Raw genomic sequence first — 41444 nt, forward strand, 5'->3', positions numbered from 1 at the left:
GATGGGCAGCGGTTTGCGGCTCAGATTGGGCGCCGTCGAATAGCTGATGCGGGATTCGAGGGGAAGCACGGAGGCGGCGAGCGGGAAGTCCTGTTCGAACGGCTCGCTCAGCACATCGCGGCACGGGGTGAGCTCCACCGAGTAATCGCTTCGCGCCGGAGCGCTCAACATGGTGGTCAGCCATTCGACGGCGCCGTCGACTCCGGGGTCGTGCTTGAAACGCGCGGTGGCCACCAGGCGCATCTGCTCGGTGAGCGCGTCGGGGCTCATCTTGCGCAGGTAGTCGGGGCTGGAGGTGAGCGAGGTGACGACTTCCTCCCTGGCCCAGCGCTTGAGGTTGATGGTTTCCAGGATGAGCGCTATCGCACCGGCCTGGAATAACGTCTCGCCGAGCATCTCCAGATTGGCGGCCAGTTTGTTCGGGGTGTCACCGATCGCATACAGGAAAACAATGTCTCCCACGAGCACCAGAAGAATGCAGAGGGAGACGACGTAGTTGCGCACGATCCCGCGATACAGGCCCTCTGCCACACGAACCCCCTGCGCCCCGGCGAATGCTGAGCATCGCTAAATTGTCCTTCCACGATATCTAAAACGAGCGGGCGGGCGCGCGGCCAATTTCGGCCTTTCCCATCGCCTAGAGTTGGACGTGGGACTGCGTTCGGCAGCACTAAATGACAATATTGGCGATTTTGTGTCGTCCGAAAATAGGGAGGCTGCGGTGCGACCTTTCACCTACGAGCAGGGCCGGCTCTGCGTGGACAAGGTGCCGGTCGACGATGTGGTGGGCGGCGTGGGCACCCCGGCCTACGTCTACTCCCTCGACGCCATGGCGGCCGCCTATCGCACCCTCCAGGAAGCCTTCGCCGAGTTCTCGCCGGAGATCTTCTACTCGGTCAAGGCCAATTCCAACCTTGCGGTCCTGCGCCGTCTGCGGTCGCTGGGGGCCGGATTCGACGTGGTCAGCGGCGGCGAGCTGACGAGGGTGCTGGCCGCCGGGGGTGACCCCGCGCGCATCAGCTTCGCCGGAGTGGCCAAGACCGCCGAGGAGCTGGAGCTCTCGGTCAAGCATGACGTCATCGTGCACGTGGAGTCGGCCGACGAGGTGCCGCGCCTTCAGGAGGCGGCGGCCGCCCAGGGCGCGCGGGTACGGTTCGGCATCCGCATCAATCCGGGCGTCAAGGTCGACACCCTGGTGCACATGCAGACCGGCAGCGACCGCGCCAAGTTCGGCGTCGTGCCTCAGGTCGCCAGGGCCATCGTCGACCGGGTCGCCGCCGGCGAGTTCCCCGACCTGCGCCTGGCGGGCGTGCACATGCACGTCGGCTCGATGATCCCCAACCCCGGCGACATGGTCAGGGCCGCCGAGACCCTGGTCGAGGTGCTCTCGTACGGCCAGGGCCGGGGCCTGACCGGCATGCGGCGCCTCGACCTGGGCGGCGGCTTCCCCATCTCCTACGGCCCGATGGACGAGGCCCCCGACGTGCCCGTCCCCGCCGACTTCGCCGCCGCCCTCGCGCCCCTGCTCCGCTCGGCCGACGCCGACCTGGTGCTGGAGCCCGGCCGTTTCGTCGCCGGCGCGGCCGGGGCGCTGATCACGCGGGTCATGCTCAACAAGGACCCGGCCGGGCGCCGCATGGTGGTCGTCGACACCGGCATGCACCATTTCGTACGGCCGGCGTTGTACCAGGCCGGCCACCAGATCGTCCCGGTCGTCCAGGCCCCCGGCGCCGGGCCCACCGAGGTGGTCGGGCCGATCTGCGAGTCGACCGACCGGCTCGCCCCCGCGGCCGAGCTCCCGCTGCTGCGGCCCGGCGACCTGCTGGCGGTGCTCGACACCGGGGCCTACGGGATGGTCATGGCCTCCAACTACAACAACCAGCCCCGTCCGCCGGAGATCGTGGTGGAGGGCGGGCGGGCCCGCGTGGCCCGCCGCAGGGAGACCTGGCAGGACCAGCTGGTCTTCGAGGAGTGAGGGCCGGGCTGAGCCGCTCGATGAGGCCTACCGTGTCCCCGTCTGGCGAGGGATTCGGCGCTGATCAAGCTCATATGTTGTCGTCCCAATGGCTAATGTCCTGCTATGACCGACATCGTGGCGTTCAATCGCCGCTCCGTTCAGGCCACCGTGGCCGTCGTCGAGCAGATCACCACGGCCGACCTGGACCTGCCCACCCCCTGCTCCGAGTGGACCGTTCGCGACCTGCTCGAACACCACATCGTCCAGAACCACGGCTTCGCCTTCGCCGCCACGGGTGAGCGGTCGGAGCTCTCACTGTGGCAGCCGAAACCCCTCGGCGGCGACCACGTCGCCGAGTACGCCGCCTCCGCCGAGGCGGTGAACCAGGCGTTCGCCGTCCCAGGCGTCACCGAGGTCGGGTTCTGGCTGCCCGAATTCAGCTCGCGGGTGAGCTTCAAGGGGCAGCAGGCGATCGGCTTCCACTTCATCGACTGCGTCGTGCACGCATGGGACCTGGCCAGGGCGGTGGGCGCCGATCCCCGCATCGACGAGGACCTGGCCGAGGCCTGCCTGCCGATCGCGCGAGCCGTACCCGACGCTCCCGAGACCCGGGGGCCCGGCAAGGCCTTCCACGCGGGCCTCGCGGCCGACGACGACGCCCCCGCGCTCGACCGGGTGCTGGCCATGCTCGGCCGCTCGCCCTCGTGGAGCCCCGCCCGATAGAGGGAGCCCCGGCCGTTAGAGGGAGCCCCGCCCGGTAGCGGGTGCGTGTCAGGGCCGGTAGGTGCCGAACCACCACTGGTTGCCCTCGGGATCGGTGCAGCCGTAGTCACGGGAGCCGTACGGCTGGTCCACCGGTTCCATCGTGATGTGCGCGCCGGCGGCCCTGGCATGGTCGTGGTGGGCGTCGACGTCCTCGACCGCGACGTAGACGCCGGGGCCGCCCGGCTTGCCGATGCCGAGCATGAACTTGTCGTCGCCCGCGACGAGCTCGACGTGGTTGACCACGCCCTCGTCGTTCTTGGACACCTCGTGCACCGCGAACCCGAAGGCCGAGGTCAGGAAGTCGACGGCGGCTGCGCAGTCCTGGTAGCGGACCAGCGCGTATACGGTCTGTTTCATACCGTGATCCTCCCCCGGTCCGCCCCGGGCCGTCTTGGAAGAATCTGACGTGTCGGTGGCGCATGACATCGTCGGAGTCATGCGCTACGGAATCAATGTCGCCATCCTCGGCGGCCTGGCGGAGCCCGGCCGCGTGATCGAGTTCGCGCGGGAGGCCGAGGCCGCCGGCTGGCAGGCCCTGATGGTCTGGGACCATCTCGCCTTCACCTGGGGCGTGCCGTCCGCCGACCCGTTCGTGGTGCTCGCGGGCGCCGCGCAGGCCACCTCCACCATCAGGCTGGGCACCTCCGTCACCCCGCTGGTCCACCACCGGCCCGAGCTGCTCGCCAGGAGCGTCGCCGCGCTCGACCGGCTCAGCGGCGGCCGGTTCGTCCTGGGCGCCGGGCTGGGGGGCATGAAGGCCGAATACACCAGGTTCGGCCTGCCGTACCCCTCGGGCGCCCAGTTCGACGAGGCCCTCGATGTGCTGTCCGCGCTGCTGTCGGGCGAGGAGGTGCACCATCGGGGCGACCACTACACCGTCGACGGCGTACGGCTGGCGCCCGCGCCCGAGCGGCGCGTGCCCTTCTGGATCGGCGGCACCAGCCCGGCCGCCGCCCGGCGGGCCTCGCGCTGGGACGCCTGGATCATCCCCGGCGACGAGGAAGACGGCTCCATGTCCATGACGCCCGACCAGGTGCCCACCCACGACGGGTGCCTGGCCCTGATCGGCACGTCGGCGGCCGGAGAGTCGGTGGCGGCCTACGGCGAGGCCGGAGTCGACTGGTGGCTCGAACACCTCCACGAGCGCCGCGCCGACCACGACACGCTGCTGGCGCGCATCCGCTCGGGGCCGCCACGCTGAGCCGTCACAGGTCGAGGCGCGCCAGCTCCCCGCGCGACGACACGCCCAGCTTGGGATAGGCCTTGTAGAGGTGGAAGCCGACCGTCCTGGGGCTCAGGAAGAGCTGGGCGCCGATCTGGCGGTTGGTGGCTCCCGCCGCCGCCAGCCGTACCACCTGGAGCTCCTGCGGGGTGAGGGCCGCGGCCGTACGAGTCTCGCCCTCGGCGGCGGCGCCGCCGGCCGCGGCCAGTTCGGCGCGCGCCCGCTCGGCCCACGGTGCGGCGCCCAGCGCCGCGAATCCCCCGGCCGCCGCGCGCAACTGGGTGCCCGCGTCGGCGCGGCGGCGAGCGCGCCGCAGCCACTCGCCGTACACCAGCTGGGTCCTGGCCCGCTCGAACGGCCGGCCGCCGCGCTCGTGCAGCTCCAGGGCGCTGGCGTAGAGCTCCTCGGCGGAGTCGCGCGGGGCCATGAGCGCGCGGCAACGATGCACGACCGCCTGCGCCCACGCCTGGCCGCTGGCCTCCGACCAGGCGTCGAACCTGGCGAACGCGAGCGCCGCCCGGCCGGGGTCGTCGAGCCGCGCGCAGGCCTCGACGTGGTCGGCGATGGCGAACAACGCGATCACGGTGTGGCCGAGCGGGCCGTCGAGCATGCGCGCCATGCGGTCGGCGGCCGCCGCGTAGCGGGCCCTGACCAGGTCGAGCAGGACCAGCGCGGAGCCTCCCCAGCCCGAGCCGAACCGTTCCTGCGCGGCGCCCTCGGCCAGGCGGGCGAGCTCGGCGCAACGGTCGTCCTCGCCGCGGATCGCCGCGAGCCGGGCCAGGACGCCGTGCAGGTGGCGCAGCCGTACGGCCTGGCCGGTGTCGTGGGCGATGCTCCACGCCTCGGCGCCCGACTCGGCGGCCTCGGCGTGCTCGCCGCCGAGGATCTGGGCCTGGGCGAGGAGCTGCAGGGCGTGGGGCAGGACGGTGACGAGGCCCTGGGAGCGGCAGGCCGCCACCTGGGCGGCGGCCGCCGCACGGGCGGCCTCGTCGTCGCCGGTCATGAGGGCGCTGAAGACGGCGTAGGTGCTGGCGACCTGGTCACCGGCCAGGCCACCGGGGCTCACCTGGCTCCGGCTGCCGGGGCTACGGGGGCCGGGGCTACGGGGGCCGCGGTGGCCGGGGCCGCGGTCAGCGAGGGCGGTCGGCGCGTGGGGGCCGGTCACAGGCGGGCGGTCGAGGTCCTGCGCCACGACGGGCGGGTGGGCGCGGCCGAGGGCGGGTGGGATGGCCGCTGTGAGCAGGGGCAGGCCCGTGGCCGGGTCGTGGGCGGCGACCCGTTCCATGCCGCGGACGGCCGACGCCACGGGCCGCAGCTCCGGTGCGATGGCGGCGTCGCCGAGTGCGGTCACGAGCTGGGCGGCACGGCCGAGCACGGCGTGGTCACCGGCGAACCAGGCCTCACCCGCCGCCATCGCCATCAGCGACACGGCGTCGTCGGGCGAGAGCCCGGCGACGGCCTCGGCCGCGTCGGCGAACCTGCGCGCCGCCTGCTCCGGGTCGCCCTCGTCGGCGTCCACCGCGGCGCGGACCGCCGCCAGCCTGGCCGACATCAGCGGGTCGGAGGTCAGCCGCTCTCCCCGCCCGGCCGCCGCGGCGGCTCTGGAGAGCTGCCCTGCGGCGAGTGCCGCCTCGGCCGCGGCGGCCAGCCATCGGGCCCGGCGCTCCCGGTCCACGGTGAGCTGCGCGGCCCGCTCGTAGGCGGTGGCCGCCGCCGTGGTGCTGCCACGCGCCCTGGCCCGGTCGCCGGTGTCCGCGAGGATGACGGAGATCTCCTCGTCGGGTTCGAGGGTGGCGGCCGACAGGTGCCAGGCCCTGCGGTCCGCCTGGCCTTCGTTGACGAGCACCCCGGCCAGGGCCCGGTGCGCGGCGGCACGCTGGGCGACCGGCGCCTCCTGGTAGGCGGCCGCCTTGATGAGGGGGTGGCGGAAGCGGATGCGGCCGTCGGCGACCTCCACCAGGGCGGCGTGCTCGCCGGGCGCCAGGTCGTCGGGGGCGGCGCCGAGGGTGCGTGCCGCCCGGAGGACGAGGGGCAGGCTGCCGGACCCGTCGGCTGCGGCGACCAGGAGCACCAGGCGGGTCCGGTCGGGCAGGCGCCGGATCGCGGCGCGCAGCGACCGCTCCAGCCGTCCGGCCAGGGGCGAGCCGGGCTCGGTCAGAGGCAGGGGCGCCAGGTGGCCGGCGCGTTGATCGTCGGTCAGGCCGGCGGCGAAGTGGAGGAGCGCCAGCGGGTTGCCCTCGGCCTCGGCGATCACCCGGGCCCGCGCCTCGGGGGACAGCGCCGCCGCCTGGGTGGCGAGCAGCCGGTCGCACTCGTCCCGGGCCAGGGCACGCAGCCGGAGCTCGGGCAGGCCCTGCACGATCTGTTCCGTGCCGTCGCGACCGGCGAAGATCATCGTGATGCGTTCGGCGGCGAGCCTGCGGGCGGCGAACAGCAGGGCGTCCGCGGAGGCGCGGTCGAGCCACTGCACGTCGTCGATCAGGCAGATCAGGGGGCGCTCCTCGGCCAGGTCGGCGAGGAGTGTGAGGACGGCGAGGCCGACGAGGAAACGGTCGGGGGCTCCCGAGGCGCCGGACTGCCCTTCTCCGCCGGGGACGGCCTCGCCGAAGGCGGATCGCAGGGCCTGGCGCTGGGCGGGCGGCAGGCGGGTGACGAGGTGGGCCGCCGGGCGCAGCAGCAGGTGCAGGGCGGCGAACGGCAACTCGGCCTCCGCCTCCACGCCGGTCGCCCTCAGCACCGCCGGATCCGCCGATGTTCCGGTCGCGATGTGCGCGAGCAGGGCGGTCTTCCCGATTCCCGCCTCGCCGTGAACAATGATCGCGTTGCCCTGGCCGGAGCGTGATGCGGCCAGCAGTGAGTTCAGGAGGGCGACTTCCTCATCCCTGCCGATCATGATGGCCCCGACCCTACCTAACCGGCGTGAGGAGAACGCGCGAGGGTCCGGTCGGAGTGACTGATAGGCGGAACCGGCCAGGCCCGTACCGTCATGACGAGAGCTGTTCCTGGGCTTGGAAGGAAAATCATGATAAGCATCACCTTGGATCCCGTCGGCACGGTCGTCGGCGGGAGGACCGAGGCGTTCGACGACGACTGGAACACCGAGCAGGCGGTGATCCGGATCGACGGCTCACGCTTCGGCCCGGACGCCGTCGCAGGTCTCGACGCGTTCTCCCACCTGGAAGTGCTGTTCCAGTTCCACCAGGTGGATCCTTCCACGATCCACGTCGCCGCCCGCAGGCCCCGGGGCAACCCGGAGTGGCCGGAGGTCGGCATCTTCGCCCAGCGGGGCAAGAACCGCCCGAACCGCCTTGGTGTATCCCGCTGCCGCCTGATCGCGGTGGACGGGCTCGACTTGCACGTGCGCGGCCTGGACGCCATCGACGGCAGCCCGGTGCTGGACGTCAAGCCCTACATGGCCGAGTTCGGCCCGCAGGGCGAGACCGTGCAGCCGGAGTGGGCGACCGAGCTGATGCGTGCCTACTACTGAGGAGTGAGAGCATGTCCGACGTCATCGTCGTGGGAGCCGGTCCGACCGGGTTGCTGCTCGCGGGAGATCTGGCGGAGGCGGGTGTCCAGGTCACGATCCTGGAGCGCCGCGAGGCGGGGATCTCCAACCTGTCGCGCGCGTTCGGCGTGCACGCCAGGACGCTGGAGCAGCTCGACGCGCGCGGCCTGGCCGACGACCTCGTCCCGACCGGGGCGGCGTTGTCGAGGCTGCGGTTGTTCGGGAACGTCGAGGTCGATCTGGGGCTGTTGCCGAGCCGTTTCCCCTATCTGCTGGTCACGCCGCAGTTCAACGTCGAGAAGCTGCTCCTTGAGCGGGCGCTCGCGGCCGGTGTGAAGATCGTTCACGGGGTCGAGGTGACGGGGCTCGACCAGGACGCCACCGGGGTCACGCTCACCACCGGCGACGGCGACACCCACCGGGCCGCGTACGTGGTGGGCGCGGACGGCTTCCACAGCGCGGTGCGCAAGGCCATCGGGCAGCCCTTCCCGGGCAAGTCGGTCCTCAAGTCGATCATGCTGGCGGACGTGCGGCTGACCCGGCCGCCCGCCGACCTGCTGACCGTCAACGGCGTGGGCGACTCCTTCGCCTTCATCGCGCCCTTCGGCGACGGGTACTACCGGGTCTTCGCCTGGGACCGGCGTCGCGCCGTCTCCGACGACGAGCCGCTCACGCTCGACGAGATCAGCTCCGTGGCCACCCGCGCGCTCGGCACCGACTTCGGCATGCACGACGTGCGCTGGATGTCGCGGTTCCACAGCGACGAGCGGCAGGCGCCCGACTACCGCGTGGGGCGGGTGTTCCTGGCCGGCGACGCGGCGCACGTGCACTCCCCGGCCGGTGGCCAGGGCATGAACACGGGGCTGCAGGATGCCGCCAACCTGGGCTGGAAGCTCGCCGCGGTGCTGCGCGGGGCTCCCGAGGCGCTGCTCGACAGCTACCAGGCCGAGCGTCATCCGGTCGGGAAGGCGGTGCTGCGCAGCAGCGGGGCCATCATCAGGGCGGCGATGATCAAGTCGTGGGCCGGGCGCGTGATGCGCGGGCTGGTCGTGCGCACGGTGCTGGCCATCCCTCCGGCGCGTAAGAGGATCACCGGGCAGATCAGCGGGGTGGGGTACGAGTACGACGCGCCGCCGGGGTCGCACGCGCTTGTCGGCAAGCGGGCCGCCGACGTCCCGCTCGGCGGGACGCGGCTGTACGAGGCGCTGCGGGGGCAGCGGTTCGTGCTCGCCGGGGCGACCGAGGTGAGCGGGTGGGAGGACCGGGTGCGGGTGGTCGCGCCCGCGACGGCCGGCGGGCCGATGGTGCTGGTGCGGCCCGACGGGTACGTGGCGTGGGCGGGCACGGACCCGGCCGAGGTGCCGCGCGTGCTCGCCCAGCTCGCGGGACCGCCGTCGACCGGCTGACGCAGAATACGGCTCGCTAGACCACCGTCGACCGGCTGGCGCAGAGTACGGCTCGCGGGACCACCGTCGACCGGCTGGCGCACGGTACGGCTCGGCGCACGTCACCGAGCCGCCCGCCGTACGGCAGAGCGCACGCCACCTGGCCGCCTGCCGTACGGCCCGGGCGGCGTGGTCAGCCCGCTGTGCGGCGGGGTGCGACGAGGCCCAGGTCGTAGGCGAGTGCCACCGCGTGCGCGCGGCTGGCCAGCCCGAGCTTGCCCATCGCCCGGTTGAGGTGCGTCTTGACGGTCGCCGGGCTGAGGTGCAGGCGCCGCGCGATCTCGTCGTTCGACAACGTCTGCCCCACCAGCGTCAGGATCTCCCTCTCGCGCGCCGTGAGCACCGACAGCTCCTCCTCCCCCGCACGCGGCGCCGGGGTGAACGCCTCGACGAGGCGGCGGGTGCTGGTGGGCGACAGCAGCACGTCGCCGGCGGCGACGGTGTGGATCGCGGCGAGCAGCCGGCTCGCCGGCGTCTGCTTGAGCAGGAACCCCGACGCCCCCGCGCGCAGCGCCTGGTAGACGTACTCGTCGATGTCGAAGGTGGTCAGGATGAGGATGTGCGGCGCAGGCGCGGATCCGTCGGCGAGGATCTGCCGGGTGGCGCGGATGCCGTCGAGCCCTGGCATGCGCACGTCCATGAGGATGACGTCGGGCCGGGTGCCGGCGGCCAGGCGGACCGCCTCGTGACCGTCGGCGGCCTCCCCCGCCACCGTCAGGTCGGGGGCCGCGCGCAACAGGGCGGTCAGCCCCGCGCGGATGAGTTCCTGGTCATCGGCCACCAACACTGAGATCATCGTCGCCCATCGCCGTGCGTGCGGGGCCGCCTGCCGGGGCGGGCAGCGGGACGTTCGCTGTGACCTGGAAGCCGCCGGAGGGACGCGGACCCGCGGAGATCGTGCCCTGGTACAGCTTGATACGTTCGCTCATACCGAGCAATCCGTACCCCGGTGTGGCTTGTGTCACATCGGCGGGCCGGGCGGGGCCGTCGTCCCCGACCTGGACGGTCACCGCGTCGGCGGTGTACTCCAGCGTGAGCCGCGCCCGGGTGGGCCCGGCGTGTTTGAGTACGTTGGTCAGGCTTTCCTGGGCGATCCGGTAGAGGCACAGTTCGAGCCCCGACGGCAACGGCCGGGGCCGCCCGGTCACGGTCATGGTGACGTCGACCCCGGCGGCGCGCACGCGCTCGACCAGCGCGTCGAGTCCGCTGACGCCGGGCGCGGCGTCGTAGCGCACGTCGTCGTCGGCGCCGATGCGCAGGACCGACAGCAGCCGCTGCATCTCGGTCAGCGCCTCGCGGCTGGTGTCGGCGATCGTGGTCAGCGCCCTCGCCGTGGTCTCCCGGTCGCTGTCGAGCACGTAGTGCCCGAGTTCGGCCTGGACGGCGACCACCGACAGGTGGTGGGCGACGACGTCGTGCAACTCGCGGGCGATCCTGACGCGTTCGGCGGCGACGGCCAGCCGGGCGGTGCTGTCGCGTTCCTGCCGCAGCCGCCTGGTCAGTTCGCGCAGGCGTTCCGTGAGGTCGGCCAGTCGCCGGGTGCGCTGGGCGAGCAGGCGGACGACCAGGCCGAAGCCGACGATGAAGGCGCACACCACGACGGCTCTGGCGACGACGGCCCACAGCGGCGCGTCGGGGATCTGCACGGCCGAGGCGTAGGCCCATGAGCCGGCCGCGACGGCGCCGCCGGCCAGGCAGACGCGCGGCGGCCGGTGCACGGCGACGGAGTAGAGCGCCAGGAGCGATCCGAGGGTGTTCTGGCTGGGCTGGTAGCCGAGCCGGTGGTAGACGAGCCCCGCCGCGCAGACGACCATGAGGACGGCCAGCGGGCGATGTCTGCGCAGGCCCAGCGGCAGGTTGGCCAGGACGGTCAGCATGACCGAGCCCGCGTCGGGGGGCCGGGCGGACTGTTCCGGTCCGGTCCAGTTCCAGGCCAGGTTGATCACCGTGAACCCCGCACCCAGTGTCCAGTCGACGACGCGGGGATCGAGCCCTCCCAGGCGCCACCGCAACCAGGTGCTCCGCATTTCGGGAATCGTAGCTACAACCGCTGCGGATATACATCGCACGGACTACCGCAGCGGGTGGAGCACGTTCATCCACCGGCGGTAGGGCCGTCGAGGACGGTTTCGGATAGTTTCTGTCGGGCCTTCGGGCGGCCCCGAACTCCCCGCCCACGCGGCCGGGCCTGCACCCGGCCGCCCGAGAAGAGCATGAGCCGACCTGAACCCACGACAACCTGGAGGTCTCGGGCTAGAGGTCCTTGGCGATGGCCGCCGCCACCTCGGCGGCCGGCACGCGGGTGGTGTCGATCACCTCGGCGCTGTCACGCAACCACGGCAGCGCCTCCTGGTAGGAGCGCAGGTGATCAAGCCGCCACTGCCTGGCACCCGCCTCCTCGGTGTCCGTCTCGATCCGGCGCACCAGTTCCTCCTGGTCGGCGTGGAGCAGGATGTGGCGGACGGGAGCACGCAGGGCGGAGAAGATCTCCTCCAGGTACGGCCGGCGCGTCAGGCTCATGGGCACGATCAGCGGCCCCAGCCAGTGCAGGCACAGCTGGTTGATCGTCTCCGCCGTCAGCGCGCGCCACGCGGGCCAGTGCTGGAAGTCGTCGACGGGTTCGTTGATGACGACCCTCAGGTAGAAGCCCACCGTCTCGGGGTCGAACACGTGGGAGGCGGGAAGCAGGGCGTGGAGCTCCTTCGCGGTCGTCGTCTTGCCCGCCCCGAAGGTGCCGTTCAGCCAGACGATCATCGGGGGAAGACGATCGTCTTGTGCCCGTCGAGGACCACCCGCTGCTCGGCGTGCCACTTGACCGCCCGGGCCAGCGCGACGCACTCGACGTCACGGCCGATGGCGACCAGGTCGGCCGCCGAGTGGCTGTGGTTCACCCTGGCCACCTCCTGCTCGATGATCGGCCCCTCGTCGAGGTCGGAGGTGACGTAGTGGGCGGTGGCGCCGATGAGCTTGACGCCGCGGGCATGCGCCTGGTGGTACGGCTTGGCGCCCTTGAACGACGGCAGGAACGAGTGGTGGATGTTGATCGCCCGCCCGGAGAGCTTCTCGCACAGGTCGGCGGAGAGCACCTGCATGTAGCGGGCCAGCACCACCAGGTCGACCCGGTACGACTCGACCAGCGAGAGGATCTCGGCCTCCTGGCGCGGCTTGGTCTCGGGCGTGACCGGCAGGTGGTGGTAGTCGATCCCGTAGGACTGGGTCAGGGGGCGCAGGTCGGGGTGGTTGGAGGCCACGGCGACGATCTCGATGTCGAGCAGCTTCGAGCGCACCCGGAACAGCAGGTCGTGCAGGCAGTGGTCGAACTTGCTGACCAGCACGAGCACACGGGGCTTGACGGCCAGGTCGCGCAGCTGGAAGTCCATGACGAACTCGGGGGCCAGGGCGGCGAAGGCCGGGGTCAGGTCGTCGAGACCGACCGGCGAGGTGAACTGGACGCGCATGTGGAACCGTTCGTCACCGAACTGCTGGCTCTCGGTGATGTTGCATCCCTGCTCGGCCAGGAGGCCGGAAACAGCGGCGACGACGCCGGGCCGGTCGGGGCACGACAAAGTCAGGACGTATTCGGCGCTCATTTCCCTCACCCTTGTGACTCATCCAAGGACACACTGATCAGGGCAGAGTACAACCCTCGCTTTGGCTACCTTATCCCGATCCGCAATTCGACCTGGGTGCCCTGGCAGGCCTTCGCACCGGCGGCCGGGGTGAGGGCGGCGACCTTGCCGACCCAGTCGGGGCCGCTCTGGTAGCCGACCTTGACGGTGAAGCCCGCCTTCTCGACGGCGGCCTGGCCGTCCTTGAGCGGCCAGCCTCGCGCGTCGGGGATGCGGGCGGTCCTGGCTCCCATGACCAGGTCGACGCCGCCGGAGCGCAGGGTGGCCCTGACCACGCGGCCGGGGGTGACGCCTTCGGCGCAGGAGGGGGTGACGGTGCCGAGCCGTAGCCCGGCGGCCTCGATCCTGGCCAGCGCCGCCGTACGGTCGAGGCCGTCGACGGCGGGAAGGACGGGCGGCACAGGCGGCGTCGAGGCCGCCGGTGTGACGGAGGCGCCCGGCTGGGTCCGCACGGCTCCCGTGGCCGACGGCTCTCCGGCCTGGGCCGGCACGGCGCCCGTGGCCGACGGCTCCCCGGCCTGGGCCGGCATCGCTCCCGTGGCCGACACCTGGCCGCTCGTGGCCAGTGTGGTGGTGCCCGTCCACGACTGCGCGGCCGCCAATGCCCCGGCGCCGCTGCCCACCAGGAGCGCCACCGCCGCGGTGAGCGCGGAGCGGCCCAGCCGCCCGCCGCGCCCGCCCGGCCTGGTCATCGAGGCGGCGCCGGCCAGGTCCGAGGGCCTGCCGCCCAGCAATGTCAGCAGCACCTCCTGCGCTGTCGGCCGCCGTCCAGGATCCTTGTCCAGGCACCGCTCGACCAGCTCGCGCAGCGGCTGCTGCACCCCGGCGGTCTCGGGCCGCTCGTGCAGCACCCGGTTGATCACCGCCGGGATCGAGTCGTCCCCGAAGGGCGGGGTCCCGGTCGCGGCGACGGCCATCGTCACGCCCCACGCGAAGACGTCGGACGCCGCGCCGGCCGGGGTGCCGGTGAGCTGCTCGGGCGCGATGAAGGCGGGTGTGCCGACGATCTGGCTGGTGACGGTGGCGGGCATGGTGGCGTCACGCGCGATCCCGAAGTCGATCACCCGGGGGCCGTCGGGCCCGAGCAGCACGTTGCCGGGCTTGAAGTCGCGGTGCACGATGCCGGCCTGGTGGATCGCGGTGAGCGCGGTGGCCGTCCCGATGGCGAGCCGTTCCAGCGCGCCGTCGCGCAGCGGCCCTGTGGTGGCCACCCGCTCGGCCAGCGAGGGCCCGTCGATGTACTCACTGATCAGGTACGGCTGGGCCTCCAGCATGCCCGCGTCGAGCACCTGGGCGGTGCAGAAGCGCGCCACCTGCTTGGCCAGCGCCACCTCCCGCATGAACAGCCGCTGCGCACGCTCGTCCGCCCAGGAGTCGGCGTTGAGCAGCTTGGCGGCGACCCGCTCGCCCGACGGCGTCACGGCGAGGTAGACCTCTCCCTGACCGCCGCGGCCGATGCGGCCGAGCAGCCGGTAGGCGCCCAGCTGGGACGGATCGCCAGGGCGCAGGGGGGTAACGGCACGCATCTCGACCTCCGTAGCGGGTTCCTCCCTATTCGCCGCAGTCGTGCCGTTGGATCAAGATTGCCGACCTGAGTTTCGGGGATGAGTTCCAGATGCCCTTAGAGCTGCTCGTCGTGCTGGTCGCATGCCTGTTCGCGGTCGTGTCAGGGATGAACGACGGCGGCGCGCTGCTGGCGACGGGGCTGAAGCTGCCGTCGGTGCGCCCGGCCACCGGCATCGCCACGATCGTGGTGCTCATCGCCGTCGTGCCGGTGTTGTCGCACCGGGTGGCCGAGACGTTCGTGACGAAGCTGGCGGGCTTCGACGGCGAGGGCGGGCGCCAGGCGATGATGCTGGCGGTGGTGTCGGCGCTGGCCGTGGTGATGGTGCTGAGCCGCCAGGGCCGGCCGACGAGCCTGACGCTCGCCATCGTGGGCGCGCTGACCGGGGCGGGGCTCGGCTGGGGGCTGCCGGTCTCCGTGGGCTGGGTGGTGCTGGTGCTGGCCGTCGGCTTCGCCTCGCCGTTCGCCGGGGCCCTCGCCTCCTGGGCGGCGCTGCGGCTGCTGACCGTCGGCTCCGCCCGCGGCCTGCACCGCTGGCATCGGGCGGCGTTCCTGCTGGAGTCGGTGGCGTACGCGGCCAACGACGGTCAGAAGATGCTCGCCATCTTCATGATCGCCATGGGCTTATCGGGCGCGCCCCTGTGGGTGACGGCGCTGAGCGCCGCCCTGTTCGCGGCCGGAGCGTTGTACGGCATGCCGCGGGCGGGCCGCACCCTCTCGCGCGAGATCCTCGCCTCGCGCCCCCTGCACGGCGTGGCCGCGGAGCTGGGGGCCGGGGTCACGGTGATCGTGTGCGCCGCCGTCGGCATGCCGGTGTCGATGACGCAGGCCATCGCGGGCGGGCTCATCGGCGCGGGCGTGGCGCAGGGCACCGGGCGGGTGCGCTGGCATGCCGCCCTGAAGATCGTCTCGGCCTGGACGCTCACCCTGCCGGTGAGCCTGGTGATCGCCTTCGCCGGGGCGTCGTTCGTGAAAGAGGTACTGGTGTGAAGCGACTTCGCCGCATCCGCGATCTGCTGCGCGGGCGCATGGACAGCGCTCTGACGGAGGCCCTGCTCGGCCAGCTGGAGGCGACCAAGGAGGGCGCCTGGCTGGCCATGGCCATGATCGGCGGCGAGGTCGGCAGGACCGGCGCGCACGAGCAGATGCGCAGCATCGAGCACCTCGGCGACGAGGAACGCCGCCGCCTGGTCGACGAGCTGCGCGACGCCCTGGTCACCCCGATCGACCGCGAGGACCTGTTCCGCCTGTCGCGCTCGATCGACGACGTGCTCGACTCGCTGCGCGACTTCGTGCGCGAATCGCATCTGTACAGGGTGCCCGACCAGATCCGCTTCTCTCCCCTGCTCGACCAGGTGATCGTGGGCATCGACGCTCTGGAGAACGCCGTGCGCGACCTGGCCTCGCGGCCGTCGGCGGTGGTGCACGACGCGCTGGAGGCCAAGAAGGCGGGCGGGGTGATCAGGCGCATGTATCAGTACGAGATCTCCCGGATCTTCTCCGGTGAGCTCACCGCCGACGCCATGAAGGAACGGGAGCTGGTGCGCCGCCTGGAGATCGTCGGCATGGCGATCGGCGAGGCCGCCGACGCGATCGCCGACGGCGCGATGAAACGGTAGCCCGCTCGCTCAGCTCTCCAGCGTCCACCTGGCGTAGTCGGCGGGGATGGGCAGGCCGAACCGCTCGCACAGCGCCTTCACGTCGGCCCAGTCGCCGGCGTCGGCCTCGTAGCCGGTGTGGAAACGCACCAGCCATTCGGGCGTCACGCAGTCGACCGTCCTGCCGCCGATCTCGCCGCGGCCGGCGAGGGAGCCCGCCGGGTAGGCGTCACCGTTCTCGGCGGGCCCGAGGACGCCGTCGCCCCCGGCGTCGAAGGTGATGACGTGGAAGTCGATCCGCCTGCCGTGCTCGTCGCCCAGGACGAAGTTCCACGCGCTGGTGTCGGGTCTGGGCACCGGCCGGTAGCCGAGTGCGGTGAGCGCTCCGGTGACGGCGTCGAGGTGGCGGTGTTCGATGGCGATGTCGAGGTCGGCGTGCGGCCGGGTCTGGGCGCCGAGGCAGGCGTCGACGCCCCAGCCGCCGTCGATCCACACCCGGGCGCCGGCCTCACGCACCACGTCGAGGAAGCCGAGGACGTCGGCGGCCGTCATCATGGCCTAGGAGTTCCAGTCGGGAGGGGTGACGACGCCCGACTCCCAGTCGGAGCGCAGGATGCCGTAGCCGACGGAGTCGTAGACCTTGCCGTCGAGCCCGGGCCAGCCCTCGCGGTAGTGGGCCTCCTTGGCGAATCCGGCGCGCAGGAAGACGGCCCGCATCGCGAGGTTGTCGTGGCGGGTGGTGCCCTCGATGCGCCGGATCTCGGGCCGCGACTCGAACAGGTGGCGCACCAGCCATCTCACGGCCTCGGTGCCGAGCCCCTTGCCCCGGTGGGCGGCACGGATGCGCAGGTCGAACAGCGGCGTGTCGTCGCTGAAGTCCTGCAGTCTGACCAGTCCGGCACGCTCGCCGCCGGTCACGATCCAGAAGGTGCGCTCGTCATCGTCGTCGTAGTGGCCGGCGGCGATCCGCGAGCGGACCGCGGCCTCCTGCGGCACGCCGGTGTGGAAGGGCCATGCCTCACCGGTCAGGAAGGCCACGAGGTCGTCGGCGTCGTCGGGCACGAACGGGATGAAGTCGGCAGTCATGCTTGCCGTTCTATCGGATCGCCCGCGGCGGGCGCCTCCCATTATCGGGGCAGGTGAGGAGCCAGGGTGCGCAGCTGGGTGACGGCGTCGTCGAGATCGGGCCCCTCGGGCGACAGCGGTTGCAGCGCCACGTGGTCGGCGCCGGCCTCGAGGTGGGCGCCGACCCGCTGGGCGACGGTGGCGGGATCGCCCCAGGCGACGATGGCGTCGATGAGCCGGTCGCTGCCCCCGTCGGCCAGGTCGTCGTCGGAGAAGCCGAGGTGGCGCAGGCTGTTGGCGTAGTTGGGCATGGCCAGGTAGGCCGTGGTGTGGCGGCGGGCGACCGCTCGCGCCGTCGCCGGGTCGCTCTCGAGGACGAAGGCGTGTTCGGGAGCCAGGAGCCGGTCGGGTCCGAGGGTCTTGCGCGCGAGCGCGGTGTGCTCCGGCGGCACGAAGTAGGGGTGCGCGCCGTCGGCCTTGTCTCGGGCGAGCTCCAGCATGCGCGGCCGCAGCGCGGCCAGCAGCGTGGACGGCGGCGGGTCGGCGGCGGGCAGGTTGACCGCGGCCACCTCCATGCCGTCGAGGTAGGCGCTCATCGCGGCGACCGGGCGGGAGTAGTCGTGGCCCCGGTTGGCGACCAGCGGGGCGTGGCTGACGCCCACGCCGAGCAGGAAGCGCCCGGGGTAGGCCTCGCCGAGGGCCGCGGCCCCGGCGGCCATGGCGGTCGCGTCGCGGCCCCAGATGTTGGCGATGCCGCTGCCGACGACGATGCGGGAGGTGGCGGCGAGCAGGATGCCCGCGGTGGAGAAGGCCTCCTTGCCGCCCGGCCCTTCGCCGAACCACAACGTGCCGTAGCCGAGGGACTCGATCTCCTGGGCCGCGGCGCGCAGCCGTTGTGCGGGCGCGCGGCTGAACAGCGGGTGCCACACTCCGAACCGTCCGATGTCCACGGCGCCTCCTCGGGTAGGATGTTCGATCGAGATGGAACACTACCCTAATGTTCGACCGCCGTCGAACAGAGCGCGCACGCTGAACCACACCTCTCCCGTCGAGGTGTCGCTCCAGGCCGCCCTCGACGCCCTCGGTGATCCCGTGCGCCGGCGCATCGTGCGCGAGCTCGCCTCCCAGCCCGACTGGACCCGGCCGTGCGGCACCTTCACGCACCTGCCGGTCGCCAAGTCGACCCTGAGCCACCACTTCTCCGTGCTGCGCAACGTCGGCCTGCTGGAGCAGCGCGACGAGGGCACCAGACGGCTCAACCGCCTGCGCGCGGCGGAGTTCGACGAACGTTTCCCCGGTCTGCTGGCGCTGGTGCTGCAGGAGCCGTGAGAGGGCAAGAAAAAACCCGGCCCGTGGCGAAGCCGCGAGAGCGGCGGCCGGGTGTGATGCGGAACCGGGTTCGTCAGGACCTGACGGTCAACGACCTGATGTAGGCGGCCGCCTCGTCGGCGTCGAAGAAGTCGGCCGACCGCCCGTGACCGTCGTCCACGTGGAACGCCGGCCCCCCGGTGATCTGGGCCTCCCCGACGACGAGCATCGGGCCGCCGTGCTGCGGCGGGTCATACCTGTTCGGGAACAACGCCAGCCGCAGATGCCGCACCAGGAGGGCGCGGACTCCGCGATCGGCCAGCAGTTCCTGCAGCATGGTCAGTTGCCGCAGCTGTTCGCCCTCCACCCGCTCGGTGACGTCGGCACGCATTGGCACCACCTGTCCTTCTCTTGACTGGGATTCTCTCCGCTGACACCAGAATGCACTTGAGTGGCTACTCTAGGTACCGAAACCGCGGACACACTCTGGATGTGCGTGTGCCGCCACCGTTTGTAGAACCGTGTAGAACCGGAGCCGCCGATGCCCCCTGCACGCGAACTCGACCCGAGCTCCAGCCCGCTGGCGTTCTTCGGGGCGGAGCTTCGTGAGCATCGGCTTCGCGCCGGGCTCTCGCAGGAGCAGCTGGCCGACCGGCTGAGCTATTCGCTGTCGCTGGTGTGCGCCGTCGAACTGGCCAGGCGGACTCCTTCGCGCGACTTCGCCGAGCGGGCCGACCAGGTTCTCGAGACCGGGGGCGAGCTGTCCCGGCTGTGGCCGCTGGTGCGCCAGGCGGTCTATCCCGCCTGGTTCCGCCCGTGGCTGGAGATCGAGCAGACGGCGCGCACGTTGCAGACCTGGCAGCCTCTGCTGATCCCCGGCCTGCTGCAGACGGAGGACTACGCGCGCGAGGTTCTGCAGCGCGAGCCCGGCGCCACCGCCGAGCAGGCGGAGGAGGCGGTCGCGGCGCGGATGACCCGCCAGTCGGTCCTGCACAAGCCCGATCCGCCCATGTTCTGGGCGGTCCTCGACGAGTGGATGTTGTATCGGCCCGTCGGCTCGGCGGAGACGATGCGCGGGCAGATGCGCGCCCTGCGGGACAGCGCGCAGCTGCCCAACGTGACGATCCAGGTGGTGCCCAGGGACAGCCCGGCCGTTCCCGGCCTCACCGGCGCCTTCGTCATCGCCAAGGTGCCCGCCGAGTCCGACCTGGTCTACCTGGAGTCGGCGGGGGAAGGGTACGTCACCGATCGGCCGGCGGACGTGGAGTCCATCGTCCGCCGCTACGACGTGATCCGGTCTCTCGCGTTACCGGTTCACGCGAGTTTACATTTGCTAGCAAAAGCGGAGGAGAGTATATGAAGGAGCTCAACTGGCGCAAATCCCGTCGTAGCGGAAGCAACGGCGGAGACTGCGTCGAAGTGGCCGTTCTCGACGCGCCCGAGGACCACGCCACGGCCAAGGCGGACCACGAGCGGCTGTTCGTGATGCGCGACTCCAAGGACCCCGAAGGTCCGAGGCTGTACTTCACGCCGGCCGAGTGGGAGGCCTTCCTCCTCGGCATGAAGGACGGCGAGTTCGACAACCTGAGCTAATTAAGCCGGGTTTGTCCCCTTTGTGAGGGGACGCTACTTTCTTTACGCTTTGTACCGTTCCAACGGCGGGGTCGCGCCACCCCGCCGGAGCTAACCGCCCAGCTCCGCGATCGTCGCCCTGACCAGCGCGCGCACGACTTCCCCGCAGATCCGCTCGTGCTCGCCGTCGACCGACCCGCCGCCGTCGAGCGCCGCCCGGTATTCCGCCCGCTCCCGCTCCCCCAGGTACGGCAGAGCGGTCAGCACGCAGATCACCCGGCTCGTCCCGTCGGGCAGCCGGTCGACCGTGACCGCGTGGGTGCGCAACCAGGTCTCGTCGGCTCCGCCGTACCACCCGCACTTGACCGCGATCTGGCCGGGGAACAGCGCCCGCACCCCGAAATCCTGGCCGGCCTCGGCCATCCACGTGACGATCGCCTGCGCGTCGCGGTCACCGAACCACCCCGCCGCCGCCAGCGCGCAGTAGGCGGTCACGACCTCGTCGGCGGTCACCTCCACCGAACCGAAACGCTCCTCCACCGGCGGTGTCCAGCGCACCCCCGTGCGATCGGCGATGCGGCCGAGCACGACCCTGGGTCCGGTGCCCAGCCACAGGGTCCTGGTGTGGTCGTTGCAGGAGTCGACGACCGCCGGCTGGGCCGCCGTGGCCCAGCCGTCGCCGCGCTCGGCCGTCCAGGCGTAGAGCGGCTTGAGCAGCGACGCGCAGCGCAGCCTCTGCGACCCCAGCCGGACGGCCACCGACCTCGGGTCGCTGCCGCCGTGGGCCAGCCGCCCGGCGGCCTGCACGCTCGAACCCGGCGGCAGCGCGCGCAGAATCGCGTCGAAGCTCATGGGTGACCACGGTAGCGAAAGGCCACGACAGCCTGGTGCATCGCGGAACGAAGTCTGCCGCATTGTTGACTACCGTGCAGCTATGAAGCTCACCTGGAACGAGGTCTGCGCCCGGCGGCTGGCGCGCCACCACCTGACCGACCCCTGCGACCTGCCGATGGCGGACGTCGTGCGAGACCTGGCGAGCACCCACGCCCAGGTGATGTCGGCCGCCGAGCTCGGCCTCGGGCTACGGGTGCGCGGAGCGACCCGGCAGACCGTCCGCGACGCGCTGTGGCGTGACCGCACACTGGTCAAGACCTACGGCCCGCGTGGCACCGTGCACCTGCTGCCCGCCGAGGACCTGCCGGTCTGGCTGGGCGCGCTGGAGGCGGTGCCGAACACGGTCTCATGGCCGCCGATCCTCCGCATGACCCCCGAGCAGGAGAACGCGATCATCGAGGCGATCCGCGACGCGCTCGAAGACGCCGAGCTGACCATCGACGAGCTCGACGACGAGGTCGTCGGCCGCACCGGTCCCTACGCCGGCGAGCGGGTCATGGACGCCTTCCAGACCAAGTGGCCCCGCTGGCGGCGCCTCATGCACACCGCCGCGCACCGGGGCGCGCTGAGCTTCGGCGCCGGACGCGGGCGCAAGGTCACCTACACCAGCCCGGGCGCCCAGGCGGCACCGGCCGGGGAGTCGCTGGAGCAGGTGGCGTTGTGGTACCTCAACGCCTACGGCCCGGCCACGCCCGAGCGGTTCGCCCACTTCATGAACGGGCCCAGGCCGTGGGCGCGCGAGATCTTCTCCCGACTGGACCTCACCGAGGTCGAGGTGGAGGGCGAGCGCGCCTTCGTGGCGGCGGGCGACACCGGCGTTCCCGTGGAGCCCGCGCGGGGCGTGCGGCTGCTGCCGTACTTCGACCACTACTCCTACGCCGTCGGCAACTTCCCGCGCGAGCTGCTCTACCCCGGCCCGGCGTTCGAGCGGGTGCGCGGCAACTTCCAGACCCTCGTCGTCGACGGCGTGGTGGCCGGACTGTGGCACCACAAACGTTCGGGCAAGCGCCTCGACGTCACCGTGGAGGCGCTGACGCCGCTGGACCGGCGGCAGCTGGCCGAGCTGGAGGAGCAGGTGCTGCGGGTCGGCGAGATCCTCGAGGCCGCGCCCAGCCTGACCCTGGGCAGGGTCACGTCGGGCAGTCACGCGTAGGCGCGCGGGTGTCCGTCACCGCTGAAGGCTCGCCGCCGTCGCGAACACCATCGGAGGCAGCGCGACCACCGCCAGCATCGCCAGAACCCGCCAGATCGGCCTGACCTGCCGCGCGGTGACGAACGCGCCCACCGCCCCGGCCGCCGCGAAGGCCACACTCGTGCCGATCAGCTCCACCAGGGGCCTCGGCGAGCCCGGCAGGACCACGCCTGCCGCCCGCACGAGCAGCAGGGCGATCGCCGCCACCACCGCGCTCCAGCCGCCGGGACGCACCGCGAAAGCGTCGAGGGCGACCGCCGCCGCGGCCACGAGCGTCACACCCAGCACCACCTGGGCGCCCAGGCTGTACGGCAGGCAGCCGTAGGTCTCGCATCCGATGGCACTCCAGGTCAACCGGCTGGCCAGCCACCACAACACACCGAAGAGCGCCAGGATGCCCGCCGCCCGCGCCAGCCGTACTCTCATCCCCCCATCATGGCGCGCAACGCGACGTCGCGGTTCTGGAGGAAGGCGGGCCTGGGGTCGAGTTCGATCGCCCGGTCGAGGTCGGCCACCGCTCCGGCGTGGTCTCCCTGCTCGTAGCGGAGTATCGCCCGGTTCGCCCAGGCCTCCGCGAGCCGCGGCGCGGCCTCGATCGCCTGGTCGAAGGCGGCCTGGGCGGCGGCGAAGTCGCCCGCGGCGGTCTCCACCTGCCCCAGGACCGCCAGCAGGTGCGGATCGCCCGGAGCCGCGGCCAGCCCGGCGACCACGGTCTCGCGGGCCTCCTCGTCGCGTTCGAGCCCGGCCAGCAGGCCGGCCAGGTTGACGTAGGCGTCGGTGTAGCCGGGGTCGAGCTCGATGACATGGGCCAGGTCCGCGAGGGCCGGCTCGAGGTCGTCCAGCGCGATCCGCGCCTCGGCGCGGTTGTAGTAGGCCTCGGGAAGCGGCGGGCTCAACCGGAGCGCGCTCTCGTAGTCGGCCAGCGCCTCCTCGGGACGGCCGAGCTTCAGCCACAGGTTGCCGCGGTCGACGTAGTGGTCGGGGAAGGCGGGGTCGACGGCGATGGCGGCGCCGTAGTCGTCGAGCGCCTCCTTGGTGTGCCCCCGCGCCGCCAGGAGCTGGGCGCGGTTGGCCAGCAGCACCATGCGGTGCACGGGGTGGCGGCCGCTGAGCGTGGCCGCCAGGTCGAGGGCGGAGTTGACAAGGTCGAGCGCTCTGTCGAGGTGTCCTTCGCGGAACTCGACCAGCGCCAGGCCGTTGCGGTCGAAGCCGAGCTTGAAGGCCCGCTCGGCGGGGTCGGGCAGCAGGGTGGACACGGCGATCGCCTCGTTCAGCCAGCCTCTGGCCCTGCCCAGGTCTCTGCGCCGGGGATCGGGGTCGCGCGCGTCGAGCATCGCCAGGCCGTACGCGCTCGCGGCGTGCATCGCCGGGTCCTGGCTGGTGCGGCGCACCCGCTCCCACAGGTCGGCGGCCCGCTCGCGGTGTCCGAGCCCGCCGAGCGCGGTCGCGGTGCGCTGGGCGAGGTTCCACCACGTGCGGCTGCCGGGCTCGGACCTGGCCAGCCCGCGCTCGCCCAGTTCGGCCACGGCGTGCAGGAAACCCTCCCTGGTGCAGTGGTCGACCGCCTGCCACAACTCTGCGGCGGAGCGCGGGTCGTGAGGCGCGGGCGGGCCCTGCGTCCAGACGTGTACGGCCAGCGTCTCGGGCGGCAGGCGCCGGGCCAGGACGGCGAGCAGTTCGGTGTCGGTGGGGTCGGCCTCGGCGGCGTTGCAGACGGCCAGCACGGAACCGGGCGTCACGGTGGCGCGCACGAATTCGGTCAGGCCGTTGGCGAGCCGGAGGGTGCGGCGGGGCGCGGGCACGAGGATGCGCTCGTCGTCGGGCAGTTCGGCATCGATGGTCTGCCGGATCGCGGGTACCCGGTCACGCAGGCCGGGCGCTGCCGCGCGGATCTCGATGTCGTGGCGCGCCACCAGCTCCGGGGAACGTTCCAATGCCCGTGGGACCAGGTGATCCAGCAGCGCCGATGCGACGGTGTAGGGGCCGCGCAGCGCCCGGTGCCCGTCGATCGGCGGCAGGAGCAGGGGAAGCGGTTCCCAACGAGCAGGTGGCGCGCCCTCGACCCACTGATGCTGTTCGGTCACCCCTTGTGGATGACGCTGGCGGTTCCGGTGAGTTTCGCGGTTCCGGGTTTGCGGACGAGGATTCTCTTCATCCCGCACCTCTCGCACTTGTGGCTGAGACCTCCATTATTCGGACATTTCTACGAATATCAAGATCCATGCGAAACAAGTCCGATAGAGGTAGCGAAAAACCCGAAAGCTTGAGGAGCCGATATCCGTGACTCAGGAGGTGGGAGGCCACACGAAGGACAGTGACCTGTTCGCCTGCGCCTGCCGCGAGACCTGGCAGAGACACCTGCCGACCAGGGTTACGGACCGGCAGCAATCCGGGGTGTCGGGATGCTGGGCACGCACCACGGACGAGGCACGGGCGATCAGCCGGTCGAGGCTGGGCTCCTGGCCGCTCACGCAGTTGAGCACCTGCCACGGGCAGCCCTCGACGTTCGCGCAGGCCACCAGGGTGTGGGAGTGGGCCGGCTCGGGCTCGCCCAGGCGGATCGGATCTTCGCGCCGGCGCCGCAGCTCGGCCAGGACGGCACGGGCACGCAGCGCCGAGGCCAGCAGGTTGGGATCGAGCCCCTTGCCCTGCGATGGCGGCGGTTGCGGGCCTATGGGACGGCGGTAGCCGGGTGGACGTGGCGGTTCCTGCTTGGCGGAGATGGCCAGCACCATCGCGGCGGCGGTGAGACCGCCTCCCAGCAGCAGCGGGCCGTCGACGTGCTCGCCGAACCACAGCACCGAGATGGCCGCCACCCACAACGGCTGCGACGACATCAGTATCGCGGCGGGCACCGCGGGAACGTGGCGCTGGCCGTACGACCTGGCCAGGAAGCCGAGCGCGCACGAGACGACGGACAGGTGGGCCAGGATCAGCCAGTCGCCCGGCCGGTCGGGCGTCTGGATGCCGTCGGGCAGGGCCAGGGCGCCGCTCAGCAGGCCGATGACGGCGAGCTGGATGACGCTGACGGCGTAGGCGTTGAAGCCCTGCCGCTTCTTGACCGACATGCGCCCCAGGACCAGGGTGTGGGCGGCGTAGAGGATCGCGGCCGCGATCGTCGCGCCCAGGGCGACCGGGTAGAGCTTGCCGCTCTCGGCACCGATCAGGGTGAAGCTGGTCAGGCCCGCGAGAGCCAGCGCCACGGCCAGCCAGATGCGGCGCGAGACCTGCACCTTGAAGAGGATCATGCCGAGCAGCGGCGTGAAGATCACGTTGCACCCGACGGCGAAACCGGACACCGAGGAGGACAGTCCGTGCAGGCCCCACGCCTGCGCGTTCTGCCCCACCCCGAACATGAGCCCCAGCAGTGCCCCCTGGATCCAGGTGCTCCGCGAAAGCCCCCGCAGACTGCTCGGCCGGATCAGGAAGAGGGTGAGCGCCGCGATGAGGTAACGCTCGGCCAGCAGATCCTGAAAAGGTAAGCGGTCGATGAGATCGTCCATCAGCGGGAAGGCCGACCCCCAGGCGGCGCTGACGAACAACAGAAGGACAGCTCCCGTGGAGGGTCTGGGAGCGGGCACGACTGCCATGGGGAAAGCATTGCACTCACAATTCGCAGCCGACGCTTCACTACCTGCAGTGCGGAAGGATCCTCTACCACTCAGAGTGAAGGGCCTCACTCAGAGGAAACGCTTAGCCCTCCCACCGCCTTCGCGCGCCCGCCGATTTTGGTCATGCCCCCACGGTTCCATCCACTCTTTCGCGCAAAAGGTCAGCATGTCCGTTATGGCGTGCATATTCACCAATCAGGTGAATGTAAATGAACCTCAGTGAGGCGGCGTTCTCCCCCGCCTGGAAGGTGTCGTCGAGATCGGCGCCGGCGACCGCCGCGTCGCACACCCGCCACTCCTCGAGCAACCCCGCGTAGTCGGCCTCGGCGCGGTCCGGGTCGGTCCCCTGGTAGTCGGCGTCCCAGTTGTCGTCCTGCTTGTGGGCGAACGGGATGTCCTCGCCCAGGAACCGGCGCCTGAACCAGATGCGTTCCACATCGGTCAGGTGGCGCAGCAGCCCGAGGAGCGACATCCCCGACGGCGGCACCGAGCGCTCGGCCAGTTGCTTGCCCGTCAGCCCCGAGCACTTGTGGAGCAGGGTGGCGCGGTGCCAGTCGAGCAGCCCTTGCAGCAGCTCACGCTCGGGCGCGGCCAGGGAGCCTTGGGGACGGGTGACTTCGGGTGCGGTCCAGGTCATCCTAGGATTTTCCCTCATGGTGACGAACGTGGGCATCGCGGGCATCGGTAACTGCGCCTCCTCCCTGGTGCAGGGCGTCTTCCACCACGAGGTCGGAGACGTGCGCTTCACCTCGGCCTTCGACGTGCACGCGGGCAAGGTCGGGCGGGACCTGGCCGAGGCGATCTGGGTGCCGCCGAACAACGCGCGGCGGTTCCGGGAGGTGCCCGCGCTCGGCGTCGAGGTGAGCGCCGGGCCGCTGGCCGACGGGCTGGGAGCCGGATCGGCCGCCCACGTGCCGGTGCGCGAGGACACGCTGGAGGCCGTCGTGGAGCGGCTGCGCGGCACCGGCACCGGGGTCCTGGTCAACTTCCTGCCCTCGGGCAGCCAGCACGGCGCGGAGCTCTACGCGCAGGCCGCCCTGCGGGCCGGGTGTGCCTACGTCAACTGCATGCCCGCCGTCATCGCCCGCTCCCCCTCGTGGGCGCGACGGTTCTCCGACGCGGGCCTGCCGCTCATCGGCGACGACCTGAAGAGCTCCTTCGGCGCCACGCTCGTCCAGCGGGCGCTGGTCGACGCGCTGTCCGCCAACGGGGTACGGCTCGGCGACAGCTACCAGCTGCTGGCCGGCGGCAACATGGACTTCCTCAACCTGGAGGACCCCGCACGCATGGCCGGCAAGAAGGACTCCAAGGCCGCCGGAGCGGGCGCCAAGACCCACGTGGGCGCCTCCTACGTGCCGTTCCTGGAGGACAGGAAGGTGGCCTTCATCCGGCTGGAGGGCGAGGCCTTCGGGGGCAGCCCCGTGGAGATCGAGCTGAAGATGGTCGTGGAGGACTCGCCGAGCGCGGCGGGGAACGTGCTGGAAGCCGTACGGCTCGCCGGAGCGGCCATGGCCGAGGGACGGGGAGGGCCGATGGGCGCTCACCTCATGAAGGCACCGGCGCCCTGAGCCGCTTCTCGCCATAGATCACGACCAGGTCGCCCACCTGGCGCCGCTCGATCTCCCGCCACCCGCTCCGCTCGTACAGCGTGAGCGCGGCATGCTGGTTGAGCGTGGTGTCGCCCCGGACACTGTGGAAGCCGAGTTCGACCGCCCTGCTCTCCAGCGCCAGCAACATCGCCGAGCCCAGGCCGCGGCGCTGGAACTCCGGGTGCACCCGTAGCCGGCACAACTCGGCCACACCCGGATCGACCGGTTTCAGGCCGCCCATGGCGACCACCCGTTTGTCGAGCTCTCCGACCAGGAAGTCACCGCCGGCGGCGATGTAGATCCGGTGGATGAGCGGGAAGTCGTCGTCGTAGTAGACGCCGTCCCCCGGGAAGAGCCCGACCTCCGCCAGGCAGACCTGGTGCAGAGCGAGAATCGTGTCGAGATCGGACCAGCGATAACGCCGGATCTTCATGCATCACCCCCCGGCCGGAGCTGCTGCCGGTAGGCCGCCATCTCCGGACGGTCGCCGTGCCCGGCCTTGACCAGGGCACGCTCCAGCTCGGTGGCCGGACGGATGATGAAGTCGGTCTTGTATTCCGGGGTCAGCTGCTCCAATGCGGCGATACCGAGTTTGAGAGCCTCTTCGGGATCGCCGTCGATGAGCCGGCAGTGGGCGCGGTCCAGCCGGATGAGCGTCTGGTCGAGAATGTGGTCGGAGTACTTGTCGAGCGCCTGCTCCAGCACGACGTCGGCTTCCAGGGTCTGGCCCAGCTTGGTGAGCACGTCGCCCTGGTAGAAGTACAGCTGCTTCTCGGTGTAGCCGAAGGCCACGTCGTGCTGTTCCTGCGTCTTCATGTGGGAGAAGGCCGACCTCGCGCGGGCCAGCGCCCGCTTGGCCTGGTCGACCACTTCCTTCTTGCTGTCGCTGCCCGAGAGCATGGCCAGCGCCCTGGCCTCGACGACCGGCGCCATCGCCTGCGCGGCGCAGGGAGTCTGGCCGGCCAGGTCGCGGCTCTTCTTGGCCAGGTTGAGCGCCTCGCGGGCGTCGCCGTAGTAGAGCGGGACCAGCGCCTCGCGGGCGGTCACCCAGGCGCGGAGAGCCCGGTCGCCGGTCTCGTCGGCGGCCAGGCGGCCGGTGCGGAAGAACGACCTCGCCTGCCGGTGGTCGCCCAGGTTGATCATGATCATGCCGCTCAGCCCCGACAGCTGGGCGGCCATCCGGCACAGCCGCTCCTGCAGGTCGACAGGCTGCCGCTTGGTCATGGCGTTGCGCACCGCGCTCAGCTCCAGGAGCACGTCGCACAGCAGGCGCAGCGGAGGCGTGCTGGTGTACTGCCGGCCGAAGCTGAGCGTCGCCTCCTCCCACTGGTCGAGCATCGCGGGCGAGACCGTGGCGGTCACCAGCGTCTCGTCCATGCGCCGCCGAACGCCCTCGGCGGCACCCAGGACCGGCCCGTCGAGCTGGGTCTTGGGATTGTTGGCCAGAAGCTGTAACAACGTGCGCCGGAGGATGTTCTCGTCCTCGTCGGACTCCTCGTTCGGCATGGAGTTGGCGTTCGGCGGGATCAGCAGATCGCCTCGCATGCTCATGCTGAGCGACGAGGCGCGGTGATCGGCAGGCGGCAGCTCGCCGCGCACCACCCCCGGCATGCGGTGGCCGTGACCGCAGATGCAGGGGCCGTCGTAGCCGAGCGCGCCCGGCTCGACCCGGTACACGGTGCACAGATAGTGGAGGTACTCGGGTCCGGGGCGCTTCAGGCCGCTCTCGTAGGCCGACAGCAACGTCTCGCCGATGCCGGGGACGGGCTTCTCGTCACGCTCGAAGAGTGCGCGAACCTGCTCGATGACATCGGCCAGCGCGATGCCGTACGAGAGACGGTGAGCCTTGATCTTGGTCGTGCCGAACTGCGGGTTGCACGTCTCGTAGATCTCGTCTGCGGTCTGGGCCGACGAGCGACCGGCGGCCAGACCCTTGGCTCGGATCCGCCGGGCGATCTCGGTCTCCCTGTGCTGCCTGCCGGACATTCACCGGCCCCTTCCACACGTTGACGCAACGTAGCGATTGTGTTGCGGTGCGCCTATAGAAGCACTATGGACCATTGAGGACAGGTTGAAAACGCCTACGCCCAGCCTACGGTTAAGGATCGTCCTCCCGCGGACTGTTTCTTACAACCCACGAGGGAGAAGGGGACTCCTTGTGTGCAGGTTGTACTCGTTGCGTCACTCGAATTCTTCAGTCACATTGAGCCCACCAGCAAGGATTCAAGCAGTGGGGAGGAAACGAGGTGGGTGACGACAACCTCGGGCACCTGGAGCGCTTGGTGTCAGAACTCGGTGCTCGGGGATTGCTCGCGCGAGTGGTCCGGTCCCAATCCGGCCGAGCCTTCGTACGGGTGATCAATCCAAATGCGACAAGCCTGACCGAGAGTGTCACCTGCCGGCAGGCGTCCAAGCCAGAACTGTCCGACTGGTGGTACTGCTGGTCCTGGGGCGAGCGGATGCACCAGGCCGATGATCCAGCAGGAGCAGCGACGAAAGTCGCCCGAGTGCTAGCCGCCGTGGGCGAGTGAACGAGGCGGTGAACCTGGTGGAGCGCAGCCACCACGGCTCACCGCCCCCACAGCGGCCTCACGGAGCCGGCGAGCTGACCGGTGCGGAGAATCCCCCCTTGGATTCTGGTCGGCTCGCCGGCTCCCCGCCAACTTCGCAAGCGGGGATCCGCAGAGGATCCCGAACGGAAACGGCACGGGACACGCTTCCGGGTGTGTGTCCCGGCCGAGCCGTACGTCACCGGAGCGTGACGGGCCCTCCCTCCGCGGCCCAGGGCCCTCGCGACCCCGTCTTCCCCGGCGTGATGTGACGGCGGCCGGTTCGGTCGGCAGAGTCTGTATGGTCGTAATTCCGTACATCTGCCGACCGAACCGCTTCCGGAGGACTTCCCCTCGTGTTCCTGCAAGCGCCCGCCACTGACGCCATCGCCAACGTGTGCACCCAGGACACCGTGATCTGTGCCCCCATCGCCGAACTGCTCAACAACGTCGGCGCGTCCGCCTGGGCACCGCTCATCGCCAGCGCGATCACCATCCTCGTCATCGTGATCATCGCCTTCATCGCGAGAAACCTGGTGCACCGGCTCATCAAGCGCGTGGTCGGCCGCGCGGCCAGCGGCCCGATGACCAGCCGATGGCGCAAGACCGCGGGAGCCACCGAGGGCATCGACGCCCTCCTGCACGAACGGCGCAAGCAGCGGGCCGAGACGATCGGCTCCGTACTCGGGCACGTCGCCACGATCGTCATCCTCGGCACCGCGGTCCTGACGGTCATGGAGCGCCTGACCATCCCCATCGCCCCCCTGCTCACCAGCGTCGGCATCGTCGGCGTCGCGCTCGGCTTCGGCGCGCAGGAACTGGTCAAGGACTTCATCGCCGGCATGTTCATGCTGCTGGAGGACCAGTACGGCGTGGGCGACGTCGTCGACGTGGGCACCGCGGTGGGCACCGTCGAGGCCGTGACCCTGCGCATCACCCGCCTGCGCGACGCCGACGGGCGGGTCTGGTACGTGCGCAACGGCACCATCGCCCGGGTCGGCAACGAATCGCAGGGCTGGTCACGCGCCTACCTCGACGTCCCCGTGGCCTACACGTCCGAGATCACCACCGTCAAGGAGGTGCTCGAGCAGGTGGCCGACCAGCTGTGGGACGACGGCGCCTACCGGGAGAAGGTCATCGTCGACAGGCCCGACGTCTTCGGCGTCGAGCAGATGTCCGACAGCTCTCTCGTCTTCCGCATCTCGGTGAAAACCCTCCCCTCCCAGCAGGCGGCGGTGGCCCGGGAGTTGCGCCTGCGGGTAAAGTCCGCCCTGGACGAGGCGGGAATAGCCCTGGCCGCCTAGGCATTGGAATTCAACGTGAGTGAGCCCACCTTCTACGACGCCGTCGGCGGTGAGGAGACGTTCAAGCGTCTCGTCCACCGCTTCTACGAGGGCGTCGCCGAAGACCCCCTGCTGCGCCCCATGTATCCCGAGGCGGATCTGACCGGAGCCGAGGAGCGGCTGCGGTTGTTCCTGATGCAGTACTGGGGCGGCCCTGGCACCTACAGCCAGGAGCGCGGGCACCCGCGGCTGCGCATGCGCCACGCGCCCTTCGTCGTCGACGACGCGGCGCGCGATGCGTGGTTGCGGCACATGCACGATGCGGTGCAGTCCTTGGAGCTTCCGCAGGAGCTCGAAACCCGGCTTTGGGACTATTTGGTTTATGCCGCCCACAGCCTGGTCAATTCACATGGATGAGCATCCCCTGGTGGCGTGACGCCGTCGTTTATGAGATCTATGTCCGGAGTTTCGCCGACGCCTCAGGAGACGGCGTCGGCGACCTGGCGGGCATCCGCCGCCGCCTGCCGTACCTGGCCGAGCTGGGCGTCGACGCCATCTGGCTGACGCCCTTCTACCCCTCGCCCATGAACGACGGCGGCTACGACGTGGCCGACTACCGTGACGTGGACCCGCTCTTCGGCTCCCTCGACGACTTCTCCGGCCTGGTCGCCGACGCGCACGCGCACGGGCTGCGGGTCATCGTCGACATCGTGCCCAACCACTCCTCCTCCGACCACGCGTGGTTCCAGGAGGCATTGCGTGGCGTCGGCCGCGACCGCTACGTCTTCCGCGACGAGCCGAACAACTGGCAGTCGACCTTCGGCGGGCCCGCCTGGACCCAGCTGGACGACGGGCAGTGGTATCTGCACCTGTTCGCCCCCTCGCAGCCGGACTTCAACTGGCGCAACCCGGTCGTGCACGAGGAGTTCCTGTCGATCCTGAAGTTCTGGCTCGACCTCGGCGTCGACGGCTTCCGCATCGACGTCGCGATGGGCCTGTACAAGGCGGAGGGCTTCCCCGACGTCGAGGACCAGTCGTTCATGTCGGTCTCGCCCATCTGGGGTCAGGCGGAGGTGCACGAGGTCTACCGCGAGTGGCGCAAGGTCCTCGACGGCTATCCCGGCGAGCGCATGGCCGTGGGCGAGGTCTGGACCGACGACCCGGCCGACCTGGCCCGCTACGTGCGCCCCGACGAGCTGCACCAGAGCTTCAACTTCGCCTGGCTGCAGGCACCCTGGTCACCGACGGCCTTCCGCACGGTCATCGACGACACCCTGGCCACGGTGCCGTTCGCCACGTGGGTGCTGTCGAACCACGACGTCGTACGGCACCGCACACGCTACGGCGCCGAGGAGCCGGGCGCCGGCCTGCCGCGCGCCAAGGCGGCCCTGCTGACCATGCTCGCCCTGCCCGGCTCCGCCTACCTCTACCAGGGGGAGGAACTCGGCCTTCCCGAGGTCACCGACATTCCCGATGAGGATCGCCAGGACCCCATCTTCTTCCAGTCGAAAGGGACCCTGCCGGGACGCGACGGGTGCCGGGTGCCCATCCCGTGGGCCGCCACCGGCGCCTCCCACGGCTTCTCCCCCGAAGGCGTCAAGCCCTGGCTTCCGCAACCCTCCGTGTTCGCCGACCTCAGCGTCGAGGCGCAGGAAGGCGACGAGGAGTCGACGCTCGCCTTCTACCGGCGGGCGCTCGCCCGCCGCCGTGACCTGCTGAAAGAGCTCCCTTACAACCTGGAGTGGCTGGATTCTCCCGAGGGTGCGCTTTTCTTCACCCGCGGGTCGCTGATCTGCGCGATCAACTGTGGCCTCGAGCCCGTACGGCTGCCGCCGCACACGTCGGTGACGCTGGCGAGCGGACCTCTGGAGGGCGACCTGCTTCCTCCCGACACGGCGGTCTGGTTGCACGCTGAGTAGTCGTCGGCGGGCTTAGGGTGAAGGCGTGCTGCCACTCGTCACCCTGCTGCTGTCCCTGGCCGGTCCCTGCGCGTGCACTCCGGGCGAGTTGTGCACCTGGAAGGGGACCGGCTACACCGGCTCCCACATCGAGGCGCCGCAGCCCGGCGACGTCGCCCGGTCGATCATGAACAAGAGCGTCGACCCTGCCGAATTCTCCGGCACCGTCATCCTTGCCGACGGCACGACCCGGTCGCGCACCTTCTGCCTCAACCCCGGCGAAGGCCAGTCCGACACCGGCGAGTTCACGATCACCCGCGTCGCCGTACGCTCCGCTCCGTGCTCACTGGTATGACCGGCACCGAGACCAGCGCGCACAACAACCCCGCCACGAAACCCGCCTCGAACCCCCACCGGGCGATCGCCATCCCCGCCACGGGCACGGTCACCAGGGCCACCACGTTCTGGACGGTGTTGTGCAGGCCCAGCACCCGCCCGCCCCACCCGGCGCCGGCCAGCTCCCCCGCGGCCAGATAGGCCAGCCCGTTGCCCGCCACGGTGATCACCGAGGCCACCGCCACCGCGGGCGGGCCCCCGCCCACCACGAGCACCGCCAGCACCGCCGCCGAGGTCCAGGTCAGGACCCGCAACGGGGACATGCGCAGGCTCGTGCGATCCGACCAGCGGCCGACCGCGATCCTGATCACCACTCCCCCGATCGCCGCCACGCCGAACAGCTGACCGGCGCTCACGCCGCTCCAGCCGTACTCCCCTGCCAGGAACGCCACGCCGTACGTGCCGACGATCACCTGCGGCACCACCTGCAGGGCGCTCGTCGCGTGCACCCGCCACAACGCCGGCTGCCCGTACGGCGAGGCGGCCGCCGGCTGCCTCGCCTGCGCGACGGCGGCCGGAGGTTCGCGCATGAGGACCGCCGCGAGCACGGCGGCCAGCAGGCTGGCGGCGGCGCAGGTCAGCAGGACGCCCGCGATGCCGTGGCGCTCGCAGATCGGGGGCAGGACGAAGGCGGCCAGCGCCATGCCGAGGGTGTAGGAGATCTGGCGCAGGCCCATCGCCACGCCGCGTTCGCGCGGCTCGAACCAGCGCAACACGATGCGCCCCCCGCTCACCATCGCCGCCGCACCCGCCGCCCCGGCCAGAGCCAGCAGGAGGATCACCCAGCCGACCGTCCCTGACGCGCCGGCGCCTGACGTCCCATCCCCAGATCCACCGAGCCCTGGCCCGCCGAACCCCGGCCCACCGAGGCCCGGCCCGCCGTTGGCGGCCACCAGGCCGGCCACCGCGAGAAGCACGGCCGCCAGCCCCACCCCGAGCCCGAGGATCAGCCGCTCCCCGCGCCGGTCCGCCAGCGCCCCCCACGGCACCAGCGCCACCAGGATCCCGAGCCCTGGAGCGTTCCCGATCAGCCCCGCGACAGGCAGCGACACCTCGAAGTGCCGCTGCAGATCAGGCATCACCAGAGGTAACCCGAACAGCCCGAGGGTGACGCTCGTGTGCGCGTTCACCCCGATGGCGAGCATCAGCCAGCGTTTCATTCCACGTGGTAACGCTTCAGATAGGACAGCTCCGCCGCGCTCAGCCGCCGCGGCGCCTGCCGCTCCACGTCGTAGGAGACCAGCACCGAGGTCGCCCGGACGAACACCTCGGCGTCGTCCCTCACCTCGTACTCCAGGGCGAACCGCACCGCCCTGATCTCGCTCACCCACGACTCCACGCGCACCGGGTACGGGCGGAAGGTGAGCGGCCGCAGGTAGTCGATCTCGTGCCGGGCCACGACCAGGCCCTCGAACGGCGCCTCGCCCTCGTGGTGGGGGTCGATGTGGAACATCGCCATCCTGGCGTCCTCGAGGTAGTCGAAGAAGCGCACGTTGTTCACATGCCCCAGGGAGTCGATGTCGGCGAAACGCACCATCCGGGGGAAGACGTGCCGCTGCTTCATAGATCCTTCAACCACCCGGCCACGCTACCGGCCCCACGGGCCCGGCCCGCAGGGTGCCCCTCCTCGACACAGTGAGAGACTGAATCGTCACGTAGTGAACTCAATCGGCAGGTGGGGGAACATCATGAAAGTCTTCCTGATCGGCTCCGCGGGAGGCGTCGGCCGGCGGCTGGCCAAGCTGCTCACCGACGGCGGCGACCAGGTGACCGGCATGACCCGCAACCCCGCCCAGGCCGATACGGTGGCCGCCACCGGCGCGACCCCGCTCGCGGGCGACCTCATCGACGACTCGACCGACGCCCTGGCCGCCAAGCTCGCCGGCCACGACGCCGTCGTCTTCTCCGCCGGCGCCCACGGCACCGGCATGGACAGGACCACCCTGATCGACGGCAAGGGCCTGGAGAAGGCCGCAGACGCCGCCGCCCTGGCCGGGGTGCCGAGGTTCGTCCTGGTGTCGGTGTTCCCGGACGCCGGACGCGGCCGGGAGGTCAACGAGGGGTTCGAGCACTACATGCGGGTGAAGAAGACCGCCGACGTGTATCTGACGGGGACCGGCCTCGACTGGCTCATCGTCCGTCCCGGCACGCTGCTCGACCAGCCCGGCACCGGGCGGGTGACGGCGGGCGTCGCGATCGAGTACGGCGACGTGCCCCGGGACGACGTGGCCGGCTTCATCGCGGCGGCTCTGCACGAGCGGGCACTCAGCCGGGTCATCGTGGAGCTGACCGCAGGCGACACGCCCATCGCGGACGCCGTCAAACGAGCCCGCCCCTAGGCCCTCTGGACGGCCTCGCGATTTCCACCCGGCCCGTCAGCCCGTCGAGCCGTCCATCGAGATCCTCACTCACCGGCGCACCAAAGACGCCGGACGGGCGCCTCCCGAACCCAGGAGACGCCCGTCCACGAACCAGTCGGCGAGTGGTAGTCGCCTAGTCGCGGGTGAGCTTCCGGTACGTGACCGCGTGCGGTCGCGCGGCCTCGGCTCCCAGCCGCTCGATCTTGTTCTTCTCGTAGTCGGCGAAGTTCCCCTCGAACCAGAACCAGCTCGACCCTTCCTCCCAGGCCAGGATGTGGGTCGCGATGCGGTCGAGGAACCACCGGTCGTGCGAGGTGATGACAGCGCAGCCCGGGAAGTCGAGCAGCGCGTTCTCCAGCGACGACAACGTCTCGGTGTCGAGGTCGTTGGTCGGCTCGTCGAGCAGCAGAACGTTGCCGCCCTGCTTGAGCGTGAGCGCCAGGTTCAGGCGGTTGCGCTCACCACCGGACAGCACCCCCGCCTTCTTCTGCTGGTCGGGCCCCTTGAAGCCGAACGCCGCGATGTACGCACGCGAGGGCATCTCGACGTGGCCCACCTTGATGTGGTCGAGCCCGTCGGAGACGACCTCCCACACGTTCTTGTTGGGGTCGATGCCGGCGCGCGACTGGTCGACGTAGGAGATCTGCACGGTCTCGCCGACGGTGATCGCGCCGCTGTCGGGCGTCTCGTTGCCGGTGATCATGCGGAACAGCGTCGTCTTACCGACACCGTTGGGGCCGATGATGCCGACGATGCCGTTGCGCGGCAGGTCGAAGCTGAGGTTCTCGATCAGGAGCCGGTCGGCGAAGCCCTTGGTGAGGTTCTCCGACCTGATCACGGTCGTGCCCAGACGCGGGCCCGGCGGAATCTGGATCTCTTCGAAGTCGAGCTTGCGGAACTTGTCGGCCTCCGCGGCCATCTCCTCGTAACGCTGCAGACGCGCCTTGCTCTTGGTCTGCCTGGCCTTCGGGTTGGACCTGACCCACTCGAGCTCGTCCTCGAGGCGCTTCTTGCGCTTGACGTCCTTCTGGCCCTCGACCTTCAGACGGGCGGCCTTCTTCTCCAGGTAGGTGGAGTAGTTGCCCTCGTACGGGTAGCACCGGCCGCGGTCGAGCTCGAGAATCCAGGTCGCGACGTTGTCGAGGAAGTAGCGGTCGTGGGTGACGGCCAGGACAGTGCCCGGGTACTTCTCGAGGTGCTGCTCCAGCCAGTTGACACTCTCGGCGTCGAGGTGGTTGGTGGGCTCGTCGAGCAACAGCAGGTCGGGCTGCTCCAGCAGCAGCTTGCACAGCGCCACGCGGCGGCGCTCACCACCGGACAGCTTCGTCACCGGCTCGTCGGGCGGCGGGCAGCGCAGGGCGTCCATCGCCTGCTCCAGCTGGCTGTCGAGGTCCCACGCGTTGCGGTGGTCCAGGACATCCTGGAGCTTGCCCATCTCCTCCAGCAGCGCGTCGCTGTAGTCGGTGGCCATGAGCTCGGCGATCTCGTTGAAGCGCGCCAGCTTCTCCATCGTGTCGGCCACGCCCTCCTGGACGTTGCCGAGGACGGTCTTCTCCTCGTTGAGCGGCGGCTCCTGCTGCAACATACCCACCGTGAAGCCCGGCATCAGCCGCGCATCACCATTGGACGGCTGCTCCAGACCGGCCATCATCCGGAGCAGCGTCGACTTGCCCGTGCCGTTCGGACCCAGCACACCGATCTTGGCGCCCGGCAGGAACGACAGCGTGACATCGTCAAGGACAACCTTGTCGCCGTGCGCCTTGCGCACGCGCTGCAACGTGTAGATGTACTCCGGCATGACATCTAGCTTAGGGCCTTCCGGGGACCCGCCCGTGCGCAGCGACCCTTACCACCGCGGCCCATCCGGCTTCCCGCCGTACGGCACACGCCGGACAACCCGGCGGCGCCCCCTTACCCACCAGGTCCCGCGCGGTACCGCCTGCGCTGGTCCTCCGCCGTGCTTCGCGGGGAGACGCAGGTCACATCGCCCCGTTGTCACACTTCCTCAGGCCGTCCCGTCCTATGCGTGTATCCGCGAAACACCAAGCAAGGAGCACACCATGGAAGCCCGCCTGAACCTCTTCGAGAACGCCGTCACCGCCAAGGTTCTCAAGCACGTCGTCGCGGCGACCAAGGCGGTCGCGGACTCGACGTTGCCGCACTCGACGGCGGAACTGGTGAAGATCCGCGCCAGCCAGATCAACGGCTGCGGCTTCTGCACCGACATGCACACCAAGGACGCCGCCGCGGCCGGGGAAACCTCGACGCGCATCAACCTGGTCGCCGCCTGGCGTGAGGCCACCGTGTTCACCGACGCGGAGCGCGCCGCCCTCGAACTGGCCGAGCAGGGCACCCGCATCGCCGACGCTGCGGGCGGCGTCACCGACGAGGCCTGGGAGAACGCCGCCAAGCACTTCGACCAGGAGCAGCTCGCGGCGCTGGTGTCGATCATCTCGCTGATCAACGCCTTCAACCGCGCCAACGTCCTCGTCCAGCAGCCCGCCGGCAACTACCAGCCGGGCATGTTCGGCTGATATCACGGGGGCGGAGCGGTGGGCCCGTGAATCCACGGGTCCACACCGCCCCTCGTGCCAGGCTCACACCGCCCCTCGTGCCAGGCTCACCGCGTCTCGCGCCGAGCCCACACCACTCCTCGCGCCGGGCCCACACCGCGTCTCATGCCGGGGCCACCGTGTCTTGTGCCGGGGCCACCGCGCCTCGTGTGGGACCCACACCGCCCCTCGCGCCGGACCCACCGCGCCTCGTGCCGGGCCCACACCGGCTCGCGCGCCCGGCCCACCCTGCCTCCGCTCGCACCTCGCTCCGGGCTCACCGAACCCCACTTCGCGCCTCGGGCCACCCAAACCCCGCTCCGCACCTCGGGCCACCCAAACCCCGCTCCGCACCTCGGGCCACCCAAACCCCGCTCCGCACCTCGGGCCACCCGAACCCTGCGCCTCGCTTCGCCCCCGAACCCCGCTCCGCGCCTCGCACCCGGGCCCCGCTCCGCGCCTCGCTTCGCACCTGAGCCCCGCTCCGCGCCTCGCCCCGGCCCCCAATCCCTGCCGCGCGCCGGACTCACGCCCCACCTCCCCCTGAGAAATGGACCGCCTCCAGCGCAGGGAGGCGGTTGCCTAGGGCTGGGGCTCCGGCGTCGGTTCCGGTCTGGGCGGGCGCTGCACCGGGGCGGGCAGGCAGATGCGGTCGCGTCCCAGTTCCTTGGCCCGGTAGAGCGCCAGGTCTGCAGCCGCGAGCAATTCGATGAGATCGTCTCCGTGCAGGCTCATCACCGCCACCCCAGCCGAGATCGTCACCGTGATCAACGCGTCGTCGGCGGCGATCGCCATCCGCCCGACCCGGCTGCGCAACCGCTCCGCCACCCGTCGCGCTTCGGCCACGTCGGCGCGCGGCAGCAGGACGACGAACTCCTCGCCACCGAACCGCCCGACCACGTCGTAGTCACGCAGCTGGGTGCGCAACGTGGCAGCCACTCCAGCCAGCACTTGATCTCCGACCAGGTGACCGTACGTGTCGTTGACCCGCTTGAAGTGGTCGATGTCGATGATCAGCAGCGCCAGGGTCTCCCCCGTACGGCGGGCACGCACGATCTCCGTGTCGGCCTCCCGCTGCCAGGCGGCCGCGTTCAGCAGGCCGGTCTTGGCATCGGTGCGCGCCGCCGCCTGGAGCTGGGCGTGCAGCAGGCTCCGCTGCAGAAGCACCACCGGAGGGAGCGTCAGAAGCAGCAGCGCCAGGTTGATCCCACACGCGATGGCGACGATGACCCCCAGGCAGAGCTCCACCACGTCGAGCAGGAGGCTCTCCCGGTCCCACAGGACATCGCGCCACCGGGTGTCGGGGTCGGCGGTGTGCGCCGCGACCGCGATCAGTGCGGTGTTCAGCACCGCGAACAGGGCCGCGCACCCCACCGCCAGCAGGATCGGCCCGCCCAAGCCCAGCCACAGCACCGACACGTCGGGCACCAGCGAATGGAAGACCACCGACGCCGTGCACCCGGCCAGCCCGATGGCCGCCGAACTGAACACCCGCCGGTACAACACCGTGGCCCGCACCCGCCACTGCAGGAGAATCTGCAGCAGGATCGGCGCGAACAGCGCATAGACCGGCGGCAGGAGCAACGCCACCGGCAACCACCAAGCGGACAACAGGTCTCGCGACACACCCGCCGGCATGCCCAGGCGACGCGTCGCCTCGATGCACACCGCGCCGCAGCCCATCAGGGCGGCGAAAGTCAAAAGTTGTGGCAACAGAAACTCGGTTTGAGCCACAAACGCCACGATGGCCACGAGATCGAGGGTTACGATCCCACACAGGTAGACGACGAGAGCCTGGCGCTGTCCCAGCAACGGCCAGCGGCCGACCAGGTCTGACACACCGTCACGAGGCTTGACCGAGGTGTGACTGGACGCCGCCATCTCGCCTCCTCTCTGCCTAACGATGTGTAACACAATAGTTGCGGAGTGTGCGTCGCGCGACGGGAACCGCTACCTTTGGCAACGTGGACGCACTCTTCGTGTCGCCACCTTGGGGTACCGCTCACTCCGCGAGCGGGCCGTGCAGGAAAGGAGCAGCCATGGTGCGGGGCGTGACCTGGACCTGACAGGTGCTCTAGCCATCAGGCACGGACCATGCCATCGGCCGGCCACTCGCTGACATCGAGATTTTTCGCTCGCTGACATCGGGATCGATCGACCGGTGCCCCCTCCTCTCACCATCCCGCCGGATTGCCCTCGGTTGAGGATTCCCTCCTTTCCTCCCGCGTGGGCTTCGCCGTGCCTTTGAACGGTTGGCTGGTTGTTGTCAGGGTTCGTCGCGCCTTGTGGACTGGCCTGGCTTTGTCGCCGAACTCGTCTTTGCGCCTCCTGGCTCTTCGCTGGCCTCGCCTAGTCGCCTGTTAGCTTGCGATTGTTGGCTTGCTGGCTTGCCGACCTGTTGGCTTACCGGCCTGCTGGCTTGCTGGCTGGCCGTTTCGTTGAATGGCTTCTCCCAGTGCTGCGTTGGCGGGACTCGCCTCGTCGTCACCGCTCGCGACATGGCAAACCCAGGGGTCGAGAAGCGAGGCCAGGACGAATCCGCCCGAGGATGGGGCGGGGTATGACGTTCCCACTCGGCGCCGGTCGCGGCTATGCGTGCGAACCTTCCGGCCGCGGGGCTTGGGCGTAGTGCTCGACACCGCGCCCAGGTGAAGAGCATGATGCGCCAGTTCTGCGGCCGTAGGTCCGGGCGATGGCCTGGCCAAGCCGTAGGAGCTTGGCCAGGAGCCAGAGCTTGCGTAGGTGCGTTAGGCGGCGCGGGATTCGGTGGTCCACGACGAGGCGTCCGCGTCGGCGTCGGCCGACTCCTCGGCCTCGGCGGCGGTGAGGACGTGGACGGTGGTTTCCTCGGACAGTTCGCCGAGGACCCGGATGGCGGCGTCGGGGTCGGGGAGGCCGGGGCGGCTGTAGCGGCCTGCTGCCATGGCCCAGTCCTGGGTGTCGTGGTCGAGTTGCTCGCGGGCCTCACGGCTGAGGGAGGAGCCGGTGCCGACGCGCTCGGGTTTGGAGAAGGCGCCGAGGCCGTAGCGGAGGTCGTGGCCGATGGAGGAGGCTTCGATCTCCGGCATGAAGCGGCGCTCACCCTCGGGGCCGAACTCTCTGATGCGGAGTTTGCCGGAGACCATGAGCGGGTGGCCGACCTTGACCGACTGGGCGACGTTGTCGGCGAGGGTGCGCCAGCAGCGAATGGCGAAGTAGACGGTTTCGCCGTCGGTCCAGGTCTGGTTGCGGCGGTCGAACTGGCGAGGGGTGACGGCCAGGCGCAAAGATGTGACCCGTGAGCCGTCGTCGAAGACGTGTTGCCGCGGCTCGGCGGCGACGTTTCCGTGCAGCGTGATGTAGATGTCGTTCATCGATCGTGCCTCCCACGTGGCGGGCCGGCTGCCCGCGAACCGGGGGTAGGTTCTCGCGCGGGGTGGGGGTGGGAAGGGACCGAACGCGGCTCTGTGGACAACGGCCGGTTCGGGCGCCTAGCGGTGCCGTACTGGGC

42 protein-coding genes (1 of these 42 running past the window's edge) are annotated in these 41444 nt (G+C 70.8%); 18 read left to right on the forward strand and 24 right to left on the reverse strand.

The features are described 5' to 3' along the window. Positions 1-531, reverse strand: partial view of a hypothetical protein gene (locus tag HNR30_RS23830; protein WP_181612258.1) — the 5' end (the start) only. It extends 537 nt beyond the left edge of the window; only the first 531 of its 1068 coding nucleotides appear in the window; its start codon is at positions 529-531; its stop codon lies off the left edge, out of view. A gap of 190 nt (positions 532-721) precedes the next feature. On the opposite strand from HNR30_RS23830, the gene lysA reads away from it, so the two are divergent. Both lysA and HNR30_RS23840 read left to right on the forward strand, forming a co-directional pair. Beyond that, positions 722-1975 (forward strand): diaminopimelate decarboxylase, encoded by a 1254-nt coding sequence (gene lysA / locus HNR30_RS23835; protein WP_181612259.1) that lies wholly within the window; start codon positions 722-724, stop codon positions 1973-1975. A gap of 105 nt (positions 1976-2080) precedes the next feature. Beyond that, on the forward strand, positions 2081-2680 hold the full coding sequence (locus HNR30_RS23840) for a TIGR03086 family metal-binding protein (RefSeq protein ID WP_181612260.1): 600 nt from the start codon (positions 2081-2083) through the stop codon (positions 2678-2680). A 48-nt stretch (positions 2681-2728) separates the two neighbouring features. Here HNR30_RS23840 and HNR30_RS23845 read toward each other — a convergent pair whose 3' ends face one another. Further along, positions 2729-3079, reverse strand: coding sequence for a VOC family protein (locus HNR30_RS23845; RefSeq protein WP_181612261.1), 351 nt, complete (start codon positions 3077-3079; stop codon positions 2729-2731). A gap of 79 nt (positions 3080-3158) precedes the next feature. Here HNR30_RS23845 and HNR30_RS23850 point away from each other — a divergent pair, with 79 nt between their 5' ends. After that, on the forward strand, positions 3159-3923 hold the full coding sequence (locus HNR30_RS23850) for an LLM class flavin-dependent oxidoreductase (RefSeq protein ID WP_181612262.1): 765 nt from the start codon (positions 3159-3161) through the stop codon (positions 3921-3923). A 4-nt stretch (positions 3924-3927) separates the two neighbouring features. On the opposite strand, the gene HNR30_RS23855 is transcribed toward HNR30_RS23850, so the two are convergent. Next, positions 3928-6837, reverse strand: coding sequence for a helix-turn-helix transcriptional regulator (locus HNR30_RS23855; protein WP_181612263.1), 2910 nt, complete (start codon positions 6835-6837; stop codon positions 3928-3930). 129 nt (positions 6838-6966) lie between these two features. Between HNR30_RS23855 and HNR30_RS23860 the strand changes: the two genes are divergently transcribed. Both HNR30_RS23860 and HNR30_RS23865 read left to right on the forward strand, forming a co-directional pair. Next, positions 6967-7431: an SAM-dependent methyltransferase gene (locus HNR30_RS23860; RefSeq protein WP_181612264.1), complete on the forward strand. Its 465-nt coding sequence runs from the start codon at positions 6967-6969 to the stop codon at positions 7429-7431. An 11-nt stretch (positions 7432-7442) separates the two neighbouring features. Then, entirely contained in the window at positions 7443-8855 is a 1413-nt protein-coding gene (locus HNR30_RS23865) for an FAD-dependent oxidoreductase (protein WP_181612265.1), read from the forward strand. A gap of 172 nt (positions 8856-9027) precedes the next feature. Here the strand turns inward: HNR30_RS23865 and HNR30_RS23870 are convergent, their stop codons facing one another. The 5 genes from HNR30_RS23870 to HNR30_RS23890 form a co-directional block, all read right to left on the reverse strand. Further along, positions 9028-9690, reverse strand: coding sequence for a response regulator (locus HNR30_RS23870; RefSeq protein ID WP_181612266.1), 663 nt, complete (start codon positions 9688-9690; stop codon positions 9028-9030). Beyond that, the gene (locus HNR30_RS23875) at positions 9665-10921 is read right to left on the reverse strand and encodes a sensor histidine kinase (RefSeq protein WP_181612267.1); all 1257 of its coding nucleotides are present in this window, start codon (positions 10919-10921) and stop codon (positions 9665-9667) included. The genes HNR30_RS23870 and HNR30_RS23875 overlap by 26 nt, the downstream gene beginning before the upstream one ends. Before the next feature lie 226 nt (positions 10922-11147). Then, positions 11148-11648 carry a P-loop nucleotide/nucleoside kinase family protein gene (locus tag HNR30_RS23880; protein WP_181612268.1) on the reverse strand — a complete coding sequence of 167 codons (501 nt, stop codon included), beginning with the start codon at positions 11646-11648 and terminating at the stop codon, positions 11148-11150. Further along, positions 11645-12484 (reverse strand): formyltetrahydrofolate deformylase, encoded by an 840-nt coding sequence (gene purU / locus HNR30_RS23885; RefSeq protein WP_181612269.1) that lies wholly within the window; start codon positions 12482-12484, stop codon positions 11645-11647. Before purU ends, HNR30_RS23880 begins: the two co-directional genes overlap by 4 nt. A 65-nt stretch (positions 12485-12549) precedes the next feature. Next, the gene (locus HNR30_RS23890) at positions 12550-14049 is read right to left on the reverse strand and encodes a serine/threonine-protein kinase (protein WP_181612270.1); all 1500 of its coding nucleotides are present in this window, start codon (positions 14047-14049) and stop codon (positions 12550-12552) included. 89 nt (positions 14050-14138) lie between these two features. On the opposite strand from HNR30_RS23890, the gene HNR30_RS23895 reads away from it, so the two are divergent. After that, the gene (locus tag HNR30_RS23895) at positions 14139-15077 is read left to right on the forward strand and encodes an inorganic phosphate transporter (RefSeq protein ID WP_181612271.1); all 939 of its coding nucleotides are present in this window, start codon (positions 14139-14141) and stop codon (positions 15075-15077) included. Then, positions 15074-15706, forward strand: a complete 633-nt coding sequence (locus HNR30_RS23900; RefSeq protein WP_181612272.1) for a DUF47 domain-containing protein — start codon at positions 15074-15076, stop codon at positions 15704-15706. Before HNR30_RS23895 ends, HNR30_RS23900 begins: the two co-directional genes overlap by 4 nt. A gap of 9 nt (positions 15707-15715) precedes the next feature. Here HNR30_RS23900 and HNR30_RS23905 read toward each other — a convergent pair whose 3' ends face one another. Genes HNR30_RS23905 through HNR30_RS23915 form a run of 3 tightly spaced genes read right to left on the reverse strand, consistent with a single transcriptional unit; the run spans position 15716 to position 17700 of the window. Further along, positions 15716-16240 carry a nucleotidyltransferase domain-containing protein gene (locus tag HNR30_RS23905; protein ID WP_181612273.1) on the reverse strand — a complete coding sequence of 175 codons (525 nt, stop codon included), beginning with the start codon at positions 16238-16240 and terminating at the stop codon, positions 15716-15718. 3 nt (positions 16241-16243) lie between these two features. Next, positions 16244-16771: a GNAT family N-acetyltransferase gene (locus tag HNR30_RS23910; RefSeq protein WP_181612274.1), complete on the reverse strand. Its 528-nt coding sequence runs from the start codon at positions 16769-16771 to the stop codon at positions 16244-16246. A 41-nt stretch (positions 16772-16812) separates the two neighbouring features. Then, positions 16813-17700, reverse strand: a complete 888-nt coding sequence (locus tag HNR30_RS23915) for a TIGR03620 family F420-dependent LLM class oxidoreductase (RefSeq protein WP_181612275.1) — start codon at positions 17698-17700, stop codon at positions 16813-16815. Positions 17701-17731: 31 nt separating this feature from the next. On the opposite strand from HNR30_RS23915, the gene HNR30_RS23920 reads away from it, so the two are divergent. Then, positions 17732-18079 (forward strand): ArsR/SmtB family transcription factor, encoded by a 348-nt coding sequence (locus HNR30_RS23920; protein ID WP_181612276.1) that lies wholly within the window; start codon positions 17732-17734, stop codon positions 18077-18079. 73 nt (positions 18080-18152) lie between these two features. On the opposite strand, the gene HNR30_RS23925 is transcribed toward HNR30_RS23920, so the two are convergent. After that, positions 18153-18449: a hypothetical protein gene (locus HNR30_RS23925; RefSeq protein WP_181612277.1), complete on the reverse strand. Its 297-nt coding sequence runs from the start codon at positions 18447-18449 to the stop codon at positions 18153-18155. A gap of 150 nt (positions 18450-18599) precedes the next feature. Between HNR30_RS23925 and HNR30_RS23930 the strand changes: the two genes are divergently transcribed. Beyond that, positions 18600-19418 (forward strand): helix-turn-helix domain-containing protein, encoded by an 819-nt coding sequence (locus HNR30_RS23930; RefSeq protein WP_181612278.1) that lies wholly within the window; start codon positions 18600-18602, stop codon positions 19416-19418. Next, on the forward strand, positions 19415-19651 hold the full coding sequence (locus HNR30_RS23935; protein ID WP_181612279.1) for a DUF397 domain-containing protein: 237 nt from the start codon (positions 19415-19417) through the stop codon (positions 19649-19651). The genes HNR30_RS23930 and HNR30_RS23935 overlap by 4 nt, the downstream gene beginning before the upstream one ends. Before the next feature lie 90 nt (positions 19652-19741). Here HNR30_RS23935 and HNR30_RS23940 read toward each other — a convergent pair whose 3' ends face one another. Then, entirely contained in the window at positions 19742-20482 is a 741-nt protein-coding gene (locus HNR30_RS23940; RefSeq protein ID WP_181612280.1) for a hypothetical protein, read from the reverse strand. 82 nt (positions 20483-20564) lie between these two features. Here HNR30_RS23940 and HNR30_RS23945 point away from each other — a divergent pair, with 82 nt between their 5' ends. Then, positions 20565-21677 carry a winged helix DNA-binding domain-containing protein gene (locus tag HNR30_RS23945; protein ID WP_181612281.1) on the forward strand — a complete coding sequence of 371 codons (1113 nt, stop codon included), beginning with the start codon at positions 20565-20567 and terminating at the stop codon, positions 21675-21677. A gap of 15 nt (positions 21678-21692) precedes the next feature. On the opposite strand, the gene HNR30_RS23950 is transcribed toward HNR30_RS23945, so the two are convergent. From HNR30_RS23950 to HNR30_RS23965, 4 genes are all read right to left on the reverse strand, one after another. Then, a complete protein-coding gene (locus tag HNR30_RS23950) occupies positions 21693-22142 on the reverse strand; it encodes a hypothetical protein (protein ID WP_181612282.1) in 450 nt (149 codons plus the stop codon). Next, on the reverse strand, positions 22139-23800 hold the full coding sequence (locus HNR30_RS23955; protein WP_181612283.1) for a tetratricopeptide repeat protein: 1662 nt from the start codon (positions 23798-23800) through the stop codon (positions 22139-22141). Before HNR30_RS23955 ends, HNR30_RS23950 begins: the two co-directional genes overlap by 4 nt. A gap of 201 nt (positions 23801-24001) precedes the next feature. After that, positions 24002-25306, reverse strand: a complete 1305-nt coding sequence (locus tag HNR30_RS23960; RefSeq protein ID WP_181612284.1) for a DMT family transporter — start codon at positions 25304-25306, stop codon at positions 24002-24004. A 142-nt stretch (positions 25307-25448) separates the two neighbouring features. Further along, positions 25449-25964, reverse strand: coding sequence for a DinB family protein (locus HNR30_RS23965; RefSeq protein WP_181612285.1), 516 nt, complete (start codon positions 25962-25964; stop codon positions 25449-25451). Between the two features lie 16 nt (positions 25965-25980). Between HNR30_RS23965 and HNR30_RS23970 the strand changes: the two genes are divergently transcribed. Then, the gene (locus HNR30_RS23970) at positions 25981-26895 is read left to right on the forward strand and encodes an inositol-3-phosphate synthase (protein WP_181612286.1); all 915 of its coding nucleotides are present in this window, start codon (positions 25981-25983) and stop codon (positions 26893-26895) included. Here the strand turns inward: HNR30_RS23970 and HNR30_RS23975 are convergent. Further along, the gene (locus tag HNR30_RS23975; RefSeq protein ID WP_181612287.1) at positions 26873-27349 is read right to left on the reverse strand and encodes a GNAT family N-acetyltransferase; all 477 of its coding nucleotides are present in this window, start codon (positions 27347-27349) and stop codon (positions 26873-26875) included. The two genes, HNR30_RS23970 and HNR30_RS23975, sit on opposite strands and share 23 nt — an antisense overlap. Beyond that, positions 27346-28902, reverse strand: coding sequence for an NsdA family TPR-like regulatory protein (locus HNR30_RS23980; RefSeq protein WP_181612288.1), 1557 nt, complete (start codon positions 28900-28902; stop codon positions 27346-27348). Before HNR30_RS23980 ends, HNR30_RS23975 begins: the two co-directional genes overlap by 4 nt. A gap of 919 nt (positions 28903-29821) precedes the next feature. Between HNR30_RS23980 and HNR30_RS23985 the strand changes: the two genes are divergently transcribed. Genes HNR30_RS23985 through HNR30_RS24000 form a run of 4 tightly spaced genes read left to right on the forward strand, consistent with a single transcriptional unit; the run spans position 29822 to position 33001 of the window. After that, a complete protein-coding gene (locus HNR30_RS23985) occupies positions 29822-30769 on the forward strand; it encodes a mechanosensitive ion channel family protein (protein ID WP_181612289.1) in 948 nt (315 codons plus the stop codon). Positions 30770-30784: 15 nt separating this feature from the next. Next, entirely contained in the window at positions 30785-31165 is a 381-nt protein-coding gene (locus HNR30_RS23990; protein ID WP_181612290.1) for a globin, read from the forward strand. Further along, positions 31162-32667, forward strand: coding sequence for a glycoside hydrolase family 13 protein (locus HNR30_RS23995; RefSeq protein ID WP_181612291.1), 1506 nt, complete (start codon positions 31162-31164; stop codon positions 32665-32667). Before HNR30_RS23990 ends, HNR30_RS23995 begins: the two co-directional genes overlap by 4 nt. 25 nt (positions 32668-32692) lie before the next feature. Further along, on the forward strand, positions 32693-33001 hold the full coding sequence (locus HNR30_RS24000) for a peptidase inhibitor family I36 protein (RefSeq protein WP_181612292.1): 309 nt from the start codon (positions 32693-32695) through the stop codon (positions 32999-33001). Here the strand turns inward: HNR30_RS24000 and HNR30_RS24005 are convergent. Both HNR30_RS24005 and HNR30_RS24010 read right to left on the reverse strand, forming a co-directional pair. Continuing rightward, complete coding sequence (locus tag HNR30_RS24005; RefSeq protein ID WP_181612293.1) at positions 32958-34202, reverse strand: MFS transporter; 1245 nt, start codon at positions 34200-34202, stop codon at positions 32958-32960. The genes HNR30_RS24000 and HNR30_RS24005 overlap by 44 nt on opposite strands. After that, positions 34199-34606, reverse strand: a complete 408-nt coding sequence (locus tag HNR30_RS24010; protein ID WP_181612294.1) for an acyl-CoA thioesterase — start codon at positions 34604-34606, stop codon at positions 34199-34201. Before HNR30_RS24010 ends, HNR30_RS24005 begins: the two co-directional genes overlap by 4 nt. A 124-nt stretch (positions 34607-34730) precedes the next feature. Between HNR30_RS24010 and HNR30_RS24015 the strand changes: the two genes are divergently transcribed. Next, entirely contained in the window at positions 34731-35381 is a 651-nt protein-coding gene (locus HNR30_RS24015) for an NAD(P)H-binding protein (RefSeq protein ID WP_181612295.1), read from the forward strand. A gap of 154 nt (positions 35382-35535) precedes the next feature. On the opposite strand, the gene ettA is transcribed toward HNR30_RS24015, so the two are convergent. Continuing rightward, entirely contained in the window at positions 35536-37200 is a 1665-nt protein-coding gene (gene ettA / locus HNR30_RS24020; protein ID WP_181612296.1) for an energy-dependent translational throttle protein EttA, read from the reverse strand. Positions 37201-37462: 262 nt separating this feature from the next. Between ettA and HNR30_RS24025 the strand changes: the two genes are divergently transcribed. Further along, the gene (locus tag HNR30_RS24025) at positions 37463-37936 is read left to right on the forward strand and encodes a carboxymuconolactone decarboxylase family protein (RefSeq protein ID WP_181612297.1); all 474 of its coding nucleotides are present in this window, start codon (positions 37463-37465) and stop codon (positions 37934-37936) included. A 600-nt stretch (positions 37937-38536) separates the two neighbouring features. On the opposite strand, the gene HNR30_RS24030 is transcribed toward HNR30_RS24025, so the two are convergent. Further along, positions 38537-39835 carry a GGDEF domain-containing protein gene (locus tag HNR30_RS24030; RefSeq protein ID WP_181612298.1) on the reverse strand — a complete coding sequence of 433 codons (1299 nt, stop codon included), beginning with the start codon at positions 39833-39835 and terminating at the stop codon, positions 38537-38539. A gap of 866 nt (positions 39836-40701) precedes the next feature. Beyond that, positions 40702-41307: a single-stranded DNA-binding protein gene (locus HNR30_RS24035; RefSeq protein WP_181612299.1), complete on the reverse strand. Its 606-nt coding sequence runs from the start codon at positions 41305-41307 to the stop codon at positions 40702-40704. Positions 41308-41444: the final 137 nt, after the last annotated feature.

Origin of the sequence: Nonomuraea soli, from assembly GCF_013761175.1 — a bacterium.
Classification (GTDB): domain Bacteria; phylum Actinomycetota; class Actinomycetes; order Streptosporangiales; family Streptosporangiaceae; genus Nonomuraea; species Nonomuraea soli.

What these genes read in the sequence shown, in the direction of transcription:
- HNR30_RS23840 (WP_181612260.1), top strand. Translation starts at nt 2,081, where the DNA reads ATGACCGACATCGTGGCGTTCAATCGCCGCTCCGTTCAGGCCACCGTG.
- HNR30_RS23845 (WP_181612261.1), bottom strand. Translation starts at nt 3,079, where the DNA reads ATGAAACAGACCGTATACGCGCTGGTCCGCTACCAGGACTGCGCAGCC.
- HNR30_RS23850 (WP_181612262.1), top strand. Translation starts at nt 3,159, where the DNA reads ATGCGCTACGGAATCAATGTCGCCATCCTCGGCGGCCTGGCGGAGCCC.
- HNR30_RS23855 (WP_181612263.1), bottom strand. Translation starts at nt 6,837, where the DNA reads ATGATCGGCAGGGATGAGGAAGTCGCCCTCCTGAACTCACTGCTGGCC.
- HNR30_RS23860 (WP_181612264.1), top strand. Translation starts at nt 6,967, where the DNA reads ATGATAAGCATCACCTTGGATCCCGTCGGCACGGTCGTCGGCGGGAGG.
- HNR30_RS23865 (WP_181612265.1), top strand. Translation starts at nt 7,443, where the DNA reads ATGTCCGACGTCATCGTCGTGGGAGCCGGTCCGACCGGGTTGCTGCTC.
- HNR30_RS23870 (WP_181612266.1), bottom strand. Translation starts at nt 9,690, where the DNA reads ATGATCTCAGTGTTGGTGGCCGATGACCAGGAACTCATCCGCGCGGGG.
- HNR30_RS23875 (WP_181612267.1), bottom strand. Translation starts at nt 10,921, where the DNA reads ATGCGGAGCACCTGGTTGCGGTGGCGCCTGGGAGGGCTCGATCCCCGC.
- HNR30_RS23880 (WP_181612268.1), bottom strand. Translation starts at nt 11,648, where the DNA reads ATGATCGTCTGGCTGAACGGCACCTTCGGGGCGGGCAAGACGACGACC.
- purU (WP_181612269.1), bottom strand. Translation starts at nt 12,484, where the DNA reads ATGAGCGCCGAATACGTCCTGACTTTGTCGTGCCCCGACCGGCCCGGC.
- HNR30_RS23890 (WP_181612270.1), bottom strand. Translation starts at nt 14,049, where the DNA reads ATGCGTGCCGTTACCCCCCTGCGCCCTGGCGATCCGTCCCAGCTGGGC.
- HNR30_RS23895 (WP_181612271.1), top strand. Translation starts at nt 14,139, where the DNA reads ATGCCCTTAGAGCTGCTCGTCGTGCTGGTCGCATGCCTGTTCGCGGTC.
- HNR30_RS23905 (WP_181612273.1), bottom strand. Translation starts at nt 16,240, where the DNA reads ATGATGACGGCCGCCGACGTCCTCGGCTTCCTCGACGTGGTGCGTGAG.
- HNR30_RS23910 (WP_181612274.1), bottom strand. Translation starts at nt 16,771, where the DNA reads ATGACTGCCGACTTCATCCCGTTCGTGCCCGACGACGCCGACGACCTC.
- HNR30_RS23920 (WP_181612276.1), top strand. Translation starts at nt 17,732, where the DNA reads ATGGAACACTACCCTAATGTTCGACCGCCGTCGAACAGAGCGCGCACG.
- HNR30_RS23925 (WP_181612277.1), bottom strand. Translation starts at nt 18,449, where the DNA reads ATGCGTGCCGACGTCACCGAGCGGGTGGAGGGCGAACAGCTGCGGCAA.
- HNR30_RS23930 (WP_181612278.1), top strand. Translation starts at nt 18,600, where the DNA reads ATGCCCCCTGCACGCGAACTCGACCCGAGCTCCAGCCCGCTGGCGTTC.
- HNR30_RS23935 (WP_181612279.1), top strand. Translation starts at nt 19,415, where the DNA reads ATGAAGGAGCTCAACTGGCGCAAATCCCGTCGTAGCGGAAGCAACGGC.
- HNR30_RS23940 (WP_181612280.1), bottom strand. Translation starts at nt 20,482, where the DNA reads ATGAGCTTCGACGCGATTCTGCGCGCGCTGCCGCCGGGTTCGAGCGTG.
- HNR30_RS23945 (WP_181612281.1), top strand. Translation starts at nt 20,565, where the DNA reads ATGAAGCTCACCTGGAACGAGGTCTGCGCCCGGCGGCTGGCGCGCCAC.
- HNR30_RS23950 (WP_181612282.1), bottom strand. Translation starts at nt 22,142, where the DNA reads ATGAGAGTACGGCTGGCGCGGGCGGCGGGCATCCTGGCGCTCTTCGGT.
- HNR30_RS23960 (WP_181612284.1), bottom strand. Translation starts at nt 25,306, where the DNA reads ATGGCAGTCGTGCCCGCTCCCAGACCCTCCACGGGAGCTGTCCTTCTG.
- HNR30_RS23965 (WP_181612285.1), bottom strand. Translation starts at nt 25,964, where the DNA reads ATGACCTGGACCGCACCCGAAGTCACCCGTCCCCAAGGCTCCCTGGCC.
- HNR30_RS23970 (WP_181612286.1), top strand. Translation starts at nt 25,981, where the DNA reads ATGGTGACGAACGTGGGCATCGCGGGCATCGGTAACTGCGCCTCCTCC.
- HNR30_RS23975 (WP_181612287.1), bottom strand. Translation starts at nt 27,349, where the DNA reads ATGAAGATCCGGCGTTATCGCTGGTCCGATCTCGACACGATTCTCGCT.
- HNR30_RS23980 (WP_181612288.1), bottom strand. Translation starts at nt 28,902, where the DNA reads ATGTCCGGCAGGCAGCACAGGGAGACCGAGATCGCCCGGCGGATCCGA.
- HNR30_RS23995 (WP_181612291.1), top strand. Translation starts at nt 31,162, where the DNA reads ATGAGCATCCCCTGGTGGCGTGACGCCGTCGTTTATGAGATCTATGTC.
- HNR30_RS24005 (WP_181612293.1), bottom strand. Translation starts at nt 34,202, where the DNA reads ATGAAACGCTGGCTGATGCTCGCCATCGGGGTGAACGCGCACACGAGC.
- HNR30_RS24010 (WP_181612294.1), bottom strand. Translation starts at nt 34,606, where the DNA reads ATGAAGCAGCGGCACGTCTTCCCCCGGATGGTGCGTTTCGCCGACATC.
- HNR30_RS24015 (WP_181612295.1), top strand. Translation starts at nt 34,731, where the DNA reads ATGAAAGTCTTCCTGATCGGCTCCGCGGGAGGCGTCGGCCGGCGGCTG.
- ettA (WP_181612296.1), bottom strand. Translation starts at nt 37,200, where the DNA reads ATGCCGGAGTACATCTACACGTTGCAGCGCGTGCGCAAGGCGCACGGC.
- HNR30_RS24025 (WP_181612297.1), top strand. Translation starts at nt 37,463, where the DNA reads ATGGAAGCCCGCCTGAACCTCTTCGAGAACGCCGTCACCGCCAAGGTT.
- HNR30_RS24030 (WP_181612298.1), bottom strand. Translation starts at nt 39,835, where the DNA reads ATGGCGGCGTCCAGTCACACCTCGGTCAAGCCTCGTGACGGTGTGTCA.
- HNR30_RS24035 (WP_181612299.1), bottom strand. Translation starts at nt 41,307, where the DNA reads ATGAACGACATCTACATCACGCTGCACGGAAACGTCGCCGCCGAGCCG.